Annotated in this window: 47 protein-coding genes and 1 tRNA gene (2 of these 48 only partly in view); 24 read left to right on the top strand and 24 right to left on the bottom strand. The window is 71.6% G+C overall.

What is annotated here, in order from left to right; translation table 11 throughout:
- The 3 genes from AB0924_RS28310 to AB0924_RS28300 all read left to right on the top strand — a co-directional run.
- Positions 1-336, top strand: the 3' end of a protein-coding gene (locus AB0924_RS28310; protein WP_358931266.1) for an ATP-binding protein. 342 nt of this gene lie to the left of the window's left edge; the window shows 336 of its 678 coding nt (coding positions 343-678); its start codon lies off the left edge, out of view; its stop codon occupies positions 334-336.
- The gene (locus AB0924_RS28305; protein ID WP_358931264.1) at positions 333-761 is read left to right on the top strand and encodes a hypothetical protein; all 429 of its coding nucleotides are present in this window, start codon (positions 333-335) and stop codon (positions 759-761) included. Before AB0924_RS28310 ends, AB0924_RS28305 begins: the two co-directional genes overlap by 4 nt.
- A gap of 316 nt (positions 762-1,077) precedes the next feature.
- Positions 1,078-3,021: an ABC transporter ATP-binding protein gene (locus AB0924_RS28300; RefSeq protein WP_358931262.1), complete on the top strand. Its 1,944-nt coding sequence runs from the start codon at positions 1,078-1,080 to the stop codon at positions 3,019-3,021.
- A 6-nt stretch (positions 3,022-3,027) separates the two neighbouring features.
- On the opposite strand, the gene AB0924_RS28295 is transcribed toward AB0924_RS28300, so the two are convergent.
- The 3 genes from AB0924_RS28295 to AB0924_RS28285 form a co-directional block, all read right to left on the bottom strand.
- Positions 3,028-3,204: a hypothetical protein gene (locus tag AB0924_RS28295; protein ID WP_358931260.1), complete on the bottom strand. Its 177-nt coding sequence runs from the start codon at positions 3,202-3,204 to the stop codon at positions 3,028-3,030.
- A 245-nt stretch (positions 3,205-3,449) separates the two neighbouring features.
- Complete coding sequence (locus AB0924_RS28290) at positions 3,450-4,094, bottom strand: DUF899 domain-containing protein (protein ID WP_358931257.1); 645 nt, start codon at positions 4,092-4,094, stop codon at positions 3,450-3,452.
- 282 nt (positions 4,095-4,376) lie between these two features.
- Positions 4,377-6,239: an FUSC family protein gene (locus tag AB0924_RS28285; RefSeq protein ID WP_358931255.1), complete on the bottom strand. Its 1,863-nt coding sequence runs from the start codon at positions 6,237-6,239 to the stop codon at positions 4,377-4,379.
- Between the two features lie 436 nt (positions 6,240-6,675).
- Between AB0924_RS28285 and AB0924_RS28280 the strand changes: the two genes are divergently transcribed.
- Both AB0924_RS28280 and AB0924_RS28275 read left to right on the top strand, forming a co-directional pair.
- Complete coding sequence (locus tag AB0924_RS28280) at positions 6,676-7,092, top strand: RidA family protein (RefSeq protein ID WP_366912878.1); 417 nt, start codon at positions 6,676-6,678, stop codon at positions 7,090-7,092.
- A complete protein-coding gene (locus AB0924_RS28275) occupies positions 7,089-7,556 on the top strand; it encodes a GNAT family N-acetyltransferase (RefSeq protein ID WP_358931250.1) in 468 nt (155 codons plus the stop codon). Before AB0924_RS28280 ends, AB0924_RS28275 begins: the two co-directional genes overlap by 4 nt.
- Before the next feature lie 137 nt (positions 7,557-7,693).
- On the opposite strand, the gene AB0924_RS28270 is transcribed toward AB0924_RS28275, so the two are convergent.
- Positions 7,694-8,389 (bottom strand): uracil-DNA glycosylase, encoded by a 696-nt coding sequence (locus tag AB0924_RS28270; protein WP_358931248.1) that lies wholly within the window; start codon positions 8,387-8,389, stop codon positions 7,694-7,696.
- A 198-nt stretch (positions 8,390-8,587) separates the two neighbouring features.
- Here AB0924_RS28270 and AB0924_RS28265 point away from each other — a divergent pair, with 198 nt between their 5' ends.
- Complete coding sequence (locus tag AB0924_RS28265; protein WP_366912877.1) at positions 8,588-9,280, top strand: RNA-binding S4 domain-containing protein; 693 nt, start codon at positions 8,588-8,590, stop codon at positions 9,278-9,280.
- Between the two features lie 64 nt (positions 9,281-9,344).
- On the opposite strand, the gene AB0924_RS28260 is transcribed toward AB0924_RS28265, so the two are convergent.
- The 3 genes from AB0924_RS28260 to AB0924_RS28250 form a co-directional block, all read right to left on the bottom strand.
- Positions 9,345-9,788 (bottom strand): DoxX family protein, encoded by a 444-nt coding sequence (locus AB0924_RS28260; protein WP_366912876.1) that lies wholly within the window; start codon positions 9,786-9,788, stop codon positions 9,345-9,347.
- A 66-nt stretch (positions 9,789-9,854) separates the two neighbouring features.
- Positions 9,855-10,544, bottom strand: a complete 690-nt coding sequence (locus tag AB0924_RS28255) for a class I SAM-dependent methyltransferase (protein WP_366912875.1) — start codon at positions 10,542-10,544, stop codon at positions 9,855-9,857.
- A 75-nt stretch (positions 10,545-10,619) separates the two neighbouring features.
- Positions 10,620-11,528, bottom strand: coding sequence for an acyltransferase domain-containing protein (locus tag AB0924_RS28250; protein WP_366912874.1), 909 nt, complete (start codon positions 11,526-11,528; stop codon positions 10,620-10,622).
- A gap of 63 nt (positions 11,529-11,591) precedes the next feature.
- Here AB0924_RS28250 and AB0924_RS28245 point away from each other — a divergent pair, with 63 nt between their 5' ends.
- The gene (locus AB0924_RS28245; protein WP_358931237.1) at positions 11,592-11,882 is read left to right on the top strand and encodes a DUF6343 family protein; all 291 of its coding nucleotides are present in this window, start codon (positions 11,592-11,594) and stop codon (positions 11,880-11,882) included.
- A gap of 25 nt (positions 11,883-11,907) precedes the next feature.
- On the opposite strand, the gene AB0924_RS28240 is transcribed toward AB0924_RS28245, so the two are convergent.
- From AB0924_RS28240 to rpsA, 4 genes are all read right to left on the bottom strand, one after another.
- Positions 11,908-12,288: a tetratricopeptide repeat protein gene (locus AB0924_RS28240; protein ID WP_358931235.1), complete on the bottom strand. Its 381-nt coding sequence runs from the start codon at positions 12,286-12,288 to the stop codon at positions 11,908-11,910.
- A 49-nt stretch (positions 12,289-12,337) separates the two neighbouring features.
- The gene (gene coaE, locus AB0924_RS28235) at positions 12,338-12,985 is read right to left on the bottom strand and encodes a dephospho-CoA kinase (protein WP_358931233.1); all 648 of its coding nucleotides are present in this window, start codon (positions 12,983-12,985) and stop codon (positions 12,338-12,340) included.
- 79 nt (positions 12,986-13,064) lie between these two features.
- Positions 13,065-14,003: a PAC2 family protein gene (locus AB0924_RS28230; RefSeq protein ID WP_358931231.1), complete on the bottom strand. Its 939-nt coding sequence runs from the start codon at positions 14,001-14,003 to the stop codon at positions 13,065-13,067.
- A gap of 294 nt (positions 14,004-14,297) precedes the next feature.
- Complete coding sequence (gene rpsA / locus AB0924_RS28225; RefSeq protein ID WP_009322963.1) at positions 14,298-15,791, bottom strand: 30S ribosomal protein S1; 1,494 nt, start codon at positions 15,789-15,791, stop codon at positions 14,298-14,300.
- A 359-nt stretch (positions 15,792-16,150) separates the two neighbouring features.
- On the opposite strand from rpsA, the gene AB0924_RS28220 reads away from it, so the two are divergent.
- Positions 16,151-16,978: a class I SAM-dependent methyltransferase gene (locus AB0924_RS28220; protein ID WP_358931304.1), complete on the top strand. Its 828-nt coding sequence runs from the start codon at positions 16,151-16,153 to the stop codon at positions 16,976-16,978.
- Between the two features lie 119 nt (positions 16,979-17,097).
- Positions 17,098-19,629 carry an ATP-dependent helicase HrpB gene (gene hrpB / locus AB0924_RS28215; protein WP_366912873.1) on the top strand — a complete coding sequence of 844 codons (2,532 nt, stop codon included), beginning with the start codon at positions 17,098-17,100 and terminating at the stop codon, positions 19,627-19,629.
- A 118-nt stretch (positions 19,630-19,747) separates the two neighbouring features.
- On the opposite strand, the gene AB0924_RS28210 is transcribed toward hrpB, so the two are convergent.
- Complete coding sequence (locus AB0924_RS28210) at positions 19,748-21,481, bottom strand: lytic transglycosylase domain-containing protein (protein WP_366912871.1); 1,734 nt, start codon at positions 21,479-21,481, stop codon at positions 19,748-19,750.
- A gap of 321 nt (positions 21,482-21,802) precedes the next feature.
- Here AB0924_RS28210 and AB0924_RS28205 point away from each other — a divergent pair, with 321 nt between their 5' ends.
- Positions 21,803-22,663, top strand: coding sequence for a DUF4184 family protein (locus AB0924_RS28205; RefSeq protein ID WP_366912870.1), 861 nt, complete (start codon positions 21,803-21,805; stop codon positions 22,661-22,663).
- Here AB0924_RS28205 and AB0924_RS28200 read toward each other — a convergent pair.
- Entirely contained in the window at positions 22,578-23,012 is a 435-nt protein-coding gene (locus tag AB0924_RS28200; protein ID WP_366912869.1) for a hypothetical protein, read from the bottom strand. The two genes, AB0924_RS28205 and AB0924_RS28200, sit on opposite strands and share 86 nt — an antisense overlap.
- 220 nt (positions 23,013-23,232) lie before the next feature.
- Positions 23,233-25,956, bottom strand: a complete 2,724-nt coding sequence (gene polA / locus AB0924_RS28195) for a DNA polymerase I (protein WP_358931220.1) — start codon at positions 25,954-25,956, stop codon at positions 23,233-23,235.
- Between the two features lie 256 nt (positions 25,957-26,212).
- Between polA and AB0924_RS28190 the strand changes: the two genes are divergently transcribed.
- The 7 genes from AB0924_RS28190 (at position 26,213) to AB0924_RS28160 (ending at position 35,553) form a co-directional block, all read left to right on the top strand.
- The gene (locus tag AB0924_RS28190; RefSeq protein ID WP_366912868.1) at positions 26,213-28,567 is read left to right on the top strand and encodes an FdhF/YdeP family oxidoreductase; all 2,355 of its coding nucleotides are present in this window, start codon (positions 26,213-26,215) and stop codon (positions 28,565-28,567) included.
- Between the two features lie 47 nt (positions 28,568-28,614).
- Complete coding sequence (locus AB0924_RS28185; protein ID WP_358931215.1) at positions 28,615-29,106, top strand: hotdog fold thioesterase; 492 nt, start codon at positions 28,615-28,617, stop codon at positions 29,104-29,106.
- Between the two features lie 679 nt (positions 29,107-29,785).
- A complete protein-coding gene (locus tag AB0924_RS28180) occupies positions 29,786-31,009 on the top strand; it encodes a branched-chain amino acid ABC transporter substrate-binding protein (protein WP_358931213.1) in 1,224 nt (407 codons plus the stop codon).
- Between the two features lie 109 nt (positions 31,010-31,118).
- Positions 31,119-32,048 (top strand): branched-chain amino acid ABC transporter permease, encoded by a 930-nt coding sequence (locus AB0924_RS28175; RefSeq protein WP_199210157.1) that lies wholly within the window; start codon positions 31,119-31,121, stop codon positions 32,046-32,048.
- A 5-nt stretch (positions 32,049-32,053) separates the two neighbouring features.
- On the top strand, positions 32,054-33,829 hold the full coding sequence (locus AB0924_RS28170) for a branched-chain amino acid ABC transporter permease (protein WP_366912884.1): 1,776 nt from the start codon (positions 32,054-32,056) through the stop codon (positions 33,827-33,829).
- Positions 33,830-33,835: 6 nt separating this feature from the next.
- Entirely contained in the window at positions 33,836-34,840 is a 1,005-nt protein-coding gene (locus tag AB0924_RS28165; protein ID WP_358931211.1) for an ABC transporter ATP-binding protein, read from the top strand.
- Positions 34,837-35,553 (top strand): ABC transporter ATP-binding protein, encoded by a 717-nt coding sequence (locus tag AB0924_RS28160; RefSeq protein ID WP_358931208.1) that lies wholly within the window; start codon positions 34,837-34,839, stop codon positions 35,551-35,553. The genes AB0924_RS28165 and AB0924_RS28160 overlap by 4 nt, the downstream gene beginning before the upstream one ends.
- 79 nt (positions 35,554-35,632) lie before the next feature.
- Here the strand turns inward: AB0924_RS28160 and AB0924_RS28155 are convergent, their stop codons facing one another.
- Positions 35,633-36,292: a response regulator gene (locus AB0924_RS28155; protein ID WP_358931206.1), complete on the bottom strand. Its 660-nt coding sequence runs from the start codon at positions 36,290-36,292 to the stop codon at positions 35,633-35,635.
- A gap of 100 nt (positions 36,293-36,392) precedes the next feature.
- On the opposite strand from AB0924_RS28155, the gene AB0924_RS28150 reads away from it, so the two are divergent.
- A tRNA-Leu gene (locus AB0924_RS28150) sits at positions 36,393-36,475 on the top strand.
- Positions 36,476-36,556: 81 nt separating this feature from the next.
- Positions 36,557-37,345 carry a helix-turn-helix domain-containing protein gene (locus tag AB0924_RS28145; protein ID WP_366912867.1) on the top strand — a complete coding sequence of 263 codons (789 nt, stop codon included), beginning with the start codon at positions 36,557-36,559 and terminating at the stop codon, positions 37,343-37,345.
- A 7-nt stretch (positions 37,346-37,352) separates the two neighbouring features.
- Here the strand turns inward: AB0924_RS28145 and pyk are convergent, their stop codons facing one another.
- Positions 37,353-38,789, bottom strand: a complete 1,437-nt coding sequence (gene pyk, locus AB0924_RS28140) for a pyruvate kinase (RefSeq protein WP_366912866.1) — start codon at positions 38,787-38,789, stop codon at positions 37,353-37,355.
- A gap of 147 nt (positions 38,790-38,936) precedes the next feature.
- On the bottom strand, positions 38,937-39,632 hold the full coding sequence (locus AB0924_RS28135) for an SIMPL domain-containing protein (RefSeq protein WP_366912865.1): 696 nt from the start codon (positions 39,630-39,632) through the stop codon (positions 38,937-38,939).
- Between the two features lie 150 nt (positions 39,633-39,782).
- Here AB0924_RS28135 and AB0924_RS28130 point away from each other — a divergent pair, with 150 nt between their 5' ends.
- Positions 39,783-41,588, top strand: coding sequence for a 5'-nucleotidase C-terminal domain-containing protein (locus AB0924_RS28130; RefSeq protein WP_358931197.1), 1,806 nt, complete (start codon positions 39,783-39,785; stop codon positions 41,586-41,588).
- A 71-nt stretch (positions 41,589-41,659) separates the two neighbouring features.
- Here AB0924_RS28130 and AB0924_RS28125 read toward each other — a convergent pair whose 3' ends face one another.
- Together AB0924_RS28125 and AB0924_RS28120 are read right to left on the bottom strand one after the other, a co-directional pair.
- Positions 41,660-43,066, bottom strand: a complete 1,407-nt coding sequence (locus tag AB0924_RS28125; protein ID WP_358931195.1) for a SidA/IucD/PvdA family monooxygenase — start codon at positions 43,064-43,066, stop codon at positions 41,660-41,662.
- The gene (locus AB0924_RS28120; protein WP_366912864.1) at positions 43,063-44,424 is read right to left on the bottom strand and encodes an aminotransferase class V-fold PLP-dependent enzyme; all 1,362 of its coding nucleotides are present in this window, start codon (positions 44,422-44,424) and stop codon (positions 43,063-43,065) included. The genes AB0924_RS28125 and AB0924_RS28120 overlap by 4 nt, the downstream gene beginning before the upstream one ends.
- Positions 44,425-44,581: 157 nt before the next feature.
- Here AB0924_RS28120 and AB0924_RS28115 point away from each other — a divergent pair, with 157 nt between their 5' ends.
- Entirely contained in the window at positions 44,582-45,130 is a 549-nt protein-coding gene (locus AB0924_RS28115; RefSeq protein WP_358931190.1) for a GNAT family N-acetyltransferase, read from the top strand.
- Between the two features lie 79 nt (positions 45,131-45,209).
- Here the strand turns inward: AB0924_RS28115 and pepN are convergent, their stop codons facing one another.
- Positions 45,210-47,690, bottom strand: coding sequence for an aminopeptidase N (pepN, locus tag AB0924_RS28110; RefSeq protein ID WP_358931187.1), 2,481 nt, complete (start codon positions 47,688-47,690; stop codon positions 45,210-45,212).
- A 128-nt stretch (positions 47,691-47,818) separates the two neighbouring features.
- Positions 47,819-48,169, bottom strand: a complete 351-nt coding sequence (locus AB0924_RS28105) for a chorismate mutase (RefSeq protein WP_358931185.1) — start codon at positions 48,167-48,169, stop codon at positions 47,819-47,821.
- Positions 48,170-48,320: 151 nt separating this feature from the next.
- Between AB0924_RS28105 and AB0924_RS28100 the strand changes: the two genes are divergently transcribed.
- Positions 48,321-49,211, top strand: a complete 891-nt coding sequence (locus tag AB0924_RS28100; RefSeq protein WP_366912863.1) for a hypothetical protein — start codon at positions 48,321-48,323, stop codon at positions 49,209-49,211.
- Positions 49,212-49,246: 35 nt separating this feature from the next.
- On the opposite strand, the gene AB0924_RS28095 is transcribed toward AB0924_RS28100, so the two are convergent.
- Positions 49,247-49,969, bottom strand: coding sequence for a VWA domain-containing protein (locus AB0924_RS28095; RefSeq protein ID WP_366912862.1), 723 nt, complete (start codon positions 49,967-49,969; stop codon positions 49,247-49,249).
- 157 nt (positions 49,970-50,126) lie between these two features.
- Here AB0924_RS28095 and AB0924_RS28090 point away from each other — a divergent pair, with 157 nt between their 5' ends.
- Positions 50,127-51,020: a rhomboid family intramembrane serine protease gene (locus AB0924_RS28090; RefSeq protein ID WP_358931178.1), complete on the top strand. Its 894-nt coding sequence runs from the start codon at positions 50,127-50,129 to the stop codon at positions 51,018-51,020.
- A 42-nt stretch (positions 51,021-51,062) separates the two neighbouring features.
- The gene (locus AB0924_RS28085) at positions 51,063-51,971 is read left to right on the top strand and encodes a chitosanase (RefSeq protein ID WP_358931176.1); all 909 of its coding nucleotides are present in this window, start codon (positions 51,063-51,065) and stop codon (positions 51,969-51,971) included.
- Between the two features lie 116 nt (positions 51,972-52,087).
- On the opposite strand, the gene AB0924_RS28080 is transcribed toward AB0924_RS28085, so the two are convergent.
- Positions 52,088-53,551 carry a glutamate synthase subunit beta gene (locus AB0924_RS28080; protein ID WP_358931174.1) on the bottom strand — a complete coding sequence of 488 codons (1,464 nt, stop codon included), beginning with the start codon at positions 53,549-53,551 and terminating at the stop codon, positions 52,088-52,090.
- Positions 53,544-57,671: the 3' portion of a glutamate synthase large subunit gene (gene gltB / locus AB0924_RS28075; RefSeq protein WP_358931172.1), read on the bottom strand. It continues 387 nt past the right edge of the window; the window shows 4,128 of its 4,515 coding nt (coding positions 388-4,515); the start codon falls outside the window, past its right edge — the gene reads right to left on this strand; it ends in the stop codon at positions 53,544-53,546. Before gltB ends, AB0924_RS28080 begins: the two co-directional genes overlap by 8 nt.

Genomic DNA, 57,671 nt, shown 5'->3' with positions numbered 1-57,671 from the left:
ACGGTGCGCATAGCCGTGCACGACGAGGGCTGCGCACCCGGCGAACCCCACCCCTCCCCGCAGCGCCCCGACGAGGAGCACGGGCGGGGACTGCTCCTGGTGGACGCGCTGTGCCGGGCCTGGGGTGCCCAGGAACACGGGCCCGGGCTGCTGGTCTGGGCCGAGCTGGCCCGCCAGACCGACGCGGCCCACGACACCACCGAACCGCGCAACGACCTGGGCTGGGGCGCCCGCCCAAAGCCCGGCGGCCCGCCGCCCGGCCCCGGCGACGAGGAGGAAGCGCAGGCCCGGCACCGGGCGCCCGCGCAGCGGCACCGGGCCTGGGAGCACCTGTGAGCGGCGCCGACGACTGCGGCCGTCGGCTCGGCCTGGACACCCTGGTCCGTCTCGGACGCCACCGGCAGCTGCCGGGCCAGGTCCGCCGCCCGGCGGTCCCGGAGGGCATGACGGCCCCGCTCGGCTGTGACGCCGTCGCCGTGCCGGACCGCCTCGGACCCCTGATCGTCCCGCGGCTGCCCCGGGTGGGCTGCGTGTACGCCGACGGAGCGCACTGGTGGTGGATCGTTCCGTCGGACTCCGACTACGCCCTCCCCTGGCCCGTCCCCGCCCACTACGCCCCCGGCGCACCCGTCCCCGGCACCGCCCGTCTGATCCACCGCCCCGAGGGAACGGTCCCCTACACCCCGCCGATCCCCCTGTACCTGGCCCTGTGCCGGGTGACCGGCGCGACCCCGGACTGGTCCCGAGCCGTCCCGGCGTGACACGGCAGGCTCCCTGACGCGGCCAGGGAAACCGACCCGACCCGGGCGTGACACCGTCCCTGGCCCGGCGCGGCTCGCAGCCACCCGGCGCCGGCATCCCACGCGCCCCCGCGCCTCCCGGACCGAGCCACCACTCCCCCGCTCGTGCTCCCCGCGCGCCCCCGGCACCCCCGCCCGCGCCCTGCCCCACCGCCGGCCCCGGCCGCGATAGTGGCCGTGCCCGTCCGGCCATGGCCCAGGCGGGCCGCACGGCGAGCCCGCCGGAGGTTCGGGGTGAGCCGGGAGCGGTTCACGGTGACCCCGGGGGAGGTTCCTGGTGCGGAAGAGGCGTACGGCGGCCGGTCCTGAGGTCTCGGCGTCGGAGCGGCTGCTGTTCGGCGGGCCGCTGCGCTACGACATGGGGTGGAACAAGCATGCCGACGCCTTCCTGGAGCTGGGTTTCCGGGCGATGCTGGTCCGGCTGCCCGGCATGCTGGCCTCCAGCCTCCGGCTGGCCCGGCAGGCGGATCCGCGGGCCGCGCGGACCGTACTGGCCGCCGAGGCCGCCCGGGGCGTGGCCCAGGCGGTGAGCCTGCTGGCCGTGAACAGCGCGCTCGGCAGGCTGCTCGCCGGAACGGACATCGAGCGGCGGCTGCGCGACGCTGTCCCGGCCCTGACCGTCGTGGCCGCCATGATGCTGGTCGCGGCGCTGCTGCGGGCGGCCTCCACGTATGCCACCGGGCGGCTGGAGCCCAAGGTGGAACGGGTGGCGACCGAGCTGTACCTGGAGCGGGCGGCCAACGTGGAGCTGGCCGCGATCGAGGACCACGCCTTCCACAAACTGCTGGACACCGCCCGTTACGGCGCCCAGTCCGCCCGCCGCATGATCATGTACGGAGCCCGGGTGATCAACGCGGTGATCTCCCTGATCGCCGCCGCCGGTGTGCTCACCGTGCTGCACCCTGCCCTGCTCCCGCTGCTGGTCACCATGACCCTGCCCAGCGCCTGGAGCGCCCTGACCAACGCCCGCCGCCGCTACGAGTCCTTCCACATCTGGGTGCAGCACTCCCGCGCCGGCCATCTGATCGGCCATCTGCTCACCGAACCGGCCGCGGCCCCGGAGATCCGGGTGCACGGCGTCGGCCCGTTCCTGCTGCGGCACTACCGGTCCATGTCGGAGTCCGCGGAGGCCGAACAGGCCCGGCTGTCCCGGCTGGCCGCCCGGACCGGCCTGATCGCGGCCGCCTGGACCGGCCTCGCGACCGTCGCGACGTACGCCACGCTGGGCGCGCTGCTGCTGACCGGCGCGATGGCGCTGGCCGTGGCCGGCACCGCGGTGATCGCGATCCGTACCGGGGCGGCGAGCCTGGACACGCTGGTGCTGGAGATCAACGAGTTGCACGAGGAGGCCCTGTTCGTGGGCGATCTTCAGCGGCTCTACGCCGAGGGCGCCGAGCGGGCCATCCCGGCCGGCGGCCGGCCGCTGCCGGAGGAGCCCGAGGAGATCCGGTTCGAGCACGTCACATTCAGCTACCCGGGTGACTCGACCCGCCCGGCCCTCGACGACGTGTCCCTCACGTTCCCCCTCGGCCGGATCATCGCGCTCGTCGGTGAGAACGGCTCGGGCAAGACGACCCTCGTCAAGCTGCTCGCGGGTCTCTACACCCCGGACCGTGGCCGGATCCTGTGGGACGGCGTCGACGCGGCGGACGCCGACCGGCGGCTGCTCGCCGAGCGCGTCGCGATGGTGGCGCAGGACTTCAAGCGCTGGCCGTTCACCGCCCGGGTGAACGTGGCCATCGGACGGCCCTCCGCTTCCCTGACCGAGGAGCGTCTGGCCACGGCGCTCGCCGAGGCGGGCGCCGAGGACGTGGTCGCGGAGCTGCCGCGCGGCCTGGACACCCTGCTCGCCCGCGAGTTCAGCGGCGGCCACGAGCTGTCGGGCGGCCAGTGGCAGCGTCTGGGCATCGCCCGGGCAGCGTACCGGCGCGGGCGGATCCTGATCGTGGACGAACCGACGGCGGCCCTGGACGCGCGGGCCGAGCTGGAGGTGTTCGAGAAGATCCGGGCGCTGGCGGGCAACGGCCAGACCGTCGTACTGATCACCCACCGGCTGGCCTCGGTCCGCCACGCCGACCTGGTGCACGTACTGGAGCACGGACGGCTGGTGGAGTCCGGCGCCCCGGAGGAACTGCTGACCAGGGGCGGTGTCTACGCGGAGCTGTACGCGTTGCAGGCCGAGCAGTTCACGGCGAAGGTACCGGCTCCGAAGCCGGCCTGAGCGGCCTCACTCGACGCCGTCGCCGCCCCGCACGATCACCAGGAACGTGTCCGTCGCCAGGTCCATCACGACCTCGGCGGGCAGGCCTTCGAGACGCCGCGCGTGCGCGAACTCCTCCGCGGGCCACGACCCCCGCGGGCCACCAGCGGGAAAGCGTTCGAGCACGGTTCGCCCGTTCACCATCTCGCACCTCCAGAAAGCGTTGTACTCGTAGGAGTTAACGCTCTGAGGAGGGCGAACGCCTCGCTCAGTGACCCGACTGAGACATTGTTGACACCCGTTCAGCGCGGACCGTGAGAATCCGTTCACCTTGCGACACGAACCGTACGTTCGGCGACGGGTCCGGCGCTTTCCGTGTCAGCCCCGCGCGTCGCACCGGCCGTCGCGCTGATCGTCGTGCCGGTCGCCCCCCGGGATCCATGGGTCGGTCAGTCCGCGTACTCGTCGTGGTACCGGAGCCGGTCGCTGCCCAGCGGGTCGCGGCCGAGCGCGGTCAGATCGAGCAGGCCCGCGGTGGTGCCCAGCGTGTCCAGACCGTCGTCGTGGACGGAGTAGGTGTGGAAGACCCGGTCCCGGTCCCGCAGGAAGCAGCTGAGCCCCGGCCGTTCGACGAGTTCCCCGGCCCGCTCCACGGTCGCCTCGAAGTCGCGGTTGAACTCGCCGTGACAGGAGGAGTACCAGGGCACCGCCCAGCCCATGCGCGCCTTGAACGGCAGGATCCGGGTGAAAGGTGCCCGGGAGACGGCCGCGAACGAGGTGTTGCGCGCGTGCAGGTGGGCGAGGTGGCCGACCTGGTCGAGAAAGGCAGCGCAGCAGGGGCAGCCGGCCTGCCACTCCGGGGCGAACATGAAGTGGTGGACGACGAGTTGGGTCCGGCCCTCGAACAGGTCGAGGAGGGTGGCCTTGCCGTCGCCGCCCTCGAACACGTACTCCGGGTCGACCTCCACCATGGGCAGCCGCCGCCGCTCGGTGCTCAGCACCTCCCGCGCTCTGCGAACCGCCTCCTCCTTGAGCAGCAACGCCTCCCGTGCCGCGCGCCACCGCTCACGCGAGACGATCTCCGGAAGCGACATGGGCCCTCCTGTCCTACGGCCTGTATCAAGTCGGTTCCGGGTGGTGACCGCCGGCGGATGCGGAACTCATCGGAGCCCGCGAAGATTTTTTCCCACGGCCGGCCGACCGACCGGGACACCCACGCCGTCCGGCAGCCGACAGGGCACACGTCTTTCCCGCGGCCGGGAGGAACGCGTCCTCCCAGCGGGACAGAGGCAGGCGTCCCCCGGCGACCGACAGGCACACGTCCTGTCGGCGGCAGAGAGGCCCGCGCCTTCCGTGCCGTCGGATCCGGGCCGGGACTATGCGGCGGCGGCCGGCGCGGCCCACGCCTCGCGCCGCTCCAGCTCGCCGAGCAGGTCGCGCAGCAGCCCGGTGTGCCGGGGAGTGAGCCGCCCGGTGTCGTCGAGGTGCACCGCGCAGGCCGTGGTGGTGTCCACGAGGCGTTCCAGGACGACGGCGACGGTGTCCGTGCCCTCCGTGTGGCGGGCCAGGGCGGGCAGCTCGGCGGCCGAGACCGCGATCGCGGTACGGGCCTCGGCGAGGGTGCGGTAGGCCTCGCGGCGCAGCGCCCACCGTTCGGCGCGGTCGCCGGACTCGCTCAGGACGTGCACCAGGTAGTCGTGCGCGGCGCTCCCGGCGGTGTCGAGCCGGGCCCGTACCCCGCCGCCCCGCTTTCCGGGCATCGGCAGGTGTCCCACGATCAGCACGATCGCGCAGGCCAGCAGGGTCTCGGCGATGCGGCCCAGCGAGGCCTGCGGCTCACCGCCGATCATGACCAGGGCGAGCACCAGCGGGGTGATGACGGCGGTCAGCGCGGCGAAGTTCCGGGTGGAGAGCGGGACGAGCGCCCCGCACACCGTCACCAGGACGACCAGCCCCTCGGGACGGGGCAGCAGCGCGGCGAACCCGGCGAACACCAGGGCACCCAGCACGGTCCCGGCGGCCCGGCACAGCACCCGGGAGGCGAGCGGCCCGAGGTCGGGCTTGACCAGGAAGACGGTCGTGACGGGCAGCCAGTACCAGTGCTGGTGCTGCCCGTACCAGCGGGCGTCGTGCAGCGCCTGGGCGACGGCCGCGCTCGCCCCGAAGCAGACGGCGACACGCAGTCCGTACTCCCGGCCGCCGGTGCCGAACACGGCCCGGACGGCGTCCCCGACGCCCCGCCGCCGGGCGGGCAGCCAGTGCTCGGCGTCCCCGGCCCGGTCGAAGGCCTCGGCGGCACGCAGCAGGGCGTCGTCGAGGGCACGCAGGGCGGGCGCCGACCGGCTGGGGGCGGGCAGCGGTCCGGTGCCGGTGTTGCCGCGGACGGCGGCGGCGAGCCGCCGGGGGCCCTCGGCCGCCCGGGCGGAGACCGGCTCGCCCGCCCAGGCCAGGGCGGTGGCGGCCTCTGCGAGGGGCAGCGCGGCGGTGAACTGGGCGTGCAGCCGGCGCTCGGCGGCGGAACTGGCCCGACGCCGCAGCCGGGGCCCGGCGAGGGCGTCCTGGGCGTGGTCGAGGGCGGCGGTGAGCGCGGCCCGCCGGGCCGTGGCGCTCCCGCTGCCCGTGGCGGCCAGCAGGGCGGCGATGGCGTCGTACACATCGGCGACCGCCGTCCGTTCACCGTCGAACCGGAAGTCACCGGCGAGCGAGCCCGGCGTGGGCAGGGCGAGGCGCAGCAGAAGCAGCCAGCCCGCTCCGGCGAGGAATGCCAGGACCTGCTGCCAGCCGCTCCCGGCCGCCGGCGTCCCGGCTCCGACGGCGGCGGTGACGAGCAGTTGCGTGCCGGCGGCGGAAGCGACCGGTCCGACCGCGCTGATGCCTCCGGCGGCCAGTCCGAGCACGGTGAGGAGCAGGGTCAGCGGCACCGCGGACAGTTGCTGCCCGGCATACGTGCCCACGAGCAGCCCGAGGGTTCCGGCCAGCGCCGGCACCCCGAGCCGCTTGACGGAGGCCCGCCTGCTGCCGGGCCGGTCGTTGATGCCGGCGAGCATCGCGGCGATGGCGGCCAGGACGCCCAGCGGGGTCCGGCCCGCGAGCATCCCGGCGAGCAGCAGCGGCCCGGCGGCGAGCGCGCCCCGGGTCAGCGCGCTCCACGGGACGGGCCCGCGCTGAGTGCGCAGGGCGTGCGCGAGCCAGGGCGGCAATGACAGTGCGGCGGGGCGCGACACGGGGCTCCTGTCCATACGAGGGCGGATCGGGCCTTCGGACGACAGTGGCCGGGCGGTGAGGTGCGCTTCCAGGATAAGGGCCGAGCCCGTACGCCTGGGGCGACGGTGTTTCGGCGAGGTGAAACCTGCCCGGATCAGGCGGTTTCTTTATGAACGCAACTCGGCGGAAGCCGACCGACGAGGGCAGGCGGGGCAAGGGCGCGGCGTGAGGGCGGGGCGGGGAGCGAGGGCGGGGCGGGGAGTGAGGGCCGGGGCGGGGGAGCGAGGGCCGGGGGCTCGCTCCGGTGAACGGGCGCGCGGGATGCGGGGTGGCACGTTCGCCGGTGGGGTGCTGCCCAGGGAAGGGCATCGCTCGCCGGGCCTCGGCCGTCGTGCCGGAAATTCGGGTGCGCGGGGCCGGGTGGTCCTCGGATGATCGGGAGGTTGTCCGCCCACCACCTCAGGAGCCGCCATGATCCGGCGAGTGACCTCCCCCGCGCTGTTCCCGCCGCCCACCTACTCGCATGCGTCCGTCGTGGAGGCCGGCACCAGGCTCGCCTTCCTGGCGGGGGCCGTGCCGCTCGACGAGAAGGGTGAGGTGGTCGGTCCCGGGGATCCGGTGCGGCAGGCCGAGCAGGTGATCGCCAACCTGTCGGAACAGCTGCGCGCCGTCGGCAGCGGCCTGGAGCACGTGCTGCAGACGGAGGTGTACGTCGTCAGCGGCGAGCCCTCCGTGCTGTCCGCGGTGTGGGAGGTCGTCGAGGCCTCGGGGCTGAGCCGTGGACCGCACTCGTCGACGCTGCTCGGTGTCGCCTGCCTCGGTTACACCGGACAGCTGGTGGAGATCACGGCGACGGCCGTGGTGCCGGAAGCGGGAGCGGGCCGGTGACGTCCGGGGACGGGATCGTGCTGCGGCGGGCGGGGGCGGCCGACGCGGGGGCGGCCGCCGACGTCTGGCTGCGGTCCTTCGCCGCCGCCCTGCCCACGGTCGTCCGGCCCCGCACCGACGACGACGTACGGGGCCACTTCCACGACGTGGTGATACCGCTGCGGGAGACCTGGGTCGCCGAGGAGACGGCGGGAGGGAGCGGGATCGTCGGCGTGATGGTCCTGGCCGACGCCCTTCTGTCCCAGCTCTATCTGGATCCCGGGTGGCGGGGGCGCGGTCTCGGGGACCGGTTCGTCGCCCTCGCCAAGAAGCGCAGTCCGCAAGGGCTGACGCTGTGGACCTTCCAGGTCAACACCCCCGCACACCGCTTCTACGAACGGCACGGCTTCGTCGCCGTCGAGCACACGGACGGCAGCGGCAACGAGGAACGGGAACCGGACGTGCGGTACGTGTGGCGGCCCTGAGATCTGGACCTGGCTGCCGGCGACCTCCGGAGAGCCTTGGTGGCGCGGGCGCGGGCGCGTCACGCGCTGCCGGGAGCCGGGTGCGGGGCGCCGGTGCGGGGCTCCGAGTGCCGGTAGCCGGTAGTCGGGTGGAACGGTTACGGCAGCCCGGCCGTGTCCGCGGCCGTGCGCAGCACCTCGCGGAGCATCTCGGCGGTGAGCCGGCCGGTGAAGGTGTTGCGCTGGCTGACGTGGAAGCAGCCGAAGACGTCCAGGCCGCCGAGGGCGACCCGGGTGCCGTGGGCGAATGCGGGGCGCGGCCGGGGCACCGGCCAGCCCGCCTCGGCGAACGCGGGGAACGCGGCCTGCCAGCCGAAGGCGCCGAGCACGACGGCGGCCCTGAGCGTCGGCCGCAGCAGCCGCAGCTCCTGGACCAGCCAGGGGCGGCAGGTGTCGCGCTCGGCGGGGGTGGGCTTGTTGGCGGGCGGGGCGCAGTGCACAGGTGCGGTGACGCGGACTCCGTACAGTTCCAGGCCGTCCCCGGCCCGCACGGAGGTGGGCTGCGAGGCCAGCCCCACGTCGTACAGCGCCTGGTACAGCACGTCGCCGGAGCGGTCACCGGTGAACATGCGGCCGGTGCGGTTGCCCCCGTGTGCCGCCGGGGCGAGTCCGATGATCACGAGCCGGGCGTCCGGCGGTCCGAAGCCGGGCACCGGCCGCCCCCAGTACGTCCAGTCGGCGAACGCGGCCCGTTTGGTCCGGGCCACCTCCTCACGCCATTCGACGAGCCTGGGGCAGGCCCGGCACTCCGCGACGCGCCGGTCGAGCCGGGCCAGGTCGCTGCTGTCGTCCATGCCGCCACCGTATGCCCGTCGTGCTTCCGTCCGGTTCAGTCATGTGCCCGTCCGGTTCACGCGAACCACACCGGCGGAACGCGGGCGGCCGCCTCGGGGAACCTGCGCACCGTTCCTGGCGAGGAGGGAAGTACGTGGTGCGGGCCGCCGCCGAAAAACCCGCCCGGCTCTCCCTGCCCGGGGAGTTAGGGTCGGGGCATGGCTTCCGAAGATGCGGACGAGAACGTGCACCGTGACAGCGGCGGGCCGGGCGAACCGGCCCCCGTCCGGGATGCCGAGGGCTCCGGAGCCGTGGACTCCCAGCCGCTCGATCCCAAGGTCGCCGCCGCGGTGGCCGCAGCGGAGGCGGCCGGTCCGGGGAAGGGCGAGACGGTACGGATCGACAGCTGGATCTGGGCCGTCCGTCTGATCAAGACCCGCTCCCTGGGCGCCACCGCCTGCCGAGGTGGGCACGTGCACGTCAACGGGGAGCGGGTGAAGCCCGCCTACTCCGTGCGCGTGGGCGACGAGGTGCGCCTGCGGCACGAGGGCCGGGAACGCGTCGTGATCGTCAAGCGGCTGATCCGCAAGCGCGTCGGCGCCCCGGTGGCCGTCCAGTGCTACATCGACAACTCCCCGCCTCCGCCGCCCCGCGAGGCCGTGGCTCCGGCGGGGCTCCGCGACCGCGGCGCCGGCCGCCCCACCAAGCGGGACCGCCGCGAGCTGGAACGGCTGCGCGGACTGGGCGGACTCGGCGGGCCAGGCGCACCAGGCGGGTTCAGCGGGGCCGGTGGTGCGGGTGGAGCCGGTGGTCCTAGTGGGGCCGGTGGTCCGGGACGAGCGCAAGGCGCCGGTGGACGCGGTGGGGCGAGCGGAGCCGGGGGCTCGGGCGGGCGTTCACGGGGGCGGTGAGTTCGTCTCCCTCGGGGCCCTCCCCCCACCCCCTCCCCTCCCCCGTTCGTGTTCGCCGCTCGGGTCAGGCCCGGCGTCCCGCACCCCGCAGCAGTGCCAGCAGGTCCCTGTTGTGGGCGCGCCGGGTCCAGGCGATCAGGGCGAGCGGCACGATCAGGATCAGCGGGGTCGCCGCGTACTGTCCGTCGAAGACGGTGAGCTGGACGATGAACGCGCCCACCATCAGCGCGCTCAGCGTCATCGCCGCCACCGACTGCAGGACCGGCACCAACAGCGCGACGGCGCCGGCCAGTTCGAGTGCGCCTATGGCGTACATGCCCGCGCTGCCCCAGCCCATCTTGTCGAAGGACTCCACGGCCGACGGGTGCGCGATGAGCTTGGGCAGCGCGCTCGCGATCCCGTAGAACAGGGCCAGCAGCACCTGCACCGAGCGCAGGGCGACCCGGGCGAGGCGGCCGCGGGCGGTCGGGGAGGCACCGGAGGTGACGGGGGCGGTGGTCTCGGACATGCTGGTCTCCTGGGTGAAGCGGTCCCGGTTGCTGTCATAGAGGTAGACCGGTCCCGCTCCCAGAACTCATCGGTGCCGCGCCACCGGTACCGCCCTCACCCATATCCGGTCCGGGGTCAGGTAGGTGTCCACCTCCAGTCCCGCCTCCGCGAGAGCCTGCTCGAACTGCTCCTTGGTCAGGGGCCGGCTCAGGAACGTCTGCGTCCAGACCGCGTCCGGGAACACGTACTCGGCGCGCACCGAACGCACTCCGTCGCCGGCCGGTTCGTCCGACGCGATCCGTACGGTGAAGCCGCTCGGGTCGACCCGCTCTCTCGGCACGTCGGAGTGGTAGTCCTCGCCCTCCCGCTGGATGAGTACACAGCCGCCCTCCGCCACATGCCGGGCACAGGTGCGCAGCAGGCCCCGGCGGACCGCGATGTCACCGGCGTGCACGAGGAACGATGCGAGCATCACCACGTCGAACTTCTCGCCCAGATCGAGCTTTTCGATGGGTTCGCATATCGTGCGTGCCCCGCGGACGCGGGCGAGCATTGCGGCGGACTCGTCCACGGCCGTGACCGTGAAGCCGCGTTCGAGCAGGGCGTGGGTCACCCGGCCCACTCCGCTGCCCAGTTCGAGGATGTGTGCCCCGGCGGGCACGGCGTTCGCGATGATGTCCGGTTCGCCGCCGACCGGGAGCCGCGTGTAGAGCTCGACCGCGCAGCCGTCCGGGGTGATCGCACCGGGTCCTGTTCCCTCGTATCCCTCACGCATTTCGACTGTCATGCCGGGACAACGGGCGGGGTGGGAGGGGACGTTCCGGGGAGAGGGGTGGTTCACTCGTTCGAGTCAGGTACTGGGGAACGGGAACCATCCGTGTCCGACGTACCAGTGGTTTCCGGCCCTCAGGTGGTCGCCGATGGCCCGTTCGACGGAGGTGCGCCGTGGCAGGTCGGCGTATGGCAGGTCCGGGTCGCCGAAGACGAACCGGACGGGTTCGGTGTCGGCCGGTTCGGTGTCCTGGTGGGCGGTGCGGAAGCGTTCCTGGAAGCGGACGATGTTGGAGTGCGCGGGCAGGTACCGCTTGAGCTGGGGGTCGAGCAGCCAGGAGTGGCAGACGGCGGCCGGGGGCTGCTGCTCGGGGTAGTGGCGGGCGAAGAACTCGCGGGCCAGTGCCAGGGAGCGGTCGCAGGCGGCCGGTGACAGCGGGCCGGCGAAGCCGGGTATGTGGAGGTTCAGGCAGGGCGTTTGCGGGGTGACGTCCAGCCCTGCCGCCGCGAGTGCCGCGCCGGTGCGCTGTCCGAGGGTGGCCCGCTGGAACTGCAGGCGTCCCAGTTGGTACAGCTCGCCGCGGAAGTGCAGGGTGAGCCACCGCGGTGCCTGGACGCCGGCGAGGCCGTGGCGTGCGCGGTGGGTGGTCATGTTCCGGCCGAGGTCGGCGAGGGTGCGCCGGGTGATGTCGGCCGGGATGCCGCGTTCCCGGTGGTGGCGGCGGACGTGCGGCACGGCGGCGACGAGGATGTAGACGGGGAAGCAGCGTTGCAGCGCGCCCGATGGCCAGTCGAGGTCGGGCAGGTCGGCGCCGCCGTGGGTCTCTCCCATGTCGCGCACGAGATCCGCGACGGCGTTCTCGAGCGACTGCCGCAGTTCCGGGTCGTCGCGTACGCGGCGGCCCATGCGTACGAGGTCGTTGATGTCCTCGTGGGGTACCGCCAGGTCGAGCAGTTCCTCGGCGAGTTCGTCGGCGTCGGGCAGCAAGCGGTGACCCCCTTGGTCGCGTCCTTACGGAAGAGTACGTTGCAGTCAGGAGTGGTGATCCGGATGCGTACGGGCAGTGAGCCGGTGACCGCGCGCAGTGCTCTGCGGGCGCGGTTCTGGCTGAGCCTGTGGGGGGTCGTCTGGGCGATCTTCGGTACGGCGGCGTTCTCGCTGGTCGGGCGTCCTGGCTGGGCGGCGGCCTGTGGGGTGCTGTGGCTGGTGGCCACGGTGGACATGGCCGTGATCATCAGGCATCTGCGGCAGGGTCCGCACTACCAGCCGGGGCCGGACGTCCCTCCGTACCGGCCGCCGGAAGGGGGCCCGCGGTATCCGCGGCGGCCCCGGCACCCGTGACGGGAGCCGCGGGATTTCGCCGGGGTCAGGAGTCGAAGCGGGCGGCCTTGAGGTACTCGGGGTTGGGGTCGAGTGCGGCGGCCAGCCGGAAGTGGCGTTTGGCCTGGTCGGGGCGGCCCTGGCGTTCGTAGGTGCGGGCGAGCGCGAAGTGTGCGAAGGCGTTGTCCGGTTCGCGTTCCAGCACGATGGTGAATTCCAGCTCGGCGGGGCGCAGTTGCGCGGCCGCGAAGAAGGCGCGTGCGCGCAGCAGCCGGGCGGCGGTGTTCTCGGGGTGTGCGGCGACGACGCCGTCGAGGAGTTTTACCGCGCCTCGCGGGTCCCGCGCGTTGAGCAGTTGTTCGGCCGCGCGGAAGTCGATGACATGCGTCTCCGGAGTACGTCCGGTCGAACCACTGGTCTCGGGCACGGCAGAGTCCTTCCCTTGCTGGAGCGGTTAAACGCGCCGGAGGGGTCCGCTATTCCGTGCCGCCCCGCTCCGGGCCGCCGTCCGCGGTTGCCGTCCGGGGCTCGCGTGCCCGGCGTACGAGGTCGTTCCAGACCTCGGTCACGCGTTCTCTCAGCGCGTCCAGCGGTACGTCGTTGTCGATCACGATGTCGGCGATCTCCCGGCGCTGTTCGCGGGTCGCCTGTGCGGCCATGCGGGCGCGTGCGTCGTCCTCGGTCATGCCGCGCAGTCGTACCAGCCGGTCGAGCTGGGTGGCGGGGCCGGCGTCGACGACGATCACGAGGTCGTACAGGGGTGCCAGCCCGTTCTCGGTGAGCAGGGGGACGTCGTGGACGACGACGGCGTCGTCGGCCGCGGCCGCTTCCAGTTCGCGGGAGCGGGCTCCGACGAGGGGGTGCACGATCGCGTTGAGGACGGCCAGTTTTTCGGGGTCGGCGAAGACGATGGAGCCGAGCCGGGGCCGGTCCAGGCTGCCGTCGGGGGCGAGGATGTCCGTGCCGAAGGCGTCGACGACGGCCGCGAGCCCGGGTGTTCCGGGTGCCACGGCCTCGCGTGCGATGCGGTCGGCGTCGATCAGTACCGCTCCGTGCTCCACGAGCAGCCGTGACACCTCGCTCTTGCCGGCGCCGATCCCGCCGGTCAGGCCTACTTTCAGCATGAGCGGAAGCTTAGGCCCTGCCGCCGGCGGAGCCGCTCGCGGTGTGGGCCGTGCGGAGGGGCGGTGGCGGGCGGTGGCTTCAGTTCTCTCCTTCGCGCTCCGCCAGGAAGCGTTCGAACTCGAGTCCGATCTCGTCGGCGGAGGGGATGTCGACGGGTTCGGCGAGCATGTTGCCCCGGGTCTCGGCGCCCGCGGCGGCGTCGTACTGGTGCTCGAGTCCCTGGACGAGTGCCGTCAGTTCCTCGTCGCCCTCCTGGATCTGCCGGTCGATCTCCGTCTGTGTGCGGTGGGCCTCCGTGCGAAGGGCGTGCGCGACGCCGGGCAGTACCAGGCCGGTGGCGGCCGTGACGGCTTCCAGGACGGTGAGCGCAGCGTCCGGGTACGGGGAGCGGGCGATGTAGTGCGGGACGTGGGCGGCGACGCCGAGGACGTCGTGGCCGGCTTCCATGAGGCGGTACTCCACGAGCGCTTCGGCGCTGCCGGGTACCTGGGCCTCCTCGAAGGGGCTGCGGTGTCCCGGGACCAGGTCGGTGCGGTTGCCGTGGGGGGTGAGGCCCACGGGGCGGGTGTGCGGGACGCCCATGGGGATGCCGTGGAAGTTCACGGACATGCGGACGCCGAGCCGTTCCACGATCTGCCGTACGGCTGCCGCGAACCGTTCCCACTCGATGTCGGGTTCGGGGCCGGACAGCAGCAGGAAGGGGGCGCCGGTGGCGTCCTGGACGAGGTGGACCTCGATGGCCGGTACCTCGTAGTCGGACCAGCGGTCCCGGGTGAAGGTCAGCAGCGGCCGGCGGGCCCGGTAGTCCACGAGCCGGTCGTGGTCGAAACGTGCCACGAGCTGGTGGGGCAGAGAGTCGAGGAGCCGGTCGACGATCTGGTCGCCGGTCTCACCCGCGTCAATGTATCCGTCGAAGTGGTAGAGCATGACAAGTCCGGCCGACTCCTGGGCGAGTGCCATGTCGACCACGGCGAGGCCCTTCGGCTCCCATGCGTACAAACCCTGCGGATCAAGCACTGTGACCGCTCCTCCTCGTGTTCCCCATGGACAACGCGCCCTGGAGCGTGGGCATTCCCGGGTCACGGCTCTGATCAGGCATCTCCCGTCCGTCGTCGTGACGCGCCGTCAGCCCGTCCGGTACGGGGAGCGTGGGGAACGGCGTGAGCGGCCGCGCCGGGCCCGTGGTGGGCGGGCGGCGCGTGACGGCCCCGGGGTGGGGAAGCGGCGGACGCGCCCCGGAAAACGCTGAAGGGCCGCACCTCGAAAGGTGCGGCCCCTCAGTGGCTATCGCTGAGCCCTAGCGGCTGGTGATCAGCTCTGGCCTCCGGCCAGCTTCTCGCGCAGCGCGGCCAGCGCCTCGTCCGAGGCGAGGGCACCGGAGGTGTCCGCACCCTCGGAGGAGTACGAACCGCCACCCGACGCGGCCGGAGCGGCAGCCTCGCCACCCTCGGCGGCAGCGGCAGCGTCGGCCTCGCGGGACTTGATGACCTGCTGCTGGTGCTGCTCGAAGCGGGACTGCGCCTCGGCGTACTGGCGCTCCCACTCCTCGCGCTGCTTCTCGTAGCCCTCGAGCCAGTCGTTGGTCTCGGGGTCGAAGCCCTCGGGGTAGATGTAGTTGCCCTGGTCGTCGTAGGACGCGGCCATGCCGTACAGGGTCGGGTCGAACTCGACCGAGGCCGGGTCGGCACCGAAGGACTCGTTGGCCTGCTTCAGCGAGAGGCTGATGCGACGACGCTCGAGGTCGATGTCGATGACCTTGACGAAGATCTCGTCGTTGACCTGGACGACCTGCTCCGGGATCTCCACGTGGCGCTCGGCCAGCTCGGAGATGTGGACCAGACCCTCGATGCCCTCGTCCACGCGGACGAACGCACCGAACGGAACCAGCTTCGTGACCTTGCCGGGCACGACCTGGCCGATCTGGTGGGTGCGGGCGAACTGCTGCCACGGGTCTTCCTGGGTCGCCTTCAGCGACAGGGAGACGCGCTCGCGGTCCATGTCGACGTCGAGGACCTCGACGGTGACCTCCTGGCCGACCTCGACGACCTCGGACGGGTGGTCGATGTGCTTCCAGGACAGCTCGGAAACGTGGACCAGACCGTCGACGCCACCCAGGTCCACGAAGGCACCGAAGTTGACGATCGAGGAGACGACGCCGGAGCGGACCTGACCCTTCTGGAGGGTCGTGAGGAACGTCTGGCGGACCTCGGACTGGGTCTGCTCGAGCCAGGCACGGCGGGACAGGACCACGTTGTTGCGGTTCTTGTCCAGCTCGATGATCTTGGCCTCGAGCTCCTTGCCCACGTAGGGCTGGAGGTCGCGGACACGGCGCATCTCGACCAGGGAGGCCGGGAGGAAGCCGCGGAGGCCGATGTCGAGGATGAGACCACCCTTGACGACCTCGATGACGGTACCGGTGACGATGCCGTCCTCTTCCTTGATCTTCTCGATGGTGCCCCAGGCACGCTCGTACTGGGCGCGCTTCTTCGAGAGGATCAGGCGGCCTTCCTTGTCCTCCTTCTGGAGGACCAGGGCCTCGATCTCGTCACCGACGGCGACGACCTCGTTCGGGTCGACGTCGTGCTTGATCGAGAGCTCGCGGCTCGGGATGACACCTTCGGTCTTGTAACCGATGTCGAGCAGGACCTCGTCCCGGTCGACCTTCACGATGACGCCGTCGACGATGTCGCCGTCGTTGAAGTACTTGATCGTCTCGTCGATCGCGGCGAGGAAGGCTTCCTCGTTACCGATGTCGTTGACCGCAACCTGCGGGGTGGTGGCGGTGGTCTCGGTGCTGCTCGTCATGTGGGAAAGGGCTCCGGTACGGACATTGAAGTCGTAGGTACTGCTACGCCGGGAGCCCGTATCGCTCTGCAGAAGCCGGACAGCCAAGGAAGCGCCCCACCAGGAACTGGTGATGGCGCCTCGACAACCGAGGGGACATACAACAGATGCGAGCGCAGCCTGCTACGTCTGAGGTGCGCAGGCCCGCAGCGCAACTTGTAGCATACGGGGGCAGCCGGGCATGGTCAATGCGCGAAGGCGCACACCCGGGGCGGATCGCCGCATAACCGGCACAGGAAACGTCCCGCGAGGCCACACGGGCCTTCGTCCCCCCGTGTCGCGCCCGGCGGGTTGGACGGAAGAGTACGACGAGGGAGCCGATCATCCAAGAGCCGGAACAGCCCGACCCGGACGGGTTCGAGGCGGAAGCCACCCGGCGTGACGCCGGGGTCGCGGAGAGCAGCCGGGCCAACCGGGGCTGGTGGGACCGCAACGCGGACGAGTACCAGATCGAGCACGGGACCTTTCTCGGCGACGACCGCTTCGTGTGGGGTCCGGAGGGCCTGGACGAGGTGGAGGCGGAGCTGCTGGGCCCGCCGGAGGAGCTGAAGGGCAAGGAGGTCCTGGAGATCGGTGCGGGCGCCGCCCAGTGCTCGCGCTGGCTGGCCGCCCAGGGCGCCCGGCCGGTGGCCCTGGACCTCTCGCACCGCCAGCTCCAGCACTCGCTGCGGATCGGCGGCGCGATTCCGCTGGTCTGCGCCGATGCCGGCGCGCTGCCGTTCGCGGACGGTTCCTTCGACCTGGCGTGCTCCGCGTACGGGGCGCTGCCGTTCGTCGCCGATCCGCGGCTGGTGCTGCGCGAGGTGCGCCGGGTGCTGCGGCCGGGAGGCCGGTTCGTCTTCTCGGTGACGCACCCGATCCGCTGGGCCTTCCCGGACGAGCCCGGCCCGGAGGGGCTGTCGGTGTCCGCCTCCTACTTCGACCGCACGCCCTATGTGGAGCAGGACGAGCAGGGCCGGGCGGTGTACGTCGAGCACCACAGGACGCTCGGGGACCGGGTCCGGGACGTCGTGGCCTCGGGTCTGCGCCTGGTGGACCTGGTGGAGCCGGAGTGGCCGGCGTGGAACACCTCGGAGTGGGGCGGCTGGTCCCCGTTGCGCGGGAACCTGATCCCGGGCACGGCGATCTTCGTGTGCGAGCGGGACTGAGGACGGCGTTCGTCTCCGTTCGTCTCCGCGCGCGTGCGTGCCCGTACGCGCGCGGAGAGGCGTTGTCCCCGCACGCACGCGTGTGGAGGGCGTTTTCGCCGGCGTACGACACTGGGGGCGTGATCCGTTACGACGCCCTGGACGTGCTGCCCGTGCGGGCCGCCCTGCCCGCTCTGACCGACGCCCTGGACGCGGACGGCACCGCCGTCCTGGTGGCGCCGCCCGGCACCGGCAAGACGACGCTGGTGCCGCTCGTGCTGGCGGGGCTGGCCGGTGGCGGGCCCGCGCGGCGTGTCGTGGTGGCCGAGCCGCGGCGGATCGCGGCGCGGGCGGCGGCCCGGCGGATGGCGTGGCTGCTCGGCGAGCGGACCGGCGAGAGCGTCGGCTACACGGTGCGCGGCGAGCGGGCCGTGGGGCGGAACACGCGCGTGGAGGTCGTGACCACGGGGGTGCTGCTGCAGCGGCTGCAGCGGGACCAGGAGCTGGCGGGCGTCGACGTTGTGGTGCTCGACGAGTGCCATGAGCGGCATCTGGACGCCGACACGGTGGCCGCGTTCCTGTGGGACGTGCGGCAGGCGTTGCGCCCGGAGCTGCGTCTGGTGGCCGCGTCGGCGACCACGGACGCCCAGGGGTGGGCGCGGCTGCTGGGCGGGGCGCCGGTGGTCGAGGCGGCGGGCGTCGCGCATCCGGTCGAGGTCGTGTGGGCGCCTTCGGCGCGGCCGGTGCGGCCGCCGCACGGGATGCGGGTGGATCCGGCGCTGCTCGCCCATGTGGCCTCGGTGGTGCGGCGGGCGCTGGCGGAGCGTGAGGGGGACGTGCTGTGCTTCCTGCCCGGCGTGGGTGAGATCGCGCGGGTGGCCGGGCAGCTCGGGGGCCTGGGCGCGGTGGACGTGCTGCAGGTGCACGGCAGGGCGCCGGCCGCCGTGCAGGACGCGGTGCTGGTGCCCGGGGAGCGGCGCCGGGTGGTGCTGGCGACGTCGGTGGCGGAGTCGTCGCTGACGGTGCCCGGGGTGCGGGTGGTGGTGGACTCGGGTCTCGCGCGGGAGCCTCGGGTGGATCACGCGCGCGGGCTGAGCGGGCTGGTGACGGTGCGGGCGTCGCGTGCCGCCGGGCGGCAGCGGGCGGGGCGGGCCGGACGTGAGGCGCCGGGTGTGGTGTACCGGTGCTGGACGGAGGCGGAGGACGGCCGGCTGACGGCTTTCCCGGCGCCGGAGATCAAGGTGGCCGACCTGACGGCGTTCGCCCTTCAGGCGGCCTGCTGGGGTGATCCCGACGCCTCGGGGCTGGCGTTGCTCGATCCGCCGCCGGGTGGCGCGATGGCGGCGGCGCGGGAGGTGCTGACGGCCGTGGGCGCGGTCGATACGGCGGGGCGGGTCACCGGGCTCGGGGTGCGGCTGGGCCGGCTGGGGGTGCATCCGCGGCTGGGGCGGGCCCTGCTGGACACCGGGGGCAGGGGCGCTGAGGCGGTCGCCCTGCTGTCCGAGGAGGTGCCGCGGGAGTACGGGGACGATCTCGCCGGGGCGCTGCGGCGCGCCCGGCGCGGCGGTGACGCGTACGCGGGCCGGTGGGCCGCGGAGGTGCGGCGGCTGCGGGCCGTCTCGGCGGAGTCCGCTGCGCCGGCCGCCGGTGATCACGGGACGCGTGTGGGTGCCGGGGCCGCTCCGGGCTCGGGGACCGGGGCGGACGGGCTGGTAGGGCCGACCGTCGCTCTGGCGTTTCCGGAGCGGGTGGCGAGGCTCGACGGCGGTTCGTATCTCATGGCCTCCGGGACCCGGGCGGAGCTGGGTGAGGGGTCGGCGCTGGGTGGTGCGCCCTGGATCGTCGTCGCCGTCGCCGACCGGGCCGCGGGGAAGGGTCACGCGCGTGTGCGGCTCGGTGCGGCCGTCTCCGAGGAAGTGGCCCGGGCCGCCGCCGGTGCGCTCCTCGGGGAGCGGGACGAGGTGCGCTGGGCCGGCGGGGACGTCGTGGCCCGGCATGTCGAACGTCTGGGGGCCGTGGAGCTGGCCGTGCGGCCGCTGAAGGAGCCCGATCCGGCGCTCGTGCGTGCGGCCCTGCTGGACGGGCTGCGGGACGAGGGGCTGGGTCTGCTGCGCTGGTCGCCGGAGGCGACGGCGCTGCGGCAGCGGCTGGCGTTCCTGCGGGTGCATGCGGGTGAGCCCTGGCCGGAGGTGTCGGACGAGGCGCTGCACGCGCGCGTGGACGAGTGGCTGGAGCCGGAGCTCGGCCGGGCCCGGCGGCGGGCGGATCTCGGGCGGATCGACGCCGGGCAGGCGCTGGCGCGGCTGCTGCCGTGGGCGAGCGGGGACGCGGCCCGGCTGGACGAGCTGGCGCCGGAGCGGATCACCGTGCCGAGCGGGTCCAGGATCCGGATCGACTACCGGGATCCGGAGCGGCCGGTCCTCGCCGTGAAGCTTCAGGAGATGTTCGGGCTGCGGGAGACGCCGGCCGTGGCGGGGGTGCCGCTGCTGGTGCACCTGCTCTCGCCGGCCGGGCGGCCCGCCGCCGTCACGGCCGACCTCGCCTCGTTCTGGCGGGACGGCTACCGGGGCGTGCGCGCGGAGCTGCGCGGGCGTTATCCGAAGCATCCGTGGCCGGAGGACCCGGCGGCCGCGGAGCCCACCCGGCACACCAACGCGCGGCTCGGGCGCTGATCCCGGGTGCGCCGGGTCACGCGCCGAACGGTGCGCCGAGGGCGCCCGTCCGCCGGAGCGGAGGGGCGCCCTCGCCGTTCTTCTTCCGGCCGTGCCGCCGGCCGTCCCGTGCGTGCCGTCAGGAGGTCGCCGACGGGCTCGGTGAGGGGCTCGCCGAGGCGTCGGCGGCGGCGACCTTCAGTTCGACGGTGACGGTGCCGCCGCCGGGGGTGGTGACCCGGAGCAGGAAGGTGCCGGTGGTGTCGTCCGCGTACAGCTTGGGCAGCGTGAGCCGGCCCTCGGCGTCGGTCTTGAGGCCGGTGAGGGTGCGGACGGTCTTGCCGTCGGCGTCCTTGAAGTAGGGGCCCTTGTCGTTCTCGGTGGCGTCGTCGTCGGCCTTGATCAGGGTGGCGGTGGCCGCGACCCGGTCCGCGGCGGCGCCCTTGTACGTCGCCTTCACCTGGATCTGCTCGGCGAACTCGCCGCCCGGGGTGCAGGTCATCGCGGTGTCGCCGGTGCGGGTGAGGGTGTCGGCGGCGCGGGCGGTGACGGTGGCGGTGTAGCCGACGCTCTTGACCTGGTGGCCGACGACAGCGGTGGTGATCTTGAAGTCGCCGGTCCTCTCGCCCGCCTGGAGGGCCGGTGCGTGCGCCACGCCCTTGGCGTCGGTGGCGACGGTGGCGACGGTCTCACCGCCGGCGAAGGTGGAGTCGGTGTCGCCGGTGATGGTGAACCGGACCCTGACCTTGGCGACGGCCGTTCCCGCCTTGGTCTCGGCGCGGGTGCCGATCCGCTGCCCGAACGCGTCGCCGGCCATCGCGGTGAGCCGCGCGGTGCCGGCGTCCTCGAGGTGGTCCACGGTGTCGGACGGGGTGGGCTGCTCCGGCGGGACCGGCGGCTTCGGCGGCTGGGGGTCGGGGCTCTCGCTGCCGCCGCCCGGCTGGTGCGGCTTCGGGTCGGGCTTGGTGTCCGGCTTGTGGCCGGGCTTCGCCGGCGGGCCGGACGGTGCCGGGGTGTGGGTGCTCGGGGTGCCGTCGTCGCTGCGGTGGCTGGGCACGCCGCCGGTGCCGTCGGGCACGGAGTGGGTGCCCTTGCGGTAGTACTGCAGCCAGTTCAGGACCAGGTTCAGGTAGTCCTGGGAGTTGTTGTAGCTGAGGATCGCGCTGTGCAGGCCGGGCTCGGTGGACATGTCCCAGTCGTTGCGGCACAGGTAGTGGCCCGCGGCGAGCGCGGCGTCGTAGACGTTGTTCGGGTCGGCCTTGCCGTCGGCGTTGCCGTCGCGGCCGGCCCAGGCCCAGGTCGACGGGATGAACTGCATCGGGCCGATGGCCTGGTCGTAGTGGCTGTTGCCGTCGTACTCGCCGTGGTCGGTGTCCTTGATGAGCGCGAAGCCGTTGCCGTCGAGCTGCGGGCCGAGGATCCGGCCGATGGTGGTGCCGTTGGCGTCGACGCGGCCGCCGCGGGCCTGACCGGACTCCACCTTGCCGATGGCGGCCAGGAGTTGCCAGGGCAGGTTGCAGCCGGGCTTGGACGAGCGCAGCTCGGCCTCGGCCTTCTTGTAGGCGTCGAGGACCGTCGCGGGGATACCGGCCTCCGCCTCTCCGCGGGCGACGGGGTCACCAACGGTCGGCGAGGGGCTGGGGTTGGGGCTCTTCAGCGGCGGAAGGTCCGTGTAGTACGGCGAGTTGCCGGTGGCGTTGCCGTCGGAGGCCACATCGGGTGCGGGGCTGCTGGAGCCGGCCGCGGCCGGTCTGCCGTGGTCGTCGCCGGCCGCTCCCGGAGCCTGGGACGCGGACAGTGCCGCGACCGCCGCCGCGGCCACGGCGGTGGTCGCCGCTCCCTTGCGCAGCCGCCTGCCGAAATGCGCCGCCATAGAGTGAACCCCTCCCGTGGACGCGTGCCGCGTCCGTCTCCGTCTGTCTGCCTCGCTCTGGTGTGACGGTTGACCCGGTGCTCTGGTTGCCCCTGTTCCGCCTTTCCGTCCATGCGACGGGTGTGCGACCGTGCCGCCCGGCACGGCAACCCAGGTGACCCTACGACAACTTGCTTGCCGGGGGCACCCGTTCGAGTCCGGTTTTCACCGGTTGGCCGACACTGTCGGGCCGCGGGGGCCCGGAACGGCGCCGACGCATACTGGACCGGACGTGATCACCGGTCGCGAAGCCGTGGCCGACGACCGCCCGAGGGGGCCCTGTTGCCGTTCACACTCAGCCACGCGGCGGCCGTACTGCCCGCCGTCCGCCGGGACGGCGGTGGCCGGGGCCGGCTGGTGCCCTCGGTGCTCGTCGCGGGCTCCTTCGCACCCGACGTGACCTACTACGCGGCGAGCGTCCGGCGCGACGCGATGGAATTCGGGACGGTCACGCACTCCCTGCCGGGGGTGGCCGGCGTGGACGTCCTGATCGCCTGGGCGCTGGTGGGGCTGTGGCTGTTCGTGCGGGAGCCGCTGGTCGCTCTGCTCCCCCGGGCCCGCCAGGGGCGTGGGGCCGCTCTGCTGCGCTGCGGTGCGCCACGCGCGCGCGTACGGGCCGGCCGCGTGCTGTGGTGGTACGTCTCGGCGGCGCTCGGCGCGCTGACGCACGTCGTGTGGGACGCGTTCACGCACCACGACCGGTGGGGGTCGCGGCTGGTCCCGGGTCTCGGCGAAGTGGTGGCGGGCCTGCCGCGGTACACGTGGCTGCAGTACGGCTCGTCCGCGGTGGCGGCCGTGGTGATCGCCGTGTTCCTGGTGGGGGCGGTGCGGCGGGCGCCCGCCGGGGAGCCGGCGGGGGTGCCCGCGCTGTCGGTCGGGGACCGGTGGTGGGCGGCGGCCGTGATCGGGGGCTGTGCCCTGGCGGGCGCGGTGCAGCGGGCGGTGCGCTGGTGGGCGTACTGGGGTCCGTCCGTGCGGCCGCTGGATCTGGTGCCGACGCTGTGTTTCGGGGTCGGCGCCGGGCTGCTGCTCGGAGTGCTGCTGTACGCGGCCGGGGTCAGGGTGTGGCGTCCGGTCCGGGTTCCGGGCGGTCCTGGCGCGGTGGGCGCTGCCGCGGGCCGGGACCGGTCGGCGGCTCGGTGAGGGCGGCCACGAAGACGGTGAGGGTGCGTCTGGGGCGGGCCCGGGGGATCGCGGTGAGCAGCAGCGCCAGGTAGGCGCGGGCGAGGTCCGCCCGGGCGCGCCGGCCGGCGGTGCGGCTCGGACGGGAGCCCCGCCGGCGCAGCAGGCGGGCCGCGGCTCTGCGGGCGGCGGCGGCCCGGTCGAGGGGGATGCGGGCGGTGCTTGCGCCGGCCGCGAGGGCCGGGACCGGCGAGGGGGCCGTGGCCGGGCCGGAGGCACTGCCGGCCTCGGCCCTGGTGCCGTCCCGTACCTCGGCCCTGGTGCCGTCCCGTACCTCGGGTGTCCGGCGGTGGAGCATGCGTATACCCATGTCCGCAGTGTTGCGGCTGCGGGCCGGGGGGTGCGTTCTGGCGGGGTCCACGTGAGTGAAGGACTCCGCCGCCGTTCCGCCGGTCAGGGGTGCCGGCGGAAAGCGCGGCGCACGAGGAGGGACGCGGTGCGTGTGTCACCGCGTCCCCGTGCGGGCACCGGGCCGCCGGGCACGGCCGGGGCCGGGGTTCGCCCTGCTCGCGGAGCGTGCCAGCCGGGTGTCAGTGCGCCGCCGACTCCCAGTCGCGGCCCACGCCCACCGAGACGTCGAGCGGAGCGCGCAGCCGGACGGCGCCAGCCATCTCGCGGCGGACGATCTCCTCCGTGGCGGCGCGCTCGCCGGGGGCGATCTCCAGCACGATTTCGTCGTGCACCTGCAGCAGCAGGCGGGACTTGAGGTCCGCCTCGCCGAGGGCCCGGTGGACGTTGAGCATGGCGATCTTGACGATGTCGGCCGCCGTGCCCTGGATGGGGGCGTTGAGGGCCATGCGTTCGGCCGCCTCGCGGCGCTGGCGGTTGTCGCTGTTGAGGTCGGGGAGGTAGCGGCGGCGTCCGAAGAGCGTCGCCGTGTAGCCCGTGGCCCGTGCCTCGTCGACGACCCGGCGCAGATAGTCGCGTACGCCGCCGAAGCGCTCGAAGTAGGTGTCCATCAGGCCGCGGGCCTCGGCCGCCTCGATGTTCAGCTGCTGGGACAGGCCGAAGGCGGACAGTCCGTAGGCCAGGCCGTAGGACATGGCCTTGATCTTGCGGCGCATCTCCGCGTCGACCGCGTCCCGCCCGACGGAGAAGACCTGCGAGGCGACCGTGGTGTGCAGGTCCTCGCCCGTGGTGAACGCCTCGATCAGGCCCTCGTCCTCGGAGAGGTGCGCCATGACGCGCAGCTCGATCTGGCTGTAGTCGGCGGTCATCAGGGACTCGAAGCCCTCGCCGACGACGAAGCCGCGGCGGATCGCCCGGCCCTCGTCGGTGCGGACCGGGATGTTCTGCAGGTTCGGGTCGGTGGACGACAGCCGGCCGGTCGCTGCCACCGTCTGGTTGAACGTGGTGTGGATACGGCCGTCGGCGGCGATGGCCTTGATCAGGCCCTCGACGGTGACGCGCAGCTTCGCCTGCTCGCGGTGCCGGAGCATGATCACCGGCAGTTCGTTGTCGGTCTGGGTGGCGAGCCAGGCCAGGGCGTCGGCGTCGGTGGTGTAGCCGGTCTTGGTCTTCTTCGTCTTCGGCAGGGCCAGCTCGCCGAAGAGGACTTCCTGGAGCTGCTTGGGCGAGCCCAGGTTGAACTCGCGGCCGGCCGCGGCGTGGGCCTCCTTCACGGCCTGCTGCACGGCGCCCGCGAAGGTCTGCTCCATCGCCTCGAGGTGGGCGCGGTCGGCCGCGATGCCGTCGCGCTCCATGCGGGCGAGCACGGCGGAGGTGGGCAGCTCCATGTCCCGCAGCAGGTCGGCGGCGCCGACCTCCTCGAGACGGCTCTCGAAGGCCTCTCCGAGGTCGAGGACGGCGCGGGCCTGGATCATCAGGGCCTCCGCCTCGGCGCCCTCGTCCGTGCCGAAGGCGAGCTGGCCGTCGGCCGCGGCGGCGGGGGCCAGCTCGCGGTGCAGGTACTCCAGGGACAGCGCGTCCAGGTCGAAGGAGCGGCGGCCCGGCTTGACCAGGTACGCGGCGAGCGCGGTGTCCATCACGACGCCCTCGACGCGCCAGCCGTGCTCGGCGAGGACCCGCATGGCGCCCTTGGCGTTGTGGAACACCTTCGGGCGGCCGGCGTCGGCCAGCCAGCCGGCGAAGGCGCGCTCGTCGGCCTCGTCCAGCTCGGCCGGGTCGAACCAGGCGGCCGCTCCCCCGGCCGCGGCGAGGGCGACCTCGGTGACCGAGCCGGTGCCCAGCGCCCATGTGCCGACCGTGGCGACGCCGAGGGTCCCGGTGCCGTGCCCGGCGAGCCAGCCGGCCAGCTCACCGGTGCCCAGGACGGTGCCGTCCAGCTCCACGCCCTCCACCGCGACCGGCGTGGCCTCGGCCTCCTCGGCGCCCGGGTCGACGGCGAAGAGCCGCTCGCGCAGCGACGGGTTGCGGATCTCCAGGGTGTCCAGGACCATCGCGACGGTCTTGCGGTCGTACGGCGCCCGCTCCAGCTCGGTGACCGACTTCGGCAGCTCCACCTGGCGCTCCAGCTCGGTGAGCAGCCGGTTGAGCTTGACCGACTCCAGGTGGTCGCGGAGGTTCTGGCCCGCCTTGCCCTTGACCTCCTCGACGCGCTCGACCAGCTCCGCGAACGAGCCGAACTGGTTGATCCACTTCGCGGCGGTCTTCTCGCCGACACCGGGGATGCCGGGGAGGTTGTCGGACGGGTCGCCGCGCAGGGCGGCGAAGTCCGGGTACTGGGCGGGCGTCAGTCCGTACTTCTCGAAAACCTTCTCCGGGGTGAACCGGGTCAGCTCCGAGACGCCCTTCGTCGGGTACAGCACGGTCGTGTGCTCGGTGACGAGCTGGAAGGAGTCGCGGTCGCCGGTGACGATCAGCACCTCGAAGCCCTCGGCCTCGGCCTGGGTGGCGAGGGTGGCGATGACGTCGTCCGCCTCGAAGCCCTCGACGGCGAAGCGCTGCGCGTGCATGGCGTCGAGCAGCTCGCCGATCAGCTCGACCTGCCCCCTGAACTCGTCGGGGGTCTTGGAGCGGTTCGCCTTGTACTCGGTGAACCGCTCGGAGCGCCAGGTCTTGCGGGAGACGTCGAAGGCCACCGCGAAGTGCGTGGGCGCCTCGTCACGCAGGGTGTTGGCCAGCATCGACGCGAAGCCGTAGATCGCGTTCGTCGGCTGGCCCGTCGCGGTGGTGAAGTTCTCCGCGGGCAGCGCGAAGAACGCGCGGTAGGCCAGCGAGTGCCCGTCCATGAGCATCAGCCGGGGACGGCCGCCGGGATTGCTGTCGGTCTTCTTCGATGCTGTCTCTGCCACGTCCCCGATCCTGCCACGCCCCACTGACACCCGGGACCGGCCCGCTCCGCGGCGGACGCGGAGCCGGCCCCCACGGCCAGGGCGGACCCCGGAGCCCGCCCGCACCACCACGGCGGACGCCTGGGGGCCCGCACCGCCATGGCGGGCGACGGCCGCGGGGCGTGCGCGTACCGGCACGCCCGCCCCGGCCGCCTGTCGGTGCCCCGTGGCAGGATCAGCGGCGTACGTCTCACACGCAGTCGAAGGGGAGCGGGCGATGGCGACGAAGCCGCCCAAGGGTGATCCGGTCCAGGACGCGCCGCAGGTCGCGGAGCCCAAACACGCGGCGGCGGGCCTGCCGGCCATCGGCCACACCCTGCGCATCGCCCAGCAGCAGATGGGCGTGCGGCGTACCGCGCTGACCCTGCTGCGCGTGAACCAGAAGGACGGCTTCGACTGCCCGGGCTGCGCCTGGCCGGAGCCGGAGCACCGGCACAAGGCGGAGTTCTGCGAGAACGGTGCCAAGGCGGTGGCCGAGGAGGCCACCCTGCGCCGGGTCACCCCGGAGTTCTTCGCCGCCCACCCGGTCGCCGATCTCGCCCGGCGCAGCGGCTACTGGCTGGGCCAGCAGGGCCGGCTCACCCACCCCATGCATCTCGCCGAGGACGGCACGCACTATGAGCCGGTCTCCTGGGAACGCGCCTTCGACATCATCGCCGAGGAGATCTCCGCCCTCGCCTCCCCCGACGAGGCCGTCTTCTACACCTCCGGCCGCACCAGCAACGAGGCCGCGTTCCTCTACCAGCTCTTCGCGCGCGAGCTGGGCACCAACAACCTGCCGGACTGCTCCAACATGTGCCACGAGTCGTCCGGCTCGGCCCTGTCGGAGACCATCGGCATCGGCAAGGGCAGCGTCCTGCTGGAGGACCTCCACCAGGCCGACCTGATCATCGTGGCCGGGCAGAACCCCGGGACGAACCACCCGCGCATGCTCTCCGCGCTGGAGAAGGCCAAGGCGAACGGCGCGCGGATCATCAGCGTCAACCCGCTGCCCGAAGCCGGCCTGGAGCGGTTCAAGAACCCGCAGACCCCGCAGGGCATGCTGAAGGGCGCCGCGCTCACCGATCTGTTCCTGCAGATCCGCATCGGCGGCGACCAGGCCCTGTTCCGCCTCCTCAACAAGCTGATCCTCGACACCGACGGCGCGGTCGACGAGGAGTTCGTGGCGGAACACACGCATGGATACGAGGAGTTCGCCGAGGCGGCCCGCGCCGCCGACTGGGACGGGACACTCGCGGCCACCGGTCTCACGCGCGCGGAGATCGAGCAGGCCCTCGGCATGGTCCTCGCCTCCCGGCGGACCATCGTCTGCTGGGCGATGGGCCTCACCCAGCACAAGCACTCCGTGCCGACCATCCGCGAGGTCGTCAACTTCCTCCTGCTGCGCGGCAACATCGGCCGTCCCGGCGCGGGCGTGTGCCCGGTGCGCGGCCACTCCAACGTGCAGGGCGACCGCACGATGGGCATCTTCGAAAGGCCCGCACCGGCTTTCCTGGACGCCCTGGAGAAGGAGTTCGGGTTCGCGCCGCCGCGCGAGCACGGCTTCGACGTCGTGCGGGCCATCCGCGCGCTGCGCGACGGCGAGGCGAAGGTGTTCTTCGCCATGGGCGGCAACTTCGTCTCCGCCTCCCCCGACACGGAGGTCACCGAGGCGGCCATGCGGCGCGCGCGGCTGACCGTGCACGTGTCGACGAAGCTGAACCGCTCGCACGTGGTCACGGGCGCGCGTGCCCTGATCCTGCCGACCCTGGGCCGCACCGAGCGCGATGTGCGGGGCGGCGGCGAGCAGTTCGTGACCGTCGAGGACTCCATGGGCATGGTGCACGCCTCACGCGGCCGCCTGGAGCCGGCGAGCCGGCACCTGCTGTCCGAACCGGCGATCGTGTGCCGGCTGGCGCGCCGGGTGCTCGGCGCGGACAGCAGGGTGCCCTGGGAGGAGTTCGAGCAGGACTACGCGACGATCCGCGACCGCATCGCGCGCGTCATCCCCGGCTTCGAGGACTTCAACGCTCGGGTGGCCCGGCCCGGCGGCTTCGCCCTGCCGCACGCGCCGCGCGACGAGCGCCGCTTCCCGACCGCGACCGGGAAGGCGAACTTCACCGCGGCCCCCGTGGAGTACCCGGAACTCCCCGCCGGGCGGCTGCTGCTGCAGACGCTGCGCTCGCACGACCAGTACAACACCACCATCTACGGCCTGGACGACCGCTACCGCGGCATCACGGGCGGCCGCCGCGTGGTGCTGGTGAACCCCGAGGACGCGCGCGCCCTGGGGCTCGCCGACGGGTCGTACGTCGACCTCGTGAGCGAGTGGCGGGACGGCGTGGAACGGCGGGCGCCCGGCTTCCGGGTCGTGCACTACCCGACGGCCCGGGGCTGCGCCGCCGCCTACTACCCGGAGACCAACGTGCTGGTGCCGCTGGACGCCACCGCCGACACCAGCAACACCCCGGCCAGCAAGTCCGTCGTGGTCCGGCTGGAGCGGGCCCCGGGGGACGCACCGGGGAGCCGTCCGGGCGACCACCGCCCGCAGGTCCGCCCGGAATGCCGTCTGGAACAATCGGCGACCGACTGAGCGTTTGCTCAGCCACGTGACAGCTGTACGAGAACGGAGCCGCGCCCATGGGTGAGCAGCAGCAGGTGAAATTCCCGCAGGAGGTCGTCGACGAGTACGCCGCGCTCGGCGTCGACCTGCCCGCACTGTTCTCCGCGGGCCACCTCGGCACTCGCATGGGCGTGCAGATCCTGGAGGCGTCGGCGGAGCGGGTCGTCGGCACCATGCCGGTCGAGGGCAACACCCAGCCGTACGGGCTGCTGCACGGCGGCGCGTCCGCGGTGCTGGCGGAGACCCTGGGCTCGGTCGGCTCCATGCTGCACGGCGGCAGCTCGAAGATCGCGGTCGGCGTCGACCTGAACTGCACCCACCACCGCGGCGCCCGCTCGGGCCTGGTGACCGGCGTGGCCACGCCCGTGCACCGGGGGCGCTCCACGGCCACGTACGAGATCGTCATCAGCGACGAGGAGGGACGCCGGGTCTGCACGGCCCGGCTGACGTGCCTGCTGCGCGACGTCCGCAAGGGCGACGAGGCGCACGTACCGAACACCGGCGCCTGACCGCCGCCCGGCGGGGCCGCCCAGGCCCCGCCGGCCCCCTTCCCCTCGCCCGGTGACCGCGACGCGAAACAGCGCCACCGCCCCGCCGCCGCGCCCGAGTTGACGGCCCGGCAGACCGCGGGCCCGCTCGCCCCGCCCCGGCCGGATCTGCGCCTAGCCGCCGTGCGCGTCCGGACACCGCCGCACCGCGCCGCGCGCCCCCTCTTCCCCGCAAGATCACCACAACCCTCCCCATGGGCGGAATGCGGAAAAGCGCCGACGCCGTCGACCCTTTCCTTTGCGGTAACTCTACGTAATACGCGCGCAATCCAGATTCTCGGTTTCAGCCACCGCGCCCACGGGTCCCAGGACCGCGCAGCAGCCTCGAAAGTCGCCTGCAGCAACAGAGTTGCGTAATTACCAAAACCGGCGAGACGCCTGAGCACGCCGACGCCGTCCTGCACGTTCTCACAATGTGGACGGGGCGAATCGACCTGAATTCATGCGTTCCCCCCACGCAGTACCGCTCTGCATTACCTCGTGTCATAACAAGAGCGTCACAGCCTTGGACAAGCACTCCTCCACGTTGTGCACACACGCTTAGAGTCACGGCCAGTCACCGCTCCATCGGGAGTTCGGTACCGGCGCGGCACCCAACGCCCCACACACGGGGCGAACGTGCCTGCGGAAAGGATCGATTGTGCGACAGCGTTCTCTGGTGATTCTTACCTCCGTTCTGACCACCGGAGCTCTGACCCTCACCGCCTGCGGCTCCCGCAACGACGACAGCAAGGGCGGCGACAGCGGCAACGTGACGGTCACGATCGGCGTCGACGCCCCGCTGACCGGCCAGAACTCCGCGACGGGTCTCGGCATCCAGTACGGCGCCCAGATCGCCGTCGACGACGCCAACAAGAACAAGACCGTCCCCGGCGTCACCTTCAAGATCAAGGCACTGGACGACAAGGCGATCCCCGCCACCGGCCAGCAGAACGCCTCCCAGCTCGTCGCCGAGAAGGACGTCCTCGGCGTCGTCGGCCCGCTCAACTCCGGCGTGGCCACCCAGATGCAGCAGACCCTCGCCTCGGCCAACCTGGTGGAGATCTCCCCCTCCAACACCGCGCCCGAGCTGACCCAGGGCAAGAACTGGCAGACCAGCAAGTCCCGCCCGTTCAAGTCCTACTTCCGCACGGCCACCACCGACGCCCTCCAGGGCGCCTTCGCCGCCGACTACGCCTACAACGGCCTCAAGAAGAAGAAGGCCTTCGTCGTCGACGACAAGCAGACCTACGGCGCCGGCCTCTCCAAGATCTTCAAGGCCCAGTTCGCCAAGCAGGGCGGCAAGGTCGTCGGCACCGACCACGTCAACACCGGTGACCGCGACTTCTCCACCCTCGCCACCAAGATCAAGAACTCGGGCGCCGACATCCTCTACTACGGCGGCCAGTACGACGAGTCCCAGGTGCTGACCAAGCAGCTCAAGGACGCCGGCGCCAACATCCCGCTGTTCGGCGGCGACGGCATGTTCACCCCGACCTACATCAAGACCGCCGGCAAGGCCGCCGAGGGCGACCTCGTCACCTCCATCGGCGTCCCCGTCGACACCCTGCCCGCCGCCAAGGACTTCGTGGCCGCCTACAAGGCCAAGAAGTACCCCGGCGACTACGGCACCTACGGCTCCTACGCCTACGACGCCACCACCGCCATCATCAAGGCCGTCGGCCAGGTCGTGAAGGACGGCAAGGTGCCCTCCGACGCCCGCCAGCAGGTCGTCGACGCCGTCCAGAAGAGCTCCTTCGACGGCATCTCCGGCAAGATCTCGTTCGACGAGTACGGCGACACCACCAACAAGCAGCTGACCGTCTACAAGGTCACCAACGGCGAGTGGAAGTCCGCCAAGAGCGGCGTCGCCAACCCGAAGTAACCCAGCCGGACACTCCGCACCACCAGGGCCGCGCGGCGCAGACCACCGTCACCGCGCGGCCCGCCTTCTACGCCCCCCTTGACTCTCCCCACCACATGGAGGCCATGCGGTGAACACCCTGCCGCAGCAGCTGGCCAACGGGCTGTTCCTCGGCTCGATGTACGGGCTGATCGCCATCGGTTACACGATGGTGTACGGCATCGTCCAGCTCATCAACTTCGCCCACGGCGAGATCTTCATGACCGGAGGCTTCGGCGCGCTCACGGTCTACCTCGCCCTGCCGGACGGCATATCCATGTGGATAGCCCTGCCGGCGATGCTCATCGGCGGCGCACTGGTCGCCGTGCTCATCGCCGTCGGCGCCGAGCGCTTCGCCTACCGCCCCCTGCGCGGCGCACCACGCCTCGCACCACTCATCACCGCCATCGGCCTGTCACTCGCGCTGCAGCAGGCCGTCTTCAACTGGTACCCCGACGCCAAGTCGGCCCGCGTCTTCCCGCAGCTGCCCTTCGGCCCCCTGCACCTCGGCTCCGTGACCGTACAGAGCGGCGACGTCTTCCTCATCATCGCCGCCCCCCTGTGCATGGCCGTCCTCGCCTTCTTCGTCCGGCTCTCCCGCACCGGCCGCGCCATGCAGGCCACCGCCCAGGACCCGGACACCGCGCAGCTCATGGGCATCGACACCAACCGCATCATCGTCATCGCCTTCGCCATCGGCGGCTTCTTCGCCGCCGTCGCCGGCCTCTCCTACGGCCTCAAGTACGGCTCCGTCTCCTACGACATGGGCTTCATCGCCGGCCTCAAGGCCTTCACCGCGGCCGTCCTCGGCGGCATCGGCAACATCTACGGCGCCATGCTCGGCGGCCTCGTCCTCGGCCTCGCCGAAGCCATGGCCACCGCCTACATCGCCGACATCCCCGGCATGCAGCAGCTCGGCGGAGGCGGCTGGGCCGCCGTCTGGGCCTTCGTCCTCCTCATCCTCGTACTCCTCTTCAGACCACAAGGCCTGCTCGGCGAGCGCGTCGCGGACAGGGCGTGAGCACCATGACCGACACCACCACCCAAGCACCGGCCGCGCACGGGCCCGTCCCGCTGCCGCCCGCCGCCGCCCGCCTGCTCATCGCCACCGGCGCCGTGGGCACCATCGCCAGCACCTTCATGAGCTGGACCTGGACCCCCGCGTTCCCCGGCGACCTCACCGTCTACGGCTACCCCGCGGGCCTCCAGATCCTCGCCCTCGTCGCCGGCGCCCTCACCCTGCTGTTCGCCCTCACCCTGTGGAACACCAAGGGCCTGCGCTGGCTCAACCCCGCCGGCGCCACCTCCCCCGTGTTCCTCACCGCCCTGTCGGCGTTCACCGTCTGCTGGTTCACCGGCATCGCCATCGCCGTCGACCTCAACGGCCTGGTCAACCTCGACCCCGGCGCCTACATCGCCATGGCCGCCTCCGCACTCCCCGTCATCGGCGCCCTCGCCCTGCCCCACCCCGCCCCCGGCACCGGCCTGCGCGGCTACCTCACCAAGCCCCAGCAGCCCCGCCCCGGCACCCTGTCCCCGCTCCTCGAGCGCGGCATCATCACCGCCGGCACCGCCATCGCCCTGATCGCCTTCACCTACGGCATCGGCATCGACAACGACGCGAGCGAAACCTTCATCGGCTTCCTCCTCCTCGTCATCTTCGCCGCCTGGGGCCTCATGCACACCGGCCTCGTCGACCGCTACGCGACCATGGCCGCCCACCACAAGGGCTTCGCCTCCACGCTGGCCTTCCTCGCCGCCGTGATCTTCCCGTTCACCCAGAGCGACGACCACAACGCCAACGTCGGCGTCAACATCCTCATCTTCGCCACCGTCGCCCTCGGCCTGAACATCGTCGTCGGCCTCACCGGCCTCCTCGACCTCGGCTACGTCGCCTTCCTCGGCGTCGGCGCCTACGCCGCGGCCCTCGTCTCCGGCTCCGAGTACTCCCGCTTCTCCGGAGTCCACTTCCCCTTCTGGGCCGCCGCCCTCACCGGCATGGCCGCCTCGCTCGTCTTCGGCGTCCTCATCGGCGCCCCCACCCTGCGACTGCGCGGCGACTACCTGGCCATCGTCACCCTCGGCTTCGGAGAGATCTTCCGCATCACCGTCAACAACCTCGACGGCGACTCCGGACCCGACATCACCCGCGGCCCCAACGGCATCACCCAGATCCCCGACCTGGACATCCTCGGGTTCAAGTTCGGCGAAGCACACCAGATAGCCGGATTCACACTCGGCCGCTTCGCCAACTACCTCTTCCTGATGCTCATCGTCACGGCCATCGTCGTACTCGTCTTCACCCGCGCCGCCGACTCCCGCATCGGCCGCTCCTGGATCGCCATCCGCGAGGACGAGACCGCCGCCATCGCCATGGGCATCAACGGCTTCCGCGTCAAGCTGATCGCCTTCGCCCTCGGCGCCTCCCTCGCCGGCCTCGCCGGCACCGTGATGGCCCACGTCAACTACAGCGTCAACCCCCAGCCTTACCAGTTCGCCGGCGCCGCCCCGCCCAACTCCGCCTTCCTCCTCGCCGCCGTCGTCCTCGGCGGCATGGGCACCGTCAGCGGCCCCCTCCTCGGCGCCAGCGTCCTCTACCTGGTCCCCGAGAAGCTCCAGTTCCTGCAGAACTACGAACTGCTGGCCTTCGGCATCGCACTGGTCCTGCTGATGCGCTTCCGGCCGGAAGGCATCATCGCCAACCGCCGCCGCCAGCTCGAATTCCACGAAATCGGCCAACTCGACGTCCCCGAACAGAGAACGCTCACCGACGAACCGGCCGTCACCAAGGCAGGGGCGTAAAGAACCATGACGACACCCGTACTCGAAGCCCGTGACGTCACCATGCGCTTCGGCGGCCTCACCGCCGTCCGATCCGTCGACTTCACCGTCAACAGCGGCGAGATCGTCGGCCTGATCGGCCCCAACGGCGCCGGCAAGACCACGTTCTTCAACTGCCTCACCGGCCTGTACGTCCCCACCGAGGGCACCGTCGCCTTCAAGGGCAAGGTCCTCCCGCCCAAGCCGCACCTGGTCACCCAGGCCGGCATCGCCCGGACCTTCCAGAACATCCGGCTCTTCGCCAACATGACCGTCCTGGAGAACGTCCTCGTCGGCCGCCACACCCGCACCAAGGAAGGCCTCTGGTCCGCCCTCCTGCGCGGCCCCGGCTTCCGCAAGGCCGAAAAGGAGTCCGAGGCCAAGGCCATGGAACTCCTCGAGTTCGTCGGCCTCGCCGCCAAGCGCGACCACCTCGCCCGCAACCTGCCCTACGGCGAACAGCGCAAGCTGGAGATCGCCCGGGCACTCGCCAGCGAACCCGGCCTGCTGCTCCTCGACGAGCCGACGGCCGGCATGAACCCGCAGGAGACCCGGACCACCGAGGAACTGGTCTTCGCCATCCGGGACAAGGGCATCGCCGTCCTCGTCATCGAGCACGACATGCGCTTCATCTTCAACCTCTGCGACCGCGTCGCCGTCCTCGTCCAGGGCGAGAAGCTCGTCGAAGGCACCTCCGACGTCGTCCAGGCCGACGACCGCGTCGTCGCCGCCTACCTCGGCGAACCCTTCGAGGGCGACCCCGGCCAGGCCGAGGCCGCCGAGGTCGAGGCCGCCGAGGCCGCCGCCGGCACCGAGGCGATCGCCCCGAAGACCGACGCCGCGCCCGAGCCCGCCCAGACCGACGCCACCAGCCCGGACGACACCGACGACGCCGCACCCGCCGACGCCGGCACCACCGGCGGCACGGAGAGCGACGACGCCGAAAGCGACAGCGCGGAGAGCACCAGCACCACCAAGGGAGACACCCAGTGACCGCACTGCTGGAGGTCGAGGACCTCAGGGTCGCCTACGGCAAGATCGAAGCCGTCAAGGGCATCTCGTTCAGCGTCGAAGCCGGCCAGGTCGTCACCCTCATCGGCACCAACGGCGCCGGCAAGACGACCACCCTGCGCACCCTCTCCGGACTGCTCAAGCCCAGCTCCGGAAAGATCCTCTTCGACGGCAAACCACTCACCGGCGTCCCCGCGCACAAGATCGTCTCCCTCGGACTCGCCCACTCCCCCGAGGGCCGGCACATCTTCCCGCGCCTCACCATCGCCGAGAACCTCCAGCTCGGCGCCTTCCTCCGCAAGGACAAAGAAGGCATCGAGAAGGACATCCAGCGCGCCTACGACCTCTTCCCCATCCTCGGAGAACGCAGGAAGCAGGCCGCCGGCACCCTCTCCGGCGGTGAGCAGCAGATGCTCGCCATGGGCCGGGCCCTGATGTCCCAGCCCAAACTGCTGATGCTCGACGAACCCTCCATGGGCCTCTCGCCGATCATGATGCAGAAGATCATGGCGACGATCGTCGAACTGAAGGCCTCCGGCACCACCATCCTGCTCGTCGAGCAGAACGCCCAGGCGGCGCTCTCGCTCGCCGACCAGGGCCACGTCATGGAGGTCGGCAGCATCGTCCTCTCCGGCACCGGACAGGACCTGCTGCACGACGAGTCGGTGCGCAAGGCGTACCTCGGCGAGGACTGAACCCCGCCGCGGACCGCACGTACGACGAGGCCCGCGCCCCCTTCTCCGGGGCGCGGGCCTCGTCCTTGTGCGCGGGGGCTCAGCCCTTCTTCGCGGACTTCTTCTCGTCGTTGTCCGCGATGACCGCCTCGGCGACCTGCTGCATCGACAGACGCCGGTCCATCGACGTCTTCTGGATCCAGCGGAACGCGGCCGGCTCGGTCAGCCCGTACTCCGTCTGCAGGATGGACTTCGCACGGTCCACCAGCTTGCGCGTCTCCAGCCGCAGGGTGAGGTCGGCGACCTCCTTCTCCAGCTCCCGCAGCTCGGTGAACCGGGACACCGCCATCTCGATCGCCGGAACGACGTCGCTCTTGCTGAACGGCTTCACCAGGTAGGCCATGGCACCGGCGTCCCGGGCCCGCTCCACCAGGTCGCGCTGCGAGAACGCGGTCAGCATCAGCACCGGGGCGATCGACTCCTCGGCGATCTTCTCGGCCGCGGAGATGCCGTCCAGCTTGGGCATCTTCACATCGAGGATCACCAGGTCGGGGCGGTGCTCGCGGGCCAGTTCGACGGCCTGCTCGCCGTCCCCGGCCTCGCCGACGACGGTGTACCCCTCCTCCTCCAGCATCTCTTTCAGGTCGAGCCGGATCAGGGCCTCGTCCTCGGCGATGACGACACGGGTCGTCAGCGGAGGCACGTGCGACTTGTCGTCGTCGGGCACGTCTACGGGCTGGGGCGACTCGGGGGCGGTCACGCGTGCGCTCCTCGTTCCGGGGCGGGCAGGTATTGCTGCTTATGCAGCCTACCTAGCGGCGGCGAGCCCGGCGCACCCGGTACACTCACCGCAGTGCCTGGCCGGGTTGGTGGAACGGTATACACGGAGGTCTCAAACACCTCTGCCTGAAAGGGCTTGCGGGTTCGAATCCCGCACCCGGCACCGTGAAAGCGGAGGATCACATTCGCGTGATCTTCCGCTTTTTGCTGCGTGTCGTGACGCGTGGTCACGCACCGTGTCCACATGATCCAGCACAGCACGCAAGTACGACAGACTGCGCTGACCCTGCTGAGGAACGGTGCGAAGAACGCCGACGTCGCGCGTCGGCTCCAGGTCCCGCTCGGCACGGTCGGGTACTGGAAGCACGTCGATCGCGCAAAGCGCGGCGAGTGCCCCGGCAGGGCCGCCCCCGAGTGTCCGCGTTGCGACGGACGCGACCTGGATCGCGCGGCATACAGCTACCTGCTCGGCCTGTATCTCGGCGACGGACACATCAGCCAGTACTCCGGACACCGCGTGCCCACTCTGGCGATCACTTGCACCGAGACGTGGAAAGGTTTGATGGACGCCTGCGAGCAAGCAATGCGCACCGTCTTCCCGAACAACTCCGTTTGCCACCGACGGCGCACCGGGTGCCGCGAGGTCAAGGTGTACTCAAAGCACCTGCCCTGCCTGTTCCCCCAGCACGGTCCCGGCAAGAAACACGAACGGCGGATCGGTCTTGAGCCCTGGCAGCAGGAGATCACCGACGCTTACCCCTGGGAGTTCATCCGAGGGCTCATCCACTCCGACGGTTGCCGCATCACGAACTGGACCACCCGCATGGTGGGCGGTGAGCGAAGGCGCTACGAATACCCCCGGTACTTCTTCGCCAACAAGTCAGACGACATCCGGAAGCTGTTCACCGACACCCTCGACCGCGTCGGTGTCGAGTGGACGACCCTGGCACGCGGCAGCGACCCCTTCAACATCTCCGTAGCCCGCAAAGCCTCCGTAACCCTCATGGACGCCCACGTGGGCCCCAAGCACTGAGCCACCGCTACTTCGGGCTGTCGTCTTCGCCGATGTGGTGGACGCGGACCATGTTGGTGGTGCCGGGCATGCCGGGGGGCGAGCCGGCGGTGATGACCACGACGTCGCCCTTCTCGCAGCGGCCGTACCGCAGGAGGAGTTCGTCCACCTGGTCGACCATGGCGTCCGTGGAGCCCGCCTCCGGGCCGAGGAAGGTCTCCACGCCCCAGGTGAGGCTGAGCTGGGAGCGGGTGGCCGGTTCGGGGGTGAAGGCCATCAGGGGGATGGGCGAGCGGTAGCGGGAGAGCCGGCGGGCGGTGTCCCCGGACTGGGTGAACGCCACGAGGAACTTCGCGCCGAGGAAGTCGCCCATCTCGGCGGCGGCGCGGGCGACGGCTCCGCCCTGGGTGCGGGGTTTGTTGCGTTCGGTGAGCGGCGGCAGGCCCTTGGCGAGGATGTCCTCCTCGGCGGCGGTGACGATCTTGGCCATGGTGCGCACGGTCTCGATGGGGTATTTGCCGACGCTGGTCTCGCCGGAGAGCATCACGGCGTCGGTGCCGTCGATGACGGCGTTGGCGACGTCGGAGGCCTCGGCGCGGGTGGGGCGGGAGTTCTCGATCATCGAGTCGAGCATCTGGGTGGCGACGATGACGGGTTTGGCGTTGCGCCGGGCGAGCTTGATGGCGCGCTTCTGGACGATGGGCACCTGTTCGAGGGGCATTTCGACGCCGAGGTCGCCGCGGGCGACCATGATGCCGTCGAAGGAGGCGACGATGTCGTCGATGTTGTCGACGGCCTGGGGTTTTTCGACCTTGGCGATGACGGGGAGGCGGCGGCCTTCCTCGTCCATGATGCGGTGGACGTCGTGGGCGTCCTTGCCGCTGCGGACGAAGGAGAGGGCGATGACGTCGAAACCGGTGCGCAGGGCCCAGCGGAGGTCGTCCTCGTCCTTTTTGGAGAGGGCGGGTACGGAGACGGCGACGCCGGGGAGGTTGAGGCCCTTGTGGTCGGAGATGATGCCGCCCTCGGCGACTCGGGTGTGGACCTCGGGGCCGTCGACGGCGGTGACTTCGAGGCAGACCTTGCCGTCGTCGACGAGGATGCGTTCGCCGGGGGCGACGTCGGCGGCGAGGCCGGCGTAGGTGGTGCCGCAGGTGTTGCGGTCGCCTTCGACGCCTTCTTCGACGGTGATGGTGAAGGTGTCGCCGCGTTCAAGGAGTACGGGGCCTTCGCTGAATCGGCCGAGGCGGATCTTCGGGCCTTGAAGGTCGGCGAGGATTCCGACGCTGCGGCCGGTTTCGTCGGCGGCTTTTCGTACGTGCTGGTATCGGACCTCGTGCTCGGCGTGGGTGCCGTGGCTGAGGTTGAACCGGGCGACGTCCATTCCGGCTTCGACGAGTGCCTTGATCTGGTCGTACGAGTCGGTGGCGGGGCCCAGAGTGCAGACGATCTTTGCTCGGCGCATACGTCGAGCCTAGGCCTTACCCGCGGGTAGGAAATCCGGGGTTCATGTCTACTCAACAACCGTTGGGTAAAGGGCTATTGACAAGTGTTGAATTGTGCGACGGGTCGCTCCTTTGAGCGAAATCTTCACGTCGTGGGTTTTCGGCCTTTAGATCTGTGGGGGCCGCATGGTGAATTGGGCGCTGACCTGGGCGCTGATGCGCAGTCGTGGGGGTTCCAGATCGAGGGGCTGGGCGGGTTCGTCCGGATGGGCGAATGCGGTGCGGCGTCCGCCGCGTTCGAGGGGGCCGCGTCCGGGGTGGGTGTGGTCGGTGCCGGTGTCGGTGAGTTCGATGAGTGCGGCGATGGTGGTGCCGAGGGCGTCGGCGTATTCGCGGGCTCGCTGGAGGGCTTGGTGGACGGCCTGGCGGCGGGCCTGGGCGGGCACGGGTGAGGCGGGGCGCAGGGCCCACGAGGGGCCGTTGACCTGGGTGAGTTCCAAGTCGGCGAGTCGGGTGGTCAGTTCGGCGAGGGCGGTGAAGTCGGTGAGTTCGGCGGTGAGGTGGATGTGTCCGTGGTGGCTGCGTACGCGTTCGCCGCGGCCGTGGGGGGTGAGTTCGGGGGTGATGGTGATGCTGCCGGTGGTCACGTGTTCTACGGCGTCGCCGTAGGACTTGATGAGGTCGAGGGCGGTGGTGTTGCGGCGGGTGAGGTCGTCGAGGGTGGTGCGGCGGTCGCGGCCGCGGGCGGTGACGGTGACGCCGATGCGGGCGGTCTCGGGTTCGGCGTCGATCTCGGCTTCGCCGTGGACGGTGAGCAGGGGGGCGTCGGGGGTGCCGTGGGGTGGGGTCGCGGGTGGGGTCATGTGTCCCACTGTGTCATGGGGTTTCCGCTTCTGCGGCGTGAGTTGGGGCTGCAGGTCACCAGATCGAAACCGAATGGACCTGTTGCTTTCGGTCATGCCCGGGTCAGAATCTACGCGCGTTGTTGACCGTTTCCCCGAGGAGACCGAGAGATGCCGTTGAACCGCCGGAAGTTCCTGAAGAAGTCCGCCGTGACCGGGGCGGGGGTGGCGATCGCCGGTGCGGGGGCGGCTCCGGCGGCCGAGGCCGCGGAGGCAATGGGGCCGGGGAAGCACGCGAAGCGGTACTCCCTGACCGTCATGGGCACCACCGACCTGCACGGTCATGTCTTCAACTGGGACTACTTCAAGGACGCGGAGTACTCCGACAAGGCGGGCAACGCGCAGGGTCTGGCGCGTATCTCGACGCTGGTCGAGGGGATCCGCGAGGAGAAGGGCCGCTGCAACACGCTGTTGCTGGACGCCGGTGACACGATCCAGGGCACCCCGCTGACTTACTACTACGCGAAGGTCGACCCGATCACCGCCAAGGGTGGTCCGGTGCACCCGATGGCGCAGGCGATGAACGCGATCGGGTACGACGCGGCGGCGCTCGGCAACCACGAGTTCAACTACGGCATCGAGACGCTGCGGAAGTTCGAGGACCAGCTCGACTTTCCGCTGCTGGGCGCCAACGCGGTCGACGCGAAGACGCTGAAGCCGGCCTTCCCGCCCTACTTCATGAAGAAGTTCCATGTGCCGGGCGCTCCGCCGGTGAAGGTGGCCGTGCTGGGTCTGACCAACCCGGGTATCGCGATCTGGGACAAGGCGTATGTGCAGGGGAAGCTGGCGTTCCCGGGTCTGGAGGAGCAGGCCGCGAAGTGGGTGCCGAAGCTGAGGGCGATGGGCGCGGATGTGGTCGTGGTGTCGGCGCATTCGGGTACGTCGGGGAACTCTTCGTACGGTGACCAGTTGCCGTATGTGGAGGACGCGGCGGCGAATGTGGCGCGGCAGGTGCCGGGGATCGACGCGATTCTGGTGGGGCACGCGCATCTGGAGATTCCGGAGCTGAAGGTCGTCAACGAGAAGTCGGGCCGGACGGTGGTGCTGTCGGAGCCGCTGTGTTACGCGGAGCGGCTGAGTGTCTTCGACATCGAGCTGGTGTTCGGCAAGGGCAGGTGGGAGGTGGAGTCGGTCTCCGCTTCGCTGCGTGACTCGAAGACGGTCGCGGACGACCCGCGGATCACGAAGCTGCTGAAGGACGAGCACGACAAGGTCGTGGCGTACGTCAACCAGGTGGTGGGCCGGGCGACGGAGACCCTGACGACGGTGGAGGCGCGTTACAAGGACGCCCCGATCATCGATCTGATCACCAAGGTCCAGGAGGACGTGGTGAAGGGGGCTCTGGCGGGCACGGAGTACGCGTCGCTGCCGGTGATCGCGCAGGCGTCGCCGTTCTCGCGGACGTCTCAGATTCCGGCCGGTGACGTGACGATCCGGGATCTGTCGGGTCTGTACGTGTACGACAACACGCTGGTCGCGAAGTTGATGACGGGTGCGCAGGTGCGGGCGTACCTGGAGTATTCGGCGGGGTACTACGTGCAGACGGCGGCGGGCGCGGTGGTCGACGTGGAGAAGTTGACGAACGCGGGTGGCCGTCCGGACTACAACTACGACTATGTGTCGGGGCTGTCGTACGACATCGATGTGGCGCAGCCGGTGGGTTCGCGGATCAGGAACCTGGCGTTCGGTGGTGTGGCGCTGGACGACGCGCAGCAGTTCGTGATGGCGGTGAACAACTACCGTGCCAATGGTGGTGGTGCGTTCCCGCATGTGGCCTCGGCGAAGGAGCTGTGGTCGGAGTCGACGGAGATCCGTACCCGGATCGCGGAGTGGGTGACGGCGAAGGGTGTGCTGGATCCGAAGGACTTCGCGTCGGTGGACTGGCGGCTGACGCGGGACGGCACTCCGGTGTTCTGATCCCCAAGTGGGTTTGTCGGCGGCGCCGGTGCGGGTTTTCGCACCGGCGCCGTCGGCGTGTGTGCCGGGTTTCATTCGAGGAGTGGAACGAGTTGTCCGGCCTGTCTGGCGTGCGGCATCCGGGGGGTGGGTTCCTGGAGTCCGAAGGTGGTGAAGGCGGTGCGGGTGGGCAGGGGGTACTGCTCTTTGCCGGTGAGGGAGTTGAGGATGGTGGCGCTGCGCCAGGCGGTGAGGCCGAGGTCGGGGGCACCGACGCCGTGGGTGTGCAGTTCGGCGTTCTGGACGTAGAGGGAGCCGGTGACGGCGGGGTCGAGGAGGAGGCGGTAGTCCTCGCCGATGCGGGGGCGTTCGCTGTTGTCGCGGCGCATGTAGGGGTCGAGTCCGGTGAGGATGTGGTCGAGGGGGCGTTCGCGGTAGCCGGTGGCGAGGACGACGGCGTCGGTGGTGAGCCGGGAGCGGGCGCCTTGCTGGAGGTGTTCGAGGTGGAGTTCGATCCGGCCGGTGGCGATGCGGCCGGCGGTGCGGACGTGGACGCCGGGGGTGAGGACGGTGTCGGGCCAGCCGCCGTCGAGGGTGCGCCGGTACAGCTCGTCGTGAATGGCGGCGAGGGTGTTCGCGTCGATGCCCTTGTGGAGTTGCCATTGGGCGGTGGTGAGCCGGTCGCGGACGGGTTCGGTGAGGGCGTGGAAGTAGCGGGTGTAGTCGGGGGTGAAGTGTTCGAGGCCGAGTTTGGAGTACTCCATCGGTGCGAATGCTTCGGTGCGGCCGATCCAGTGGAGTTTTTCGTGGCCGGTGGGGCGGTGGCGGAGCAGATCGAGGAAGACTTCGGCGCCGGACTGTCCGGAGCCGACGACGGTGACGTGGCCGGCGGTGCGGAGGGTGGCGCGGTGGTCGAGGTAGTCGGCGGCGTGGATGACGGGGACGCCGGGTGCTTCGGCGAGTGGCCGCAGGGTGTCGGGTACGTGGGGGGTGGTGCCGATGCCGAGGACGATGTTGCGGGCGTGGGTGCGGCCGAGGGTGGGGGTGTCGGTCTGGGTGTCGAGGCGGGTGTGGTCGATTTCGAAGGTGTCGTGTCGGGGGTTCCAGCGGACGGCGTCGACGCGGTGGTGGAAGCGGAGTCCGGGCAGGTGCTGGGAGACCCAGCGGCAGTAGGCGTCGTATTCGGCGCGCTGGATGTGGAAGCGTTCGGCGAAGTAGAAGGGGAAGAGCCGTTCCTGGGTCTTGAGGTAGTTGGGGAAGCTCCAGGGGCTGGTGGGGTCGGCGAGGGTGACGAGGTCGGCGAGGAAGGGGACCTGGATGGTGGCGCCTTCGATGAGCAGGCCGGGGTGCCAGTCGAAGCGGGGGCGTTGTTCGTAGAAGACGGCGTCGAGTTCGGCGAGGGGGTGGGCGAGGGCGGCGAGGGAGAGGTTGCTGGGGCCGATGCCGATGCCGACGAGGTCGCGGGGGGTGCCGGGCTCGCGGTGTGGGGGGTTGGTCATGCGGGGGTGGCTCCTTCGGTGAGTTCGAGGAGTGCGGCCAGTTCGTGGGGCCGGGTGTGGGGGTTGAGGAAGGTGGCCTTGAGCCAGAGTCGTCCGTCGGGCCGGGCTCGTCCGAGGACGGCCCGGCCTTCGTGGAGCAGGCGGCGTCGTACGTCGGCGACGGCGGTGTCGGGGGCGCCGGCGGGCCGGAAGAGGACGGTGCTGATGACGGGCCGGTCGTAGAGTTCGTGGCGGGGGTGCCGGTGGACGAGGCCGGCGAACTCGTGGGCGTGGGCGCAGACCTGGTCGACCAGGGTGCCGAGTCCGGTGCGGCCGAGGGTTTTCAGGGTGACGGCGATCTTGAGGATGTCGGGGCGGCGGGTGGTGCGCAGGGAGCGGCCGAGCAGGTCGGGGAGGCCTGCTTCGGTGTCGTCGTCGGCGTTGAGGTAGTCGGCGTGGTGGTGGAGTGCGGTGAGTTCGTGGGGTGCGGCCACGGCGAGAAGTCCGGCTGCGGCTGGTTGCCAGCCGAGTTTGTGCAGGTCGAGGGTGACGGTGTGGGCGGCTTCGAGGCCGGCGAGTTTGTGGCGGTGCCGGTCGCTGAACGTGAGGCAGGCGCCGTAGGCGGCGTCGATGTGCAGGCGGGCGCCGTGGGTGGTGCACAGGCGGGCGATCTCGGGCAGTGGGTCGATGAGTCCGGCGTCGGTGGTGCCGGCGGTGGCGGCGACGAGCAGGGGGCCGGGCTCGGTGGTGAGGGTGTGGTGGAGGGCGGCCGGGTCGAGGGTGCCGCGTGGGGTGGGGACGACGACCGGGTCGGGCAGGCCGAGCAGCCAGGCGGCGCGGGGCAGGGAGTGGTGGGCGTTGGTGCCGCAGACCAGCCGGACGCCGCTGCCGTGGGTTTCGCGGGCGAGGAGCAGGGCGAGTTGGTTGGATTCGGTGCCGCCGGTGGTGACGAGGGCGTCGGTGAGGCCGATGAGCCGGGCGAGGGCGCGGGTGACCTCGGCTTCCAGGGCGGAGGCGGCGGGGGCCTGGTCCCAGGAGTCCAGTGAGGGGTTGAGGGCGCTGGCGGCGAGGTCGGCGGCGGTGGCGACGGCGAGGGGCGGGCAGTGCAGGTGGGCGGCGCAGAGTGGGTCGGCGGGGTCGGCGGCGCCTTCGGCGAGGGCGTGTACGAGGGTGCGCAGGGCGTCGGGGTCCGGGTCGTCGGGGATGATGCCGGTTTTGAGGGCGGCGGTGATCCGTGCGGTGACGGTGTCGGGTCCGCCGGCCGGCAGTGGTCCGCCGCGGGCGCGGCGGCCGGTGGTGAGGGCGTCGAGGACGGTGTCCAGGAGGGGTCGCAGGGCGGTGGGTCCGTCGGGTCCTGACGCGAGGGGCGGCATGCTCATGGGCTCTCCTGCGGGGCGCGGGACGGGCGGGCGGCCGTGGCGGGGGTCCATCCGTCCGGAGAACTCAACGACGGGTACCTGGTTGTGGGTACTGCCGTACGGGGAAAACGCGTTGGAGCGGTGGAGCGGTGGTGGTGTCGCGGCTACCGTCGTTCGGATGGTTGACGCGTGGGTGATCGAGGTGCCCGGTGAGCGGGTGGTGGTGCGTGAGCCCGGTCCGCGGGACGAGGTGCCGCTGCTGACGCTGTTCGAGGAGTGCGAGGACTGGTTCGTGGCGGCGACGGGGCTGCCGTCGGGGCCGGGTGATGTGCAGAGCCTGTTCTACGCGCTGCCGGAGGGCGCGAGTCCGCGGGACAAGGTGCTGCTGGTGCTGGAGCGGGACGGGGTGGTCGCGGGGCTGGTGGACGCGGTGCGGGATCATCCGGAACCGGGGGCGGTGGCGGTGGGGCTGTTCCTGCTGGCGCCCTGGGCGCGGGGCAGGGGGCTGGGCCGTGCGCTGGCGGAGTCGCTGCTGGCCCGGGCGGGGGCGGTGTCCCTGGTGACGGCGTCGGTGCCGGCGGGCTGGCGCTCCGGTGAGGGTTTTCTGACGCGGCTCGGTTTCTCCCTGGGTGCGGCCGTTGCGGCGCGCGGCACGGTGGGCAACCGGCGGGCGGGTCCGCGCGAAGGGGGTGTGCGGCGGGCGGAGTTGCGGGTGGGGAACGGTTAGGTGCTCCCCCGCCCTGGACGGCGTGATGCCCCCGCTCTTTCGGTGAGCGGGGGCATCGCGTTGCCGGGGGTGCCCGGTGTTACTCGCCGCGGACGCGCAGGGCGCGGGCGAGGTCGTCGAGTTCGTCGACGAGCTTGCGGCGCAGGGCGGCGACCGGTTCCGCCTCGCGCAGGCAGGCTTCGCCGAGGGCGAGGTTCTCGGCGTCGACCGCGTGGTGGGGGAAGGCCCAGTGTCCGGCGGCGGCGGCGATGGCGGGGCCGCGGCGGGCGGCGATCGTGACGGCGTCCTCGTAGTAGCGCGGTACGTAGGCGCGGACGAGGTCGGCCTGTTCGGGCTGCCAGAAGCCGCGGGCGGTTGCGGTGAAGAGGTAGTTGGAGAGGTCGTCGGTGGCGAACATGGCGTCCCAGGCGGCGCGTTTGGCCTGCGGGTCGGGGAGTGCGGCGCGGCAGGTGGCGGCGCCCTCCTGGCCGCTGGCGGACGGGTCGCGTTCCAGTTCGGCGGCGATGGCGGCCTCGTCGGTGGCGCCGAGGACGGCGAGCCGGCCGAGGATGCGCCAGCGCAGTTCGGGGTCGAGTTCGGGTCCGCCGGGGACCGTGTCGTCGGCGAGCCAGGCGGCGATGGTGTCGGGGTGGGCGGCGACGTCGATGAAGTGCCGTACGGCGATCAGGCGCAGGCCGGGGTTGTCGCCGTCCTCGGTGCGGCGCAGCAGGTCGCGGCAGAGGGAGCTGAGGGTGGCGAGGGCCGCGGGGCGGTCCTCGGGGCGCAGGTAGCGGTCGGTGATCTGGTGGGCGGCGAAGGCGAGGACGCCTTGTGCGAGGGCGAGGTCGGTTTCGAGGGGCAGGTGGGTGCGGGCCGCTTCGAGGTAGGCCGTGGGCGGGAGTTCGCCGTCGCGGACGGCGTCGCGCAGCGCGTTCCACACCACGGCGCGGGTGAGGGGGTCGGGCAGTCCGGACAGGCCGGTGCGGACCGCTTCGAAGGACTCGTCGTCGAAGCGGATCTTGGCGTAGGTCAGGTCGGCGTCGTTGATGAGGGTCAGTGCGGGGCGTTTGCCGATGGGCTGTGGTGCGGTCTGCGGGACGTCGAGGCAGATGTGCTCGCGCGGGGTGAGGCGGCCTTCGTCGGTGAGGTCGTGGTCGTAGAGGCCGACGGTGACGCGGTGCGGGCGGCTGCCGGTGCCGTCGACGGTGAGGGCGCAGGTGCCGTCGGCGGCGGCGATGCGCGGGCTGAGGGTGTCGACTCCGGTGGTGCGCAGCCAGGCGTCGGCCCAGGCGTGGACGTCGCGGTCGGTGGCCGCGGCGAGGGAGTCGATGAAGTCGGCGAGGGTGGCGTTGGCGAACCGGTGCCGTTCGAAGTGGATGTTGATGCCGGCGAGGAAGTTCTTCTCGCCGAGCCAGGCGACGAGCTGGCGGAGTGCGGAGGCGCCTTTGGCGTAGGAGATGCCGTCGAAGTTGAGCAGGGCGGCGGCGGTGTCGTCGACGGCTTCGGGGGCGACGGGGTGGGTGGAGGGGCGCTGGTCGGCGTCGTAGCCCCAGGCCTTGCGGGTGACGCCGAACTCGACCCAGGGCTGGGTGAAGCGGGTGGCTTCGAGGGTGGTCTGGTAGCCCATGTATTCGGCGAAGGACTCGTTGAGCCAGATGTCGTCCCACCACTTGAGGGTGACGAGGTCGCCGAACCACATATGGGCCATCTCGTGGGCGATGACCATGGCGCGGGTCTGCCGTTCGGTGTCGGTGACGGCGGAGCGGAAGACGAAGTCGTCGCGGAAGGTGACCAGGCCGGGGTTCTCCATGGCGCCGGCGTTGAATTCGGGGACGAAGGCCTGGTCGTAGGAGTCGAAGGGGTAGGGCTCCTCGAACTTCTCGTGGTAGCGGTCGAAGCAGGCGCGGGTGACGTCGAGGATCTCCTCGGCGTCGGCGTCGAGGTGGGGGGCGAGGGAGCGGCGGCAGTGGATGCCGAAGGGCAGGCCGCGGTGTTCGGTGCGCAGCGAGTGCCAGGGGCCGGCGGCGACGGCGACGAGGTAGGTGGAGATCAGCGGGGTGGGGGCGGCCTGCCAGCGGCCCTGGCCGAGGTGTTCGGTGATGCCGTTGGCGAGGACGCTCCAGCCGTCGGGGGCGGTGACGGTGAGTTCGAAGACGGCCTTGAGGTCGGGCTGGTCGAAGGCGGCGAAGACGCGCTGGACGTCGTCCAGGAACATCTGTGTGTAGACGTAGGTCTCGCCGTCGGTGGGGTCGGTGAAGCGGTGCATGCCCTCGCCGGTGCGGGAGTAGCGCATGGCGGCGTCGACGCGCAGTTCGTGCTCGCCGGCGGTGAGGTCGCGCAGCGGCAGCCGGTTGCCGTCGAGGGTCTCCGGGTCGAGGGGCTGTCCGTCGAGGGTGACGGTGCGCAGGCAGGCGGGCTTCAGCTCGACGAACGTGTCTCCGGCGGTCCGTGCGGTGAACCTGATCACGGTACGGGAGTCGAAGGTCTCGTCCCCCGTGGTGAGGTCGAGTTCGACGGTGTAGCGGTGGACGTCGAGGTGCTGTGCTCGGTGCTGCGCTTCGTCGCGCGTGATGACGGACATGGACGCCATGCTGCCTGATGGCATCCTCGGCGGACAGGGGCGGATCGGTACACGGCATATGTCCGGTGTCGCGCCCCGTGCCGCCGTGTCCGCTCTCGCTGCGCCGGCGGGCCGGTGCGGGGGGGGTGTCAGCCGGCCGTGGCGGACGGTCCGCCGTCGGGGTCCCCGGCGATGGACTCGTGGTGCCGGATCACCTCGGCGATGATGAAGCCCAGGAACTTCTCGGCGAAGGCCGGGTCGAGCTTGGCGTTCTCGGCGAGGCGGCGCAGCCGTTCGATCTGCCGGGCCTCGCGGGCCGGGTCGGCGGGCGGGAGCTGGTGCCGTGCCTTGAGCCGGCCGACCTGCTGGGTGCACTTGAAGCGCTCGGCGAGCATGTGGACGACGGCCGCGTCGATGTTGTCGATGCTGTCGCGCAGCCGCTCCAGCTCCTGGCGGACCGCGGGGTCGACGTCACCGGTACCGGTGTTGCTGATGGTCATGGCGGTCAACCCTAAGGGTGGTGCGGCCCCGCGATCACCGGGTGACCAGCATGCGATCAGTCCCCGGTGGGCCGGCGGGTCGCGGGCGGGGCGGGCGGGCGGGTGCCCGCTTACAGTGGAAGGGGGTTCCGGGCGTCTTTGGGGGTCGCACGTGGCGAACGGCGGACCGGTCGAGCACGGTTACCCGCATCTGGAGACGGTGCGGGCCGCCGTCACCGCGCTGTACCGGCGGCTGTCGTACGACACCGTGCGGACGTTCTCGGCGAGTGTGCCGCCGGCCGACGTGGCCTTCTGCGACACGGACGATCTGCATCTGGGCGCGCAGCGGGTGGCCCGTGAGATGGTGCGGCACTTCCGGTTGCCGGACGCGCGGCTGGTGGTGGGTTTCCGCGAGATGACGCACGCGGCCAATGTCGAACTGGCGGCGGGCCCGGAGTACTTCGTGGAGCTGAACGACCGGTTCCGTACCCATCGCGGGGACATCGGCGCGGCGCTCGCCCATGAGGTGGCCCATGTCTATCTGCACCGTCTGGATCTCGCGTTCCCGGCCACGGCGGAGAACGAGATCCTGACGGACACGGTGGCGGCCTACCTGGGTGCGGGCTGGCTGCTGCTGGACGCGTACCGCGAGGACGGGGTGTCCTCGCAGAAACTGGGCTATCTCACGCCGGAGGAGTTCGGGTACGTCCTGGCCAAGCGGGCTCTGCTGTTCGATGAGGATCCCTCGGTGTGGTTCACCAGCCCGCAGGCGTACTCGGCGTACGTCAAGGGCCGGGAGCTGGCGCTGCGGGACGGGCGGCAGCCGCCGCTGACCGGGGCGGGCTGGGCGGGCCGGCGCCGCTACGCCCATGACCGCCGTCATCCGTCCGGGGGCGGGCCGGAAGCCGCCGGGTACGCCTTCTCTTCCGGTCCCGGTCCGGGCGGTGACCTCCGGGTGTCCTTTCCCTGCCCTACGTGTCTGCAGCGGATCCGGTTGCCGGTCAAGGGGCGGGTGCGGGCCCGGTGCGGGCTGTGCCGGACGGTGCTGGAGTGCGACACGTAGCCGCCGCGCCCGGCGGGGGCGGGCCCGGCCGGGAGTCAGCCGGTCACGATGCCGGCGGCGCGTGCGGCCGTCAGCCACTGCGGGAACTCGCCGACGAGGTGGTCGTACAGTTCGGCGTCGGGGACCCGGCGTGGGTCCTGGCCGGCGTGGAAGAAGCCGGCGTTGTCCACGACGCGTGCGGCGGGCACGGCCAGGGCGTCGAGTTTCCGCAGGAAGTCGAACTGCCGGCTGCCGGGGTCGCCGAAGCCGACGAACTGCCAGAACAGCGGGAGCCGGGCGGCCTTGCAGAGGTAGCGTTCGGCGGCGGGCCGGCTGATGGGGCCGCCGTCGGTCTGGAAGACGACCAGGGCGGGGGCGGTGGTGCCGCTGTCGAGGTAGTGGTCGATGACGGCGTCCATGGCCAGGTGGTAGCTGGTCCTGCCCATGTGTCCGAGTCCGGCCGCGATCTCCTCGATCCGGCCCTCGTGGCCGTCGAGGGCGATGTCGGTGACCGCGTCGATGTCGGTGGAGAAGAAGACCATCGGTACCCGGCCGTCGTCGTCCAGGTGTGCGGACAGGCCCAGCACCCGGTCGGCGAGCGCCTGGACGCTGCCGTCCTGGTAGTACGGCCGCATCGAGCCCGAGTGGTCCACCACCAGGTAGACGGCGGCGCGGAGGTCGTCCAGGCCGTGCTTGCGCAGGGAGATGCCGGCCGTGCGGTACGGCGCGACGAGCGCGGGCGCGGTCTCCTCCATCTTGCGCAGGCTGATCGCGGCCATGGTGTCCCCCCTCGGCTCCGGACGCGGCTCCGGCAGGCAGCCGAGCCTACGTGATCACGGGCCCCCTGCTGTCGCTCCTGTCACAGCTGTTCGCTATTTTGTTCGCCGCCGTCCCCACCGGCTCACCCTGTCCCCGTGAACCTCCAAGGAGCCGGCCGTGACCGCCGAGTCCGCCGTGACCACGTGCTTCCGTCACCCCAAAGTGGAGTCGCACGTCCGCTGCACCCGCTGCGACCGCTTCATCTGCCCGTCCTGCATGCGGGAGGCGGCCGTCGGCCATCAGTGCGTGGAATGCGTGCAGGAGGGGATGCGCTCGGTCCGGCAGGCGCGGACGGCGTTCGGCGGCCGGATCAGCGCGGTGCCGGTCGTGACGTACGTCCTGATCGGGCTCAACGTGCTCGCCTATCTCGCCGAGCTGGCCCGGCCCTCGGTCGAGAGCCGGTTCGACATGCTGGGCTCGGTGCCGCCGGGCTATCTGCCCGAGGGGGTCGCGCACGGCGAGTGGTACCGGCTGCTGACCGGCGCGTTCCTCCATCTGACGCCGACCGAGGGCGCGTTCGGCATCACGCACATCCTGTTCAACATGCTCGCGCTGTGGAACGTCGGCCGGGTGGTCGAGGCGCAGCTCGGCCGGGTCCGCTACCTCGCCCTGTACCTGCTGTCGGCGCTGGGCGGCTCGGTGCTGGTGCTGCTGCTCGCCCCGGAGACCCGTACGGTCGGCGCGTCCGGCGCCATCTTCGGCCTGGGCGCCGCGTACTACATCATGGGCCGCCGCCTCGGCTACGACCGTCAGGCGGTCAACCAGTACATGGCGGGTCTGCTGGTGTGGCTGGTGGTCTCCGCCTGGATGACCTCCTGGCAGGGACACCTCGGCGGTCTGCTGGCCGGCGGGACGGTGACGCTGGCGTACGCCTACGCGCCCCGCGACGGCCGGCGCACGCTGGTCCAGGCGGGTGTGTGCGTGGCGCTGCTCGTGCTGCTGGCGGTGCTGACCGCGGTCAGGGTGTCGTCGCTCGCGGTGGAACCGGCACTCATGGGAGGGGCGGCCTGATCCGGGCCGTACGGTGACTGCCATGAAGAGACGTGAGCTGTCATGAGACGAACCGGAATCCTGCTGCTCGCGGCCGCTCCGGTCGCCCTCACGGCGGTGGTCTACGCCCTCGGCGCGGGCTCCGCCGGCTCCTCGGACGCGGAGGACAAACGGGTCTCCGCCGTGCAGCGGGAGCGCCAGGACGCCAAGTCCCGGGCCGAGTCGGAACAGGCCCGGGACGCCGAGGTCATCGCCGACGCTCCGCCGGGTCTGGCGGCGCCGGCCGAGAAGGAGCTGGCGCAGAAGATCGTGGCGAGCGCGGAGAACTCCACGCTCGACTGGCGCAGCTCCTACGGCTACATCGAGGACATCGGCGACGGGCAGGGTTACACCGCCGGCATCATCGGCTTCTGCACCGGCACGCACGACCTGCTGACCCTGGTCGAGCGGTACACGAAGGCGCATCCCGGCAACGGACTCGCGCCGTACCTGCCGGCCCTGCGGAAGGTCGACGGCACCGGCTCCCACCAGGGCCTGGACCCGGGGTTCACCGCGGCCTGGAAGGCGGAGGCGAGGCTCCCGGCGTTCCGCGGGGCGCAGGAGAAGGAACGCGACCGCGTCTACTTCGATCCGGCCGTCCGGCTCGCCAAGCTCGACGGGCTGGGCACGCTGGGGCAGTTCGTCTACTACGACGCGATGGTCTTCCACGGCCCCGGCACCGGGCGCAACAGCTTCTACGGCCTGCGCGAACGCGCGCTGAAGGAGGCCGGTTCCCCGTCCCGGGGCGGCAGTGAGAAGGACTACCTCGGCGTCTTCCTGGACATCCGCCGCGAGGCGATGAAGGCCAGGAAGCCCACCATCGACACCACCCGCGTCGACACGGCCCAGCGGCGGTTCCTCGACGACGGCAACCTGGGGCTGCGCACACCGCTGACCTGGCAGGTGTACGGGGAGACGTACCGGGTGCCGTAGCGGGTGCGGTGTCCGGGCGTGCGACGGCGCCCGCCCAGTCGTCCGGTCGGGGACAGGCGGGCAGGCGCCATCTGGTGTTCCGTACGCCTTTGTACGGGACGTTTCTCGGTGACCCGTCAGACCGCCAGTGCGCGGTCCGTCGGACGGATCGGGGCCGGCAGCTCGCTGACGCCGGTCAGGAAGCGGTCCACACCGCGGGCGGCCGAGCGGCCCTCCGCGATCGCCCAGACGATCAGGGACTGGCCGCGGCCCGCGTCACCGGCGACGAACACGCCCGGCACGTTGGTCTGGAAGTCGGCGTCGCGGGCGATGTTGCCGCGCTCGTCCAGCTCCAGGCCGAACTGCTCGACCAGGCCGTTCTCCCGGTCCGTGCCCGTGAAGCCCATCGCGAGGGTCACGAGCTGGGCCGGGATCTTGCGCTCGGTGCCCGGCTTGCTGGTCAGCTTGCCGTCGACGAACTCGACCTCGGTCAGGTGCAGCCACTGGACGTTGCCGTCCTCGTCGCCCTCGAAGTGGCTGGTGGAGGCGGAGTAGATCCGCTCGCCGCCCTCCTCGTGCGCCGAGGTGACCTTGTACAGGATCGGGAAGGTCGGCCAGGGCTGGCTGGTCGGGTGCCGCTCGTCGTTGGGGCGGGGCATGATCTCGAGCTGGGTGACGGAGGCCGCGCCCTGGCGGTGGGCGGTGCCCACGCAGTCGGCGCCGGTGTCGCCGCCGCCGATGACGACGACGTGCTTGCCCTCGGCCGAGATCGGCGTGGTGACGTAGTCGCCCTCCTGGACCTTGTTGGCCAGGGGCAGGTACTCCATCGCCTGGTAGACGCCCTTGAGTTCGCGGCCGGGGACCGGCAGGTCGCGGGCGGTGGTGGCGCCGGCGGCGATGACGATCGCGTCGTAGCGCTTCTTGAGGTCGCGGGCGCCCAGGTCGCGGCCGATCTCCACGCCGGTGCGGAAGCGGGTGCCCTCCGCGCGCATCTGCTCGATACGGCGGTTGATGTGCCGCTTCTCCATCTTGAACTCGGGGATGCCGTACCGCAGGAGGCCGCCGACGCGGTCCGCGCGCTCGTAGACGGCGACCGTGTGGCCGGCCCGGGTGAGCTGCTGGGCGGCGGCGAGGCCCGCCGGGCCCGAGCCGATGACCGCGACGGTCTTGCCGGACAGGCGCTCGGGCGCCTGCGGGGCGACGTCCCCGGTCTCCCACGCCTTGTCGATGATGGAGACCTCGACGTTCTTGATGGTGACCGGCGGCTGGTTGATGCCGAGCACGCACGCCGACTCGCAGGGGGCCGGGCAGAGGCGACCGGTGAACTCCGGGAAGTTGTTGGTCGCGTGCAGCCGGTCGGAGGCGGCCGCCCAGTCCTCGCGGTAGGCGAAGTCGTTCCACTCGGGGATCAGGTTCCCCAGCGGACAGCCGTTGTGGCAGAACGGGATGCCGCAGTCCATGCACCGGCTGGCCTGCTTGCTGATGATCGGCAGCAGGGAGCCTGGGACGTAGACCTCGTTCCAGTCCTTGACGCGCTCACCGACGGGACGGGTCTTGGCGACCTCGCGGCCGTGGTTGAGGAAGCCCTTCGGGTCAGCCATTGATCGCCGCCTCCATCATCTTCTCGGTGATCTCGGTCTCGGAGAGACCGGCTCGCTCGGCGGCGTCCTTGGCGGCGAGCACTGCCTTGTACGTGCTGGGGATGATCTTGCTGAACCGCTGCACGGCCGTGTCCCAGTCGGCGAGCAGCTTCCCGGCGACCGTCGAGCCGGTCTCCTCGGCGTGGCGGCGCACCACGTCGTGCAGCCACTGCTTGTCCGTGTCGTCCAGCGCCTCGATGGCTCCGGCGTTGCCGGCGTTGACGTTGTCGCTGTCGAGGTCGATGACGTAGGCGATGCCGCCGGACATGCCCGCCGCGAAGTTGCGGCCGGTCGGGCCGAGGACGACCGCGTGACCGCCGGTCATGTACTCGCAGCCGTGGTCGCCCACGCCCTCGGAGACGACGAGCGCGCCGGAGTTGCGGACGCAGAACCGCTCACCGGTGCGGCCGCGCAGGAACAGCTCGCCGCCGGTGGCGCCGTAGCCGATGGTGTTGCCGGCGATGGTCGAGTACTCGGCGAGGTGGTCGGCCGCGCGGTCCGGGCGGACGACGATCCGGCCGCCGGACAGGCCCTTGCCGACGTAGTCGTTGGCGTCGCCCTCCAGGCGGAGGGTGACACCGCGCGGCAGGAACGCGCCGAAGGACTGGCCGGCGGAGCCGGTGAAGGTGATGTCGACGGTGTCCTCGGGCAGGCCCGCGCCGCCGAACTTCTTCGTCACCTCGTGGCCGAGCATGGTGCCGACCGTGCGGTTGATGTTGCGGATGGCGACCTGGGCGCGCACCGGCTGTGCCTCGGTGGCGTCCGAGGCGGCGAGCGCGTCGGCGGCGAGCTTGATCAGCTCGTTGTCCAGGGCCTTCTCCAGACCGTGGTCCTGGCCGACGATCCGGTGGCGGACGGCGCCCTCGGGCAGGTCCGGCACGTGGAACAGCGGTTCCAGGTCCAGGCCCTGCGCCTTCCAGTGGTCGACGGCCCGCGTGACGTCGAGCGCCTCGGCGTGGCCGACGGCCTCCTCGATGGAGCGGAAGCCCAGCTCGGCGAGGATCTCGCGGACCTCCTCGGCGATGAACCGGAAGAAGTTCACGACGTACTCGGCCTTGCCGGCGAAGCGGTCGCGCAGCACCGGGTTCTGGGTGGCGATGCCGACCGGGCAGGTGTCCAGGTGGCAGACGCGCATCATGACGCAGCCGGAGACGACGAGCGGCGCGGTCGCGAAACCGAACTCCTCGGCGCCGAGCAGCGCGGCGATGACCACGTCGCGGCCGGTCTTGAGCTGGCCGTCGGTCTGCACGACGATGCGGTCGCGCAGGCCGTTGAGCAGCAGGGTCTGCTGGGTCTCGGCGAGGCCGAGTTCCCAGGGGCCGCCCGCGTGCTTCAGCGAGGTCAGCGGGGAGGCGCCGGTGCCGCCGTCGTGGCCGGAGATCAGCACCACGTCCGCGTGCGCCTTGGAGACACCCGCGGCGACCGTGCCGACGCCGACCTCGGAGACCAGCTTCACGTGGATCCGCGCCTGCGGATTCGCGTTCTTCAGGTCGTGGATCAGCTGGGCCAGGTCCTCGATGGAGTAGATGTCGTGGTGCGGCGGCGGGGAGATGAGGCCCACGCCCGGCGTCGAGTGACGCGTCTTGGCGACCCACGGGTAGACCTTGTGGCCGGGCAGCTGGCCGCCCTCGCCGGGCTTGGCGCCCTGGGCCATCTTGATCTGGATGTCGTCGGCGTTGACCAGGTACTCGGAGGTCACGCCGAAGCGGCCGGAGGCGACCTGCTTGATCGCCGAGCGGCGCGCCGGGTCGTACAGACGGTCCGGGTCCTCGCCGCCCTCACCGGTGTTGGACTTGCCGCCCAGCTGGTTCATGGCGATGGCGAGGGTCTCGTGCGCCTCCTTGGAGATGGAGCCGTACGACATGGCGCCGGTGGAGAAGCGCTTGACGATCTCGCTCGCCGGCTCGACCTCGTCGATGGAGATCGGGGTCCGGCCGGAGGTGAAGCCGAACAGGCCGCGCAGCGTCATCAGACGCTCGGACTGCTCGTTCACCCGGTCCGTGTACTTCTTGAAGATGTCGTAGCTGCCGCTGCGGGTGGAGTGCTGCAGGCGGAAGACCGTCTCCGGGTCGAACAGGTGCGGCTCGCCCTCGCGGCGCCACTGGTACTCGCCGCCGATGTCCAGCGCGCGGTGCGCGGGAGCGATGCCGGAGGCCGGGTAGGCCTTGGCGTGGCGGGCGGCGACCTCCTTGGCGATGACGTCGATGCCGACGCCGCCGATCTTGGTGGCGGTGCCGTTGAAGTACTTCTCGACGAAGGCGTCGTCGAGGCCGACGGCCTCGAAGACCTGGGCGCCGCGGTAGGAGGCGACTGTGGAGATGCCCATCTTGGACATGACCTTCAGCACGCCCTTGCCGAGGGCGTAGATCAGGTTGCGGATGGCCTGCTCGGCCTCGATGTCCGGCAGGAAGGTCCCCGCGCGGACCAGGTCCTCGACCGACTCCATCGCCAGGTACGGGTTGACGGCGGCGGCGCCGTAGCCGATGAGCAGGGCGACGTGGTGGACCTCGCGGACGTCACCGGCCTCGACCAGCAGGCCCACGTGGGTGCGCTGCTTGGTGCGGATGAGGTGGTGGTGGACGGCCGCGGTGAGCAGCAGCGAGGGGATCGGCGCGTGCTCGGCGTCGGAGTGCCGGTCCGACAGGACGATCAGCCGGGCGCCGTTGCCGATGGCGGCGTCGGCCTCGGCGCAGATCTCCTCGATGCGCGCGGCGAGGGAGTCGCCGCCGCCGGAGACCCGGTACAGGCCGGAGAGGGTCGCGGCCTTGAAGCCGGGCATGTCGCCGTCGGCGTTGATGTGGATGAGCTTGGCGAGCTCGTCGTTGTCGATGACCGGGAAGGGCAGGGTCACCGAGCGGCAGGAGGCGGCCGTGGGCTCCAGCAGGTTGCCCTCCGGGCCCAGCGAGCTGCGCAGGGAGGTGACCAGTTCCTCGCGGATGGCGTCCAGCGGCGGGTTGGTGACCTGCGCGAAGAGCTGGGTGAAGTAGTCGAAGAGCAGCCGGGGGCGCTCGGACAGGGCCGCGATCGGGCTGTCGGTGCCCATGGAGCCGATCGGCTCGGCGGCGCTGCGGGCCATCGGGGCGACGAGGACGCGCAGTTCCTCCTCGGTGTAGCCGAAGGTCTGCTGGCGGCGGGTGACCGAGGCGTGGGTGTGCACGATGTGCTCGCGCTCGGGCAGGTCGCGCAGCTCGATCTCGCCGGCCTCCAGCCACTCCGCGTACGGCTTCTCGGCCGCGAGGGTGGCCTTGATCTCGTCGTCCTCGACGATGCGGTGCTCGGCGGTGTCCACGAGGAACATGCGGCCGGGCTGCAGGCGGCCCTTGCGGACGACCTTGGCCGGGTCGATGTCGAGGACGCCGACCTCGGAGCCGAGGACGACGAGGCCGTCGTCGGTGACCCAGTAGCGGCCGGGGCGCAGGCCGTTGCGGTCGAGCACGGCGCCGACCTGGGTGCCGTCGGTGAAGGTGACGCAGGCGGGGCCGTCCCAGGGCTCCATCATCGTGGAGTGGAACTGGTAGAAGGCGCGCCGGGCCGGGTCCATGGAGTCGTGGTTCTCCCACGCCTCCGGGATCATCATCAGCACGGAGTGCGGCAGCGAGCGGCCGCCGAGGTGCAGCAGCTCCAGCACCTCGTCGAAGGAGGCCGAGTCGGAGGCGTCGGGGGTGCACACCGGGAAGATGCGCTCGATGGCCTTGTCGTCCCCGCCGAACAGGTCGGAGAAGAGCTGGGACTCGCGGGCGCGCATCCAGTTGCGGTTGCCCTTGACGGTGTTGATCTCACCGTTGTGCGCGACGAAGCGGTAGGGGTGCGCGAGCGGCCACGACGGGAAGGTGTTGGTGGAGAACCGGGAGTGCACGAGCGCGATCGCGGAGGCGAAGCGGCGGTCGGACAGGTCCGGGAAGAAGGGCTCGAGCTGGCCGGTGGTCAGCATGCCCTTGTAGACGATGGTGCGGGCGGAGAGGGACGGGAAGTAGACACCGGCCTCCCGCTCGGCGCGCTTGCGCAGCACGAAGGCCGTGCGGTCGAGCGCGATGCCCTCGGCGGTGCCGGCGGTGACGAAGAGCTGGCGGAAGACCGGCAT

The organism is Streptomyces sp. NPDC047869 (genome assembly GCF_040704065.1).
In the GTDB taxonomy this organism is placed as follows: domain Bacteria; phylum Actinomycetota; class Actinomycetes; order Streptomycetales; family Streptomycetaceae; genus Streptomyces.
This window is presented reverse-complemented; position numbering and strand designations above follow the sequence as displayed.

Bases quoted from the DNA above. Each gene is read 5' to 3' on its own strand.
- AB0924_RS28105 (WP_358931185.1), bottom strand. From the start codon at position 48,169: ATGACCATCAGCAACACCGGTACCGGTGACGTCGACCCCGCGGTCCGC.
- AB0924_RS28210 (WP_366912871.1), bottom strand. From the start codon at position 21,481: ATGGCGGCGCATTTCGGCAGGCGGCTGCGCAAGGGAGCGGCGACCACC.
- AB0924_RS28200 (WP_366912869.1), bottom strand. From the start codon at position 23,012: ATGGGTATACGCATGCTCCACCGCCGGACACCCGAGGTACGGGACGGC.
- AB0924_RS28115 (WP_358931190.1), top strand. From the start codon at position 44,582: ATGGTTGACGCGTGGGTGATCGAGGTGCCCGGTGAGCGGGTGGTGGTG.
- AB0924_RS28170 (WP_366912884.1), top strand. From the start codon at position 32,054: ATGACCGACACCACCACCCAAGCACCGGCCGCGCACGGGCCCGTCCCG.
- rpsA (WP_009322963.1), bottom strand. From the start codon at position 15,791: ATGACGAGCAGCACCGAGACCACCGCCACCACCCCGCAGGTTGCGGTC.
- AB0924_RS28190 (WP_366912868.1), top strand. From the start codon at position 26,213: ATGGCGACGAAGCCGCCCAAGGGTGATCCGGTCCAGGACGCGCCGCAG.
- AB0924_RS28280 (WP_366912878.1), top strand. From the start codon at position 6,676: ATGATCCGGCGAGTGACCTCCCCCGCGCTGTTCCCGCCGCCCACCTAC.
- AB0924_RS28130 (WP_358931197.1), top strand. From the start codon at position 39,783: ATGCCGTTGAACCGCCGGAAGTTCCTGAAGAAGTCCGCCGTGACCGGG.
- AB0924_RS28290 (WP_358931257.1), bottom strand. From the start codon at position 4,094: ATGTCGCTTCCGGAGATCGTCTCGCGTGAGCGGTGGCGCGCGGCACGG.
- AB0924_RS28165 (WP_358931211.1), top strand. From the start codon at position 33,836: ATGACGACACCCGTACTCGAAGCCCGTGACGTCACCATGCGCTTCGGC.
- AB0924_RS28120 (WP_366912864.1), bottom strand. From the start codon at position 44,424: ATGAGCATGCCGCCCCTCGCGTCAGGACCCGACGGACCCACCGCCCTG.
- AB0924_RS28270 (WP_358931248.1), bottom strand. From the start codon at position 8,389: ATGGACGACAGCAGCGACCTGGCCCGGCTCGACCGGCGCGTCGCGGAG.
- AB0924_RS28080 (WP_358931174.1), bottom strand. From the start codon at position 53,551: ATGGCTGACCCGAAGGGCTTCCTCAACCACGGCCGCGAGGTCGCCAAG.
- AB0924_RS28125 (WP_358931195.1), bottom strand. From the start codon at position 43,066: ATGACCAACCCCCCACACCGCGAGCCCGGCACCCCCCGCGACCTCGTC.
- pepN (WP_358931187.1), bottom strand. From the start codon at position 47,690: ATGTCCGTCATCACGCGCGACGAAGCGCAGCACCGAGCACAGCACCTC.
- coaE (WP_358931233.1), bottom strand. From the start codon at position 12,985: ATGCTGAAAGTAGGCCTGACCGGCGGGATCGGCGCCGGCAAGAGCGAG.
- AB0924_RS28255 (WP_366912875.1), bottom strand. From the start codon at position 10,544: ATGCGTGAGGGATACGAGGGAACAGGACCCGGTGCGATCACCCCGGAC.
- AB0924_RS28245 (WP_358931237.1), top strand. From the start codon at position 11,592: ATGCGTACGGGCAGTGAGCCGGTGACCGCGCGCAGTGCTCTGCGGGCG.
- AB0924_RS28295 (WP_358931260.1), bottom strand. From the start codon at position 3,204: ATGGTGAACGGGCGAACCGTGCTCGAACGCTTTCCCGCTGGTGGCCCG.
- AB0924_RS28185 (WP_358931215.1), top strand. From the start codon at position 28,615: ATGGGTGAGCAGCAGCAGGTGAAATTCCCGCAGGAGGTCGTCGACGAG.
- AB0924_RS28260 (WP_366912876.1), bottom strand. From the start codon at position 9,788: ATGTCCGAGACCACCGCCCCCGTCACCTCCGGTGCCTCCCCGACCGCC.
- AB0924_RS28285 (WP_358931255.1), bottom strand. From the start codon at position 6,239: ATGGACAGGAGCCCCGTGTCGCGCCCCGCCGCACTGTCATTGCCGCCC.
- pyk (WP_366912866.1), bottom strand. From the start codon at position 38,789: ATGCGCCGAGCAAAGATCGTCTGCACTCTGGGCCCCGCCACCGACTCG.
- AB0924_RS28135 (WP_366912865.1), bottom strand. From the start codon at position 39,632: ATGACCCCACCCGCGACCCCACCCCACGGCACCCCCGACGCCCCCCTG.
- AB0924_RS28265 (WP_366912877.1), top strand. From the start codon at position 8,588: ATGGCTTCCGAAGATGCGGACGAGAACGTGCACCGTGACAGCGGCGGG.
- AB0924_RS28095 (WP_366912862.1), bottom strand. From the start codon at position 49,969: ATGGCCGCGATCAGCCTGCGCAAGATGGAGGAGACCGCGCCCGCGCTC.
- AB0924_RS28085 (WP_358931176.1), top strand. From the start codon at position 51,063: ATGAGACGAACCGGAATCCTGCTGCTCGCGGCCGCTCCGGTCGCCCTC.
- AB0924_RS28145 (WP_366912867.1), top strand. From the start codon at position 36,557: ATGATCCAGCACAGCACGCAAGTACGACAGACTGCGCTGACCCTGCTG.